Annotated in this window: 49 protein-coding genes and 1 riboswitch (2 of these 50 cut by a window edge); of the genes, 28 read left to right on the forward strand and 21 right to left on the reverse strand. The window is 71.1% G+C overall.

The window, feature by feature from the left end; all coding sequences use genetic code 11:
* Positions 1–90, forward strand: a riboswitch (cyclic di-AMP (ydaO/yuaA leader) (it extends 78 nt beyond the left edge of the window).
* 14 nt (positions 91–104) lie between these two features.
* Complete coding sequence (locus HNQ79_RS03535; protein ID WP_185026766.1) at positions 105–899, forward strand: M23 family metallopeptidase; 795 nt, start codon at positions 105–107, stop codon at positions 897–899.
* A gap of 244 nt (positions 900–1143) precedes the next feature.
* Here HNQ79_RS03535 and HNQ79_RS03540 read toward each other — a convergent pair whose 3' ends face one another.
* A complete protein-coding gene (locus tag HNQ79_RS03540) occupies positions 1144–1425 on the reverse strand; it encodes an HPr family phosphocarrier protein (RefSeq protein WP_185027591.1) in 282 nt (93 codons plus the stop codon).
* Positions 1426–1598: 173 nt separating this feature from the next.
* On the opposite strand from HNQ79_RS03540, the gene HNQ79_RS03545 reads away from it, so the two are divergent.
* From HNQ79_RS03545 to HNQ79_RS03560, 4 genes are all read left to right on the forward strand, one after another.
* Positions 1599–4565 carry a bifunctional acetate--CoA ligase family protein/GNAT family N-acetyltransferase gene (locus tag HNQ79_RS03545; protein WP_185026768.1) on the forward strand — a complete coding sequence of 989 codons (2967 nt, stop codon included), beginning with the start codon at positions 1599–1601 and terminating at the stop codon, positions 4563–4565.
* A 216-nt stretch (positions 4566–4781) separates the two neighbouring features.
* Positions 4782–5378, forward strand: coding sequence for a DUF5998 family protein (locus HNQ79_RS03550; protein ID WP_185026771.1), 597 nt, complete (start codon positions 4782–4784; stop codon positions 5376–5378).
* A complete protein-coding gene (locus tag HNQ79_RS03555; protein WP_185026772.1) occupies positions 5378–6568 on the forward strand; it encodes an alkaline phosphatase family protein in 1191 nt (396 codons plus the stop codon). The genes HNQ79_RS03550 and HNQ79_RS03555 overlap by 1 nt, the downstream gene beginning before the upstream one ends.
* Before the next feature lie 42 nt (positions 6569–6610).
* A complete protein-coding gene (locus HNQ79_RS03560) occupies positions 6611–7261 on the forward strand; it encodes a thymidine kinase (RefSeq protein ID WP_185026774.1) in 651 nt (216 codons plus the stop codon).
* Positions 7262–7294: 33 nt separating this feature from the next.
* Here HNQ79_RS03560 and HNQ79_RS03565 read toward each other — a convergent pair whose 3' ends face one another.
* The 5 genes from HNQ79_RS03565 to HNQ79_RS03585 all read right to left on the reverse strand — a co-directional run bounded on the left by HNQ79_RS03565 (position 7295) and on the right by HNQ79_RS03585 (position 15925).
* On the reverse strand, positions 7295–8710 hold the full coding sequence (locus HNQ79_RS03565; protein WP_185026777.1) for a DUF6177 family protein: 1416 nt from the start codon (positions 8708–8710) through the stop codon (positions 7295–7297).
* A gap of 165 nt (positions 8711–8875) precedes the next feature.
* Positions 8876–12850 (reverse strand): type VII secretion protein EccCb, encoded by a 3975-nt coding sequence (eccCb, locus tag HNQ79_RS03570; protein ID WP_185026779.1) that lies wholly within the window; start codon positions 12848–12850, stop codon positions 8876–8878.
* A 116-nt stretch (positions 12851–12966) separates the two neighbouring features.
* On the reverse strand, positions 12967–14235 hold the full coding sequence (locus HNQ79_RS03575; RefSeq protein WP_185026781.1) for a MinD/ParA family ATP-binding protein: 1269 nt from the start codon (positions 14233–14235) through the stop codon (positions 12967–12969).
* 80 nt (positions 14236–14315) lie between these two features.
* Positions 14316–15656: a type VII secretion integral membrane protein EccD gene (gene eccD / locus HNQ79_RS03580; RefSeq protein ID WP_185027593.1), complete on the reverse strand. Its 1341-nt coding sequence runs from the start codon at positions 15654–15656 to the stop codon at positions 14316–14318.
* Between the two features lie 11 nt (positions 15657–15667).
* The gene (locus tag HNQ79_RS03585) at positions 15668–15925 is read right to left on the reverse strand and encodes a hypothetical protein (RefSeq protein WP_185026783.1); all 258 of its coding nucleotides are present in this window, start codon (positions 15923–15925) and stop codon (positions 15668–15670) included.
* A gap of 347 nt (positions 15926–16272) precedes the next feature.
* On the opposite strand from HNQ79_RS03585, the gene HNQ79_RS03590 reads away from it, so the two are divergent.
* From HNQ79_RS03590 to HNQ79_RS03610, 5 genes are all read left to right on the forward strand, one after another.
* Positions 16273–16605, forward strand: a complete 333-nt coding sequence (locus tag HNQ79_RS03590; RefSeq protein WP_185026785.1) for a hypothetical protein — start codon at positions 16273–16275, stop codon at positions 16603–16605.
* A gap of 21 nt (positions 16606–16626) precedes the next feature.
* Complete coding sequence (locus HNQ79_RS03595) at positions 16627–16938, forward strand: pore-forming ESAT-6 family protein (protein ID WP_185026788.1); 312 nt, start codon at positions 16627–16629, stop codon at positions 16936–16938.
* A 212-nt stretch (positions 16939–17150) separates the two neighbouring features.
* Positions 17151–17543 carry a DUF6507 family protein gene (locus HNQ79_RS03600; protein WP_221507319.1) on the forward strand — a complete coding sequence of 131 codons (393 nt, stop codon included), beginning with the start codon at positions 17151–17153 and terminating at the stop codon, positions 17541–17543.
* Positions 17540–20284 carry a hypothetical protein gene (locus HNQ79_RS03605; protein ID WP_185026792.1) on the forward strand — a complete coding sequence of 915 codons (2745 nt, stop codon included), beginning with the start codon at positions 17540–17542 and terminating at the stop codon, positions 20282–20284. Before HNQ79_RS03600 ends, HNQ79_RS03605 begins: the two co-directional genes overlap by 4 nt.
* Positions 20285–20287: 3 nt before the next feature.
* The gene (locus tag HNQ79_RS03610) at positions 20288–21148 is read left to right on the forward strand and encodes an immunity 49 family protein (RefSeq protein ID WP_185026794.1); all 861 of its coding nucleotides are present in this window, start codon (positions 20288–20290) and stop codon (positions 21146–21148) included.
* Between the two features lie 81 nt (positions 21149–21229).
* Here HNQ79_RS03610 and HNQ79_RS03615 read toward each other — a convergent pair whose 3' ends face one another.
* A complete protein-coding gene (locus HNQ79_RS03615) occupies positions 21230–22015 on the reverse strand; it encodes a VOC family protein (RefSeq protein ID WP_185027595.1) in 786 nt (261 codons plus the stop codon).
* A 303-nt stretch (positions 22016–22318) separates the two neighbouring features.
* Here HNQ79_RS03615 and HNQ79_RS03620 point away from each other — a divergent pair, with 303 nt between their 5' ends.
* Positions 22319–23149, forward strand: coding sequence for a sulfurtransferase (locus HNQ79_RS03620; protein WP_185026796.1), 831 nt, complete (start codon positions 22319–22321; stop codon positions 23147–23149).
* A 137-nt stretch (positions 23150–23286) separates the two neighbouring features.
* On the opposite strand, the gene sepH is transcribed toward HNQ79_RS03620, so the two are convergent.
* Positions 23287–24378: a septation protein SepH gene (gene sepH / locus HNQ79_RS03625; RefSeq protein WP_185026798.1), complete on the reverse strand. Its 1092-nt coding sequence runs from the start codon at positions 24376–24378 to the stop codon at positions 23287–23289.
* A 529-nt stretch (positions 24379–24907) separates the two neighbouring features.
* Here sepH and HNQ79_RS03630 point away from each other — a divergent pair.
* Positions 24908–25816 (forward strand): hypothetical protein, encoded by a 909-nt coding sequence (locus tag HNQ79_RS03630; protein ID WP_185027597.1) that lies wholly within the window; start codon positions 24908–24910, stop codon positions 25814–25816.
* A 54-nt stretch (positions 25817–25870) separates the two neighbouring features.
* Here the strand turns inward: HNQ79_RS03630 and HNQ79_RS03635 are convergent, their stop codons facing one another.
* Together HNQ79_RS03635 and HNQ79_RS03640 are read right to left on the reverse strand one after the other, a co-directional pair.
* Positions 25871–27187 carry a D-arabinono-1,4-lactone oxidase gene (locus HNQ79_RS03635; RefSeq protein WP_185026800.1) on the reverse strand — a complete coding sequence of 439 codons (1317 nt, stop codon included), beginning with the start codon at positions 27185–27187 and terminating at the stop codon, positions 25871–25873.
* On the reverse strand, positions 27150–28397 hold the full coding sequence (locus tag HNQ79_RS03640; protein ID WP_185026802.1) for an MFS transporter: 1248 nt from the start codon (positions 28395–28397) through the stop codon (positions 27150–27152). The genes HNQ79_RS03635 and HNQ79_RS03640 overlap by 38 nt, the downstream gene beginning before the upstream one ends.
* Positions 28398–28567: 170 nt before the next feature.
* On the opposite strand from HNQ79_RS03640, the gene HNQ79_RS03645 reads away from it, so the two are divergent.
* Together HNQ79_RS03645 and HNQ79_RS03650 are read left to right on the forward strand one after the other, a co-directional pair.
* On the forward strand, positions 28568–29725 hold the full coding sequence (locus tag HNQ79_RS03645) for a ferrochelatase (protein ID WP_185026804.1): 1158 nt from the start codon (positions 28568–28570) through the stop codon (positions 29723–29725).
* Between the two features lie 70 nt (positions 29726–29795).
* Positions 29796–30611: an inositol monophosphatase family protein gene (locus HNQ79_RS03650; protein WP_185026806.1), complete on the forward strand. Its 816-nt coding sequence runs from the start codon at positions 29796–29798 to the stop codon at positions 30609–30611.
* A 115-nt stretch (positions 30612–30726) separates the two neighbouring features.
* Here the strand turns inward: HNQ79_RS03650 and HNQ79_RS03655 are convergent, their stop codons facing one another.
* Entirely contained in the window at positions 30727–30906 is a 180-nt protein-coding gene (locus tag HNQ79_RS03655; protein ID WP_185026808.1) for a hypothetical protein, read from the reverse strand.
* 339 nt (positions 30907–31245) lie between these two features.
* Between HNQ79_RS03655 and HNQ79_RS03660 the strand changes: the two genes are divergently transcribed.
* The 4 genes from HNQ79_RS03660 to HNQ79_RS03675 all read left to right on the forward strand — a co-directional run bounded on the left by HNQ79_RS03660 (position 31246) and on the right by HNQ79_RS03675 (position 34838).
* Positions 31246–31899: a response regulator transcription factor gene (locus HNQ79_RS03660; protein ID WP_185026810.1), complete on the forward strand. Its 654-nt coding sequence runs from the start codon at positions 31246–31248 to the stop codon at positions 31897–31899.
* A 7-nt stretch (positions 31900–31906) separates the two neighbouring features.
* Positions 31907–33160 carry a sensor histidine kinase gene (locus HNQ79_RS03665; protein WP_185026812.1) on the forward strand — a complete coding sequence of 418 codons (1254 nt, stop codon included), beginning with the start codon at positions 31907–31909 and terminating at the stop codon, positions 33158–33160.
* Positions 33161–33571: 411 nt separating this feature from the next.
* Positions 33572–33868 (forward strand): DUF4193 domain-containing protein, encoded by a 297-nt coding sequence (locus HNQ79_RS03670; RefSeq protein ID WP_185026814.1) that lies wholly within the window; start codon positions 33572–33574, stop codon positions 33866–33868.
* A gap of 13 nt (positions 33869–33881) precedes the next feature.
* Positions 33882–34838, forward strand: a complete 957-nt coding sequence (locus HNQ79_RS03675; RefSeq protein WP_185026816.1) for a hypothetical protein — start codon at positions 33882–33884, stop codon at positions 34836–34838.
* Between the two features lie 63 nt (positions 34839–34901).
* Here HNQ79_RS03675 and HNQ79_RS03680 read toward each other — a convergent pair whose 3' ends face one another.
* Positions 34902–35348: a DUF3093 domain-containing protein gene (locus HNQ79_RS03680; protein ID WP_185026818.1), complete on the reverse strand. Its 447-nt coding sequence runs from the start codon at positions 35346–35348 to the stop codon at positions 34902–34904.
* 58 nt (positions 35349–35406) lie between these two features.
* Here HNQ79_RS03680 and HNQ79_RS03685 point away from each other — a divergent pair, with 58 nt between their 5' ends.
* From HNQ79_RS03685 to HNQ79_RS03720, 8 genes are all read left to right on the forward strand, one after another.
* The gene (locus tag HNQ79_RS03685; RefSeq protein ID WP_185026820.1) at positions 35407–36033 is read left to right on the forward strand and encodes a PaaI family thioesterase; all 627 of its coding nucleotides are present in this window, start codon (positions 35407–35409) and stop codon (positions 36031–36033) included.
* Positions 36030–36596 carry a dUTP diphosphatase gene (gene dut, locus HNQ79_RS03690; RefSeq protein WP_185026822.1) on the forward strand — a complete coding sequence of 189 codons (567 nt, stop codon included), beginning with the start codon at positions 36030–36032 and terminating at the stop codon, positions 36594–36596. Before HNQ79_RS03685 ends, dut begins: the two co-directional genes overlap by 4 nt.
* Before the next feature lies 1 nt (position 36597).
* Complete coding sequence (locus tag HNQ79_RS03695; RefSeq protein ID WP_185026824.1) at positions 36598–37365, forward strand: DUF3710 domain-containing protein; 768 nt, start codon at positions 36598–36600, stop codon at positions 37363–37365.
* Positions 37366–37638: 273 nt separating this feature from the next.
* Positions 37639–38367: an ABC transporter ATP-binding protein gene (locus tag HNQ79_RS03700; RefSeq protein ID WP_185026826.1), complete on the forward strand. Its 729-nt coding sequence runs from the start codon at positions 37639–37641 to the stop codon at positions 38365–38367.
* A gap of 356 nt (positions 38368–38723) precedes the next feature.
* Positions 38724–41276: a DUF4118 domain-containing protein gene (locus HNQ79_RS03705; protein WP_185026828.1), complete on the forward strand. Its 2553-nt coding sequence runs from the start codon at positions 38724–38726 to the stop codon at positions 41274–41276.
* 41 nt (positions 41277–41317) lie between these two features.
* Entirely contained in the window at positions 41318–42004 is a 687-nt protein-coding gene (locus tag HNQ79_RS03710; protein ID WP_185026831.1) for a response regulator, read from the forward strand.
* 90 nt (positions 42005–42094) lie between these two features.
* On the forward strand, positions 42095–42493 hold the full coding sequence (locus HNQ79_RS03715) for an OB-fold nucleic acid binding domain-containing protein (protein WP_185026833.1): 399 nt from the start codon (positions 42095–42097) through the stop codon (positions 42491–42493).
* 3 nt (positions 42494–42496) lie between these two features.
* The gene (locus HNQ79_RS03720) at positions 42497–43333 is read left to right on the forward strand and encodes a DUF3159 domain-containing protein (protein ID WP_373312469.1); all 837 of its coding nucleotides are present in this window, start codon (positions 42497–42499) and stop codon (positions 43331–43333) included.
* A 59-nt stretch (positions 43334–43392) separates the two neighbouring features.
* On the opposite strand, the gene HNQ79_RS03725 is transcribed toward HNQ79_RS03720, so the two are convergent.
* Both HNQ79_RS03725 and HNQ79_RS03730 read right to left on the reverse strand, forming a co-directional pair.
* Positions 43393–44073: a potassium channel family protein gene (locus HNQ79_RS03725; protein ID WP_185026835.1), complete on the reverse strand. Its 681-nt coding sequence runs from the start codon at positions 44071–44073 to the stop codon at positions 43393–43395.
* Positions 44073–44738, reverse strand: a complete 666-nt coding sequence (locus tag HNQ79_RS03730) for a potassium channel family protein (RefSeq protein WP_185026837.1) — start codon at positions 44736–44738, stop codon at positions 44073–44075. Before HNQ79_RS03730 ends, HNQ79_RS03725 begins: the two co-directional genes overlap by 1 nt.
* A 219-nt stretch (positions 44739–44957) precedes the next feature.
* Here HNQ79_RS03730 and HNQ79_RS03735 point away from each other — a divergent pair, with 219 nt between their 5' ends.
* Both HNQ79_RS03735 and HNQ79_RS03740 read left to right on the forward strand, forming a co-directional pair.
* Positions 44958–47000: an APC family permease gene (locus HNQ79_RS03735; RefSeq protein ID WP_185026839.1), complete on the forward strand. Its 2043-nt coding sequence runs from the start codon at positions 44958–44960 to the stop codon at positions 46998–47000.
* Between the two features lie 322 nt (positions 47001–47322).
* Positions 47323–48651 (forward strand): class I SAM-dependent RNA methyltransferase, encoded by a 1329-nt coding sequence (locus tag HNQ79_RS03740; protein ID WP_185027602.1) that lies wholly within the window; start codon positions 47323–47325, stop codon positions 48649–48651.
* Positions 48652–48856: 205 nt separating this feature from the next.
* On the opposite strand, the gene HNQ79_RS03745 is transcribed toward HNQ79_RS03740, so the two are convergent.
* From HNQ79_RS03745 to HNQ79_RS03775, 7 genes are all read right to left on the reverse strand, one after another.
* Entirely contained in the window at positions 48857–49921 is a 1065-nt protein-coding gene (locus HNQ79_RS03745; RefSeq protein ID WP_185026841.1) for a YihY/virulence factor BrkB family protein, read from the reverse strand.
* Between the two features lie 157 nt (positions 49922–50078).
* Entirely contained in the window at positions 50079–50720 is a 642-nt protein-coding gene (locus HNQ79_RS03750; protein ID WP_185026843.1) for a DUF3618 domain-containing protein, read from the reverse strand.
* Entirely contained in the window at positions 50696–51148 is a 453-nt protein-coding gene (locus tag HNQ79_RS03755; RefSeq protein ID WP_185026845.1) for a phage holin family protein, read from the reverse strand. Before HNQ79_RS03755 ends, HNQ79_RS03750 begins: the two co-directional genes overlap by 25 nt.
* A 19-nt stretch (positions 51149–51167) precedes the next feature.
* On the reverse strand, positions 51168–51875 hold the full coding sequence (locus HNQ79_RS03760; RefSeq protein WP_185026847.1) for a hypothetical protein: 708 nt from the start codon (positions 51873–51875) through the stop codon (positions 51168–51170).
* A gap of 473 nt (positions 51876–52348) precedes the next feature.
* Positions 52349–56263, reverse strand: coding sequence for a caspase, EACC1-associated type (locus HNQ79_RS03765; protein WP_185026849.1), 3915 nt, complete (start codon positions 56261–56263; stop codon positions 52349–52351).
* Between the two features lie 17 nt (positions 56264–56280).
* Positions 56281–56700, reverse strand: a complete 420-nt coding sequence (locus HNQ79_RS03770; protein ID WP_185026851.1) for an effector-associated constant component EACC1 — start codon at positions 56698–56700, stop codon at positions 56281–56283.
* Between the two features lie 259 nt (positions 56701–56959).
* On the reverse strand, positions 56960–57671 hold the 3' portion of the coding sequence (locus tag HNQ79_RS03775) for a cytochrome P450 family protein (RefSeq protein WP_185026853.1). It continues 479 nt past the right edge of the window; the window shows 712 of its 1191 coding nt (coding positions 480–1191); the start codon falls outside the window, past its right edge; it ends in the stop codon at positions 56960–56962.

The following is a 57671-nucleotide window of genomic DNA, read 5'->3' on the forward strand; positions in this document are numbered from 1 at the left end:
GCCATCGCCCTTCGCGGGCCGGTGGGGCCCGTAGGAGACCTTCCTGCTCCGAACCCGTCAGCTAACCCGGTAGGCGAGAAGGAAGGAAAGGAAACAGCCACTTCATGGCGTTCACCCGTGCCGCCGGGAAGCACCGGCGTCCCTCCGCCCTGTCGCGTCGCAGCGCGAACATCGCCGGAGTCGCTGCCCTCACCACGACCGGCGTCATCGGAACGCTGGCCCCGCAGGCCTTCGCCGCGGACCAGGATCTGGCCGCCGAGGAAACCGGCAGCATCCGCGCCGTCGTCATGGAGGACTCCGTGACGGAGACCCTCGCCGAGCGCGTCGAGGCCCAGGCCACCGCCCAGCGCGAGGCCTACGAGAAGGCGGAGGCCCAGCGGAAGGCCGAAGAGGCACGCAAGGCGGAGATCAAGCGCAAGGCGGAGGCCAAGGTCCGCCAGGAGCGCGAGGAGCGCGCGCGTGCCGCCCGCGAGGCCGAGCGCAAGCGCCTCAACGCCTACCGCCTGCCGGTCGCCGGCTCGTACGTCTCCACCGGCTACAAGGCCGGAGGCGCCATGTGGTCCTCCGGCAGCCACTCCGGCGTCGACTTCCACGCCTCCTCCGGCAGCTCCGTGGTGGCGGTCGGCTCGGGCACGGTCGTCGAGGCCGGCTGGGGCGGCGCGTACGGAAACAACGTCGTGATCAGGATGAACGACGGCTCGTACACGCAGTACGGCCACCTCGCCTCGATCGGCGTCTCCGTCGGCCAGTCCGTCACCCCCGGCCAGCAGATAGGCCTCTCCGGCTCCACCGGCAACTCCTCCGGCCCGCACCTGCACTTCGAGGCCCGCACCTCCGCCGAGTACGGCTCGGACATCGACCCGGTGGCGTACCTGCGCAGCCACGGCGTCAGCGTCTGACCGCGCCCGTAGCTCCACACCGCCTCACGGAGATGCCCCGGCTCGTACGAGCCGGGGCATCTCCGTGTTCTCCGGCAAGCGCTGCCGCAGCGGAGCCGCGGCACCAGCGGCACGAACGGGCCCAGGAACTCCGTCGAGCATGCCGGGAGAACGTAGACAGCCGCGGGAATGCCGGGGAACGCAGAAAGCCGCGACCCCCGCAGCCGGGGATCGCGACTTCTGCACGGGACTTCGCCCGTACGGGTCAGACGGTCTCGGGGAGCTCGTCCAGGCCCTCGGCGACGAGCTTCGCCAGACGGTCCAGCGCGGCGTCCGCACCCTCGGCCTCGGACGCGAGCACGACCTCCTCGCCGCCCTGCGCGCCCAGGCCCAGCAGCGCCAGCATCGACGCGGCGTTGACCGGGTTGCCGCCCGCCTTGGCGATGGTGACGGGGACGCCCGTGGCCGTGACGGCGCGGACGAAGATGGAGGCGGGGCGGGCGTGCAGGCCCTCGGCCCAACCGACGGTGACGCGGCGCTCAACCATGGTGTAGCCCTTCGTGTTCATGCTTGGTTGTCTAGACCAGTCTCTCATGTGGTGCGGGCTGCTCTGCCCGGCGGAAGTGCCCGCCGGAAGTGCCCGTTCCGGATGCCGTGGCACCGGGACCAGGACCAGACTGCCCCGCCCCCCGGACGCCCGCGAGTCGTAGGCTGCTCCCCATGGCCATGGCTGCGGACGATGCGGATCAGGTGAAGCAGGACCCCGAGCACGCGTACCCCGACCACTGGGAGGCCGATGTCGTGCTGCGCGACGGTGGCACCGCGCGCATCCGGCCCATCACCACCGAGGACGCCGAGCGGCTCGTCAGCTTCTACGAGCAGGTCTCCGACGAATCGAAGTACTACCGCTTCTTCGCGCCCTACCCCCGCCTCTCCGCCAAGGACGTCCGCCGCTTCACCCACCACGACTTCGTCGACCGGGTCGGCCTCGCGGTCACCGTCGGCGGGGAGTTCATCGCGACCGTCCGCTACGACCGCATCGACGCCGACGGAATGCCCGCCTCCGGCCCCTCGGCGGACCAGGCCGAGGTCGCCTTCCTCGTCCAGGACGCCCACCAGGGGCGCGGCGTGGCCTCCGCGCTCCTCGAACACATCGGAGCGGTCGCCCGCGAACGCGGCATCCGCCGCTTCGTCGCCGAGGTGCTGCCCGCCAACTCCAAGATGATCAAAGTCTTCACGGACGCCGGGTACCAGCAGAAGCGCTCCTTCGAGGACGGGGTCGTCCGCCTCGAATTCGACCTGGAACCCACCGACCGCTCGCTCGCCGTGCAGCGCGCCCGCGAGCACCGCGCCGAGGCGCGCTCCGTGCAACGGCTGCTCACCCCCCGCTCCGTGGCCGTCGTCGGCGCGGGACGCAGCCCGGACTCCGTGGGCCGGACCGTCCTGCGCAACCTCCTCGCCGGCGGGTTCACCGGCCGGGTGCACGCCGTGAACGCGGCCCTCCCCCCGGACGTCACCGAACTCGACGGCGTCCCCGCGCACCGCTCCGTCACGGAGATCGGCGAGAGCGTCGACCTCGCGCTCGTCGTCGTACCGGCGGAGAAGGTTCCGCACGTGGTCACGGACTGCGGTGAGAGCGGCGTGCAGGGGATGGTCGTACTGGCCGCCGGGTACGCCGAGAGCGGTGCCAGGGGCCGGGAACGGCAGCGGGAACTGGTACGCCACGCCCGCTCGTACGGCATGCGGATCATCGGGCCCAACGCCTTCGGCATCATCAACACCTCCGACCTCGTGCGTCTCAACGCGTCCCTCGCGCCGCACTCACCGGAACGCGGCCGGATCGGACTGTTCGCCCAGTCGGGCGCGATCGGCATCGCCCTGCTCGCCGGACTGCACCGGCGCGGTGCGGGCGTCTCCTCCTTCATCTCCGCCGGAAACCGCGCCGACGTCTCCGGGAACGACTTCCTCCAGTACTGCTACGAGGACCCCGACACCGACGCGGTACTGCTCTACCTCGAATCCATCGGCAACCCGCGCAAGTTCACCCGCCTCGCCCGGCGTACGGCGGCCGTGAAGCCGGTCGTGGTCGTCAAGGGGGCCCGTCACAGCGGGAGTACACCGCCGGGGCACGCCGTACCGGTGGCACGCATTCCGGACGCGACGGTCTCCGCACTGTTCCGTCAGGCCGGCGTCGTACGCGTCGACACCGTCACCGAACTCGTCGACGCCGGGCTCATGCTGACCGGCCAGCCGCTGCCGCGCGGTCCGCGCACCGCGATCCTCGGCAACTCCGAGTCCCTGGGCCTGCTGACGTACGACGCCTGCCTGGCGGAAGGACTCCGTCCGCTGCCGCCCGTCGACCTGACGACGGGCGCGAGCCCGTCCGACTTCCGCGAGTCCTTGGCCGCCGCGCTCGCGGACCCGGGGTGCGACGCGGTCGTCGTCACGGCGATCCCGTGGGTGGGAGAGGGCGGAGCGAGGGAGTCCGGCGACGGCGAGGTGCTGGCGGCGGCCCTGCGCGATGCGGCTGCCACGTCCCCGGCGAAGCCGGTTTCGGTGGTGCAGGTGGAGATGGGCGAGCTGGCGCAGGCCCTGGCCGCCGCGACGAGCACCGGCCCCGGCAGGACCCAGGCCGCCGCGACCTCCGCCGCGACCTCCGACGACACGCCGAGGCCGGGAACCCCGCCGGCCGCCATGTCCCCTGCTTCCCCGAAGCCGGAGACCTCCTCCCCTATGGCCGCATCCGCTATGGCCGCATCCGCCCCGACGACGCCTCCCGACACGGATACCGCCCCCGCCCCCGGGCCGCCCCCGTACCGCCGCATCCCCGCCTATCCCGCCGCCGAGCGCGCCGTCCGGGCGCTCGCCGAGGCGGTCCGGTACGCGCGGTGGCGGCGGGAGGCCGCCGAGCCCGGCAGGGTGCCCGAGTACGAGGACATCGACGAGAGCGGAGCCGCCGCCCGGATCGAGGAGCTGCTCGCCGCGGACTCCGACCCGCGCGGCCTGCCGCTGAAGGCGGACGCCACACGTGAGCTGCTCGGACGGTACGGAATCGTCGTACGGGACGCCCTGCCCGCGCCCGGCCCGGACGCGGCGGTGGCCGCCGCCGCCCGCCTCGGCTACCCCGTCGCCCTCAAAACCACCGCCCCGCACCTCCGGCACCGTCCCGATCTGGGCGCCGTACGCCTCGACCTCGCCGACGAGGACGACCTGCGGCGTGCGTACGGCGAGCTGACCGAGGCGCTCGGCAGGCCCGAGGAGCTGTCCCTCGTCGTGCAGGCCATGGCTCCGCGCGGTGTCGACACCGTCGTACGGGCGAGCGTCGACCCGGCGGCCGGCCCGGTCCTGTCGTTCGGGCTGGCGGGGGCCGCCTCCGAACTGCTGGGGGACGTCGCGCACCGCCTCGTACCCGCCACCGACAGGGACGCGGCCGAGCTGATCCGGTCGATCCGGACCGCCCCGCTGCTGTTCGGCTGGAGGGGAAGCGCGCCCGTGGACACCGCCGCCCTGGAGGAACTGCTGCTGAGGGTGTCGCGGCTGGTAGACGACCATCCCGAGGTGGTCGGAGTCGCCCTGGAACCCGTGGTCGTGGCCCCGGAGGGGCTGTCCGTACTGGGCGCCACGGTCCGGCTGGCACCCCCGGTCGCACGGGAGGACCTCGGCCCGCGCCGTCTCCCGAGCTACTGAGCCCCGCGGAACACCGGTCCCCGCACGGCCCGCGATGCGCCGGGCCCGGGGGCCGCCTGCGCAGGCCGGGGAGCGATCGGGCGTGCTCCACGCCCCCGCGAGCCCGAGGGTGTACGGGCCCGTTCCCGCCCGCAGTGCCTCCCGGGGGCGGGTCCCGCTCTCTCGCCCCGTAGCTCCAGGGTCATCCGCCCCTCAAGGCCCCGTAGGATAGAACGCATGGCGAAGACCGGTACGACGACCCAGGGGCTGCGCGCAGCGATCGAGCGCAGCGGCTACTACCCGGCTCTTGTGGCCGAAGCGGTGGAGGCCGCTGTCGGCGCGGAGCCCGTCTCCTCGTACCTCGTGCACCAGGAGACGACTTTCGACTCGAACGAGGTCCGCCGTCACGTCACCGTCCTGGTTCTCACCGGCACGCGCTTCATCGTCAGCCACACCGACGAGCAGAACGCCGACACCAGCTCCCCGACGCCGTACGCGACGACCTCCACCGAGTCGGTGAAGATCGGCCGCATCTCGTCCGTCGTGGTCAGCCGCGTCGTCGCCAACCCGGAGAAGTACGTGCCCGGCACGCTGCCCCGCGAGGTCGTCCTCACCATCGGCTGGGGCGCCGTCGCCCGGCTCGACCTGGAGCCCGCCGCCTGCGGCGACCCGAACTGCGACGCCGACCACGGCTACACCGGCAACTCGACGGCCGACGACCTCAGCCTCCGCGTGAGCGAGGCCGGCGACGGCCCGGACACGGTCAAGCAGACCCTGGTGTTCGCCCAGGCGCTGTCCGAGGCGACCGCCGCCACCGGCTCCTCCGCCCGCTGATGGCGCTGCCCGCCGCCTGGCAGGACCCCGTTCCCCTCGCACTCGACACGGCACCGGTCCCGGAGTACGGCTCCGGCTCCCTCGCGGACCTGCTGCCCACCCTGGCGGCGGGCATGGAAGTGCCCGGCATGCCGTCCTCGCTCGGCGAGTTGACGCCCGCCGACCGGAACTGCGTGTTCCTGATCGATGGTCTCGGCTGGGAGCAGATCAAGGCGCACCCGGACGAAGCCCCGTACCTGCACTCCCTCCTCGGCACCTCCCGCGGCGGCACCGGACGCCCGCTCACCGCGGGTTTCCCCTCCACCACCGCGACCTCGCTCGCCTCCGTCGGTACCGGCCTGACCCCCGGCGTGCACGGTCTTACCGGGTACACCGTCCGCAACCCCGACACCGGCGCTCTGATGAACCAGCTGCGCTGGCGCCCCTGGGCCGACCCGCACGTCTGGCAGCCGTACCCCACGGTGTTCCAGCTCGCGGACGCGGCCGGAGTGCACACCGCGCAGGTGTCGTCCCCCGACTTCCAGCACACCCCGCTGACCAAGATCGCGCTGAGCGGCGGCACCTTCCAGGGCCGCCTCACCGGCGAGGACCGGATGGACCTCGCCGCCCAGCACCTCGCGGCGGGCGACCGCTCGCTCGTCTACACGTACTACAGCGAGGTCGACGGCAAGGGGCACGGCTTCGGCGTCGACTCCGACGCCTGGCGCGGCCAGCTGATGTACGTCGACCGCCTCGCCCAGCGCCTCGCGGAACAGCTCCCGCCGCGCAGCGCCCTGTACATCACCGCCGACCACGGCATGATCGACATCCCCTTCGGCGAGGAGTCGCGCATCGACTTCGACGAGGACTGGGAGCTGAGTGCGGGCGTCGCCCTGCTCGGCGGCGAGGGCCGCGCCCGCCACGTGTACGCGGTCCCGGGAGCCTCCGCGGACGTCCTGGCGGTATGGCGCGAGGTGCTCGGCGAACAGTTCTGGGTGGCGAGCCGCGACGAGGCGGTCGCGCTCGGCTGGTTCGGCCCGCACATCGACGAGCGCGTTTACGGCCGGATCGGCGACGTCGTCGCGGCCGCCCACGCGGACGTGGTGATCACCGCCTCCCGCAACGAGCCGGGCGAGTCCTCGATGGTCGGCATGCACGGCTCGATGACGCCGGTCGAGCAGCATGTTCCGCTCCTCGAAGTACGCTCGTAGCACCCCTTCCCGCCCTTCCATGCCCGAAAGGCTCAACTCCTCATGTCCGAGCTGGTCTTCTTCTCCGGAACGATGGACTGCGGGAAGTCGACCCTGGCACTCCAGATCGTCCACAACCGTTCCGCGCGCGGGCTCCAGGGGCTGATCTTCACCCGGGACGACCGGGCGGGCCAGGGCAAGCTCTCCTCGCGGCTGGGCCTGGTGACGGAAGCGGTCGAGGCAGCACCCGGCATGGAGCTGTACGGGTACGTGGTCGACCAGCTGTCGCGCGGCAGCCGGGTCGACTACGTGATCGTGGACGAGGCCCAGTTCCTGGCCCCGGAGCAGATCGACCAGCTCGCCCGGGTGGTGGACGACCTCGACCTGGACGTCTTCGCCTTCGGTATCACCACCGACTTCCGCACCCGGCTGTTTCCCGGCTCGCAGCGGCTGATCGAACTCGCCGACCGGCTGGAGACCCTTCAGGTCGAGGCGATGTGCTGGTGCGGCGCGCGGGCCACGCACAACGCCCGTACGGTCGGCGGCGAGATGGTCGTCGAGGGCGAGCAGGTCGTGGTCGGGGACGTCGCCCGGCCCGCGGTGGAGGTCGGTTACGAGGTGCTGTGCCGCCGGCACCACCGCAGGCGGATGACGAGTGCGTCGGCGCAGACCGGAGTGCTGTCGCCGGACGTGCTGCCGGTCAGCGCCAGCTGAGCCGCTTCCCGGCCTGGCACCGCGCTCCGGGCGTCACTCGCCCTTGAGGTGCTCCATCAGCCGGGCGAAGTCCTGCCAGCCCGACAGGTCGCCGGGGTCGCCCCGGAACGGGTAGTACAGGCCGTGCCGGGTCGCCGGGCCCAGCGGGACGGGGGCGGCGACCCGGTGGGTACGGCGGGCCCGGTCGCCGGGCATCGCGCGGACCTCGTCGGCGCCCAGCGCGAAACCGACCGGTGCGCCCGGCGGTTCGAAGCGGGGGCGTACGGCCAGGTCACGGGCGGCCTTGCGGAGCTGGGCAAGCATGGTGACCAGGTGGTGGCGGGTGGCCAGGGCCTCGGCAGCGGCGGGCAGGGCCTCCAGCGGGAGGTGTTCTCCGGCGCCGTAGCCGAAGGTGACGGTCACATCCTGTTCGACGCCCGCGGTGGTGCGGTGGACGCGCAGGGTGGCCAGGGCGGGCCGGTCCGGGACGCCGGTCACCGCGAACCAGGTCGGCTCGGGTGCCCGCTCGCGTGCGAGGTCCGTCAACTGCCGCGAGGACCAAGGGGTGTTGGCGGGTTCGGCGGTGCCCCAGCCCGCCGGGGACCGGCCGGTGAGCTCGCGGAAGACCGCTTCCAAAGGGCCGCCGAGGACGAGGCGTTCGTCGGCGGGGTGGATCGTCCGGAAGGAAAGCGTGAGCTGGCGTTCGGCGGTGTCGGAGACCTGTTGGAAGGCGTCCGCCACCGGCGTCGCGTGCTCGTCCTCGCCGGGTACCGGCCGGAACATGCCCTGGTGCCAGTGGAGCACCGCGCCGGTCAGGCCGTCGTAGTAACCGCACTCGTCGTCCTGGACCACCCAGCGCGACGGCGCACGGCTCAGGGAAGGCCGGACCGCGGGGGAGAGAGCGGTGCCCGGCGGGGTGACGATCTGCAGCCCGAGGTCCCCGGCGGCGGCGGCGGTCACGGCGCCGGAGAGCCAGGCGGTCATGGCGATGACCGGGCGGTCCTGGATGACGACGGCCACCTGATCGGTCAGTACGTCGACGGCGGGCTGGGCGTCGGCCGGAGCCAGCGCGGGGCCGGTGGTCCCGGCCGCGGCGGGAGCGACCACGTCGAGGGAGCGGGCTGCCCCCGGAGGCCAGACGCTGCCGCCGTTGAAGGCGGCGATGCGGGAGGCGAAGGTACCGGCGAGGTCCTCCGCCTCCGCGACACCCGTGGTGGCGCGCGCTTCCGTCCACCAGAACGGCACGGGGGGCGCCTCGGCGCCCAGCAGACGTTCGGCCTCGCCCTCGACCTGGATGAGCAGGGGGGCCTCGACGGCCAGCAGGGGCCGGCCCTGCTCGTCGCAGAGCCGGAGGACCGCGCCGTCCCCGGCGGGCCGCACGTGCCGGTCCGGGCCGCCGGAGAGCAGCCCCGCGAGCACGCTCCAGGGGTCGGGCATCTTCGGGGTGAGGGCGACGACGTCCGTGGTCATGTGCGAGGGGGTCCTTGTCGTGCGGGTGCGGGCTTGTGTGCCGGGCGGTTGCTGCGGGCCGGGCGCGGCCCGGTCCTTCGTGCTGGGGCCGGGTCGTCGGTACGTGGCCCCGTGCTCCGTGGTGTGTACGGCCGCCCTACGCGGCCCGGCGCTCCGTACGGCAGCTCAGCCACCCGCCCGTACCGTCTGGATCAGCCGCGGGGACTCCCCGCGCCGCACCAGCACCCCGCGCCCCGCGGGCTGGGGGGACGCGTAGACGCCGGAGAAGAGCTGCCCCTCGCTGCGGTCGCCCGACATCACCAGGGCGGCGGCGCCGCTCTCGCGCAGGGTCTGCACCACCGGTTCGTACAGGCCCCGGGAGGCACCCGCGACCCGGCGGGTGAGGACGAAGTGCAGGCCGATGTCGGCCGCGGAGGGGAGGTAGGGCAGGAAGGCGGCGAGCGGCTGCTGACCGGCCGTGGTGAGGATGTCGTAGTCGTCGACGAGGACGACGATGCGCGGACCCGAACCCCAGTTGCCCGGCTCCGTCTCCTCGCTGCCGGCGGTCTCGTCGGGCATCCGCTTGGCGAGTTCGGTGGCGATGCCGGTGGACAGGGCGGCGCAGAGCTTGGTGTTGTACGCGTAACCGCCCCGGTACTCCTCGGGGATCGCCCCGCGCAACGAGCGCCGCGGGTCCATCACGGCGAACACCAGGTCGTCCTCGCCATACCGCTCGATCAGCCCGTCGGCGACGACGCGCAGCAGATTGGTCTTGCCGCACTCGCTGTCCCCCATGATCAGCAGGTGCTGGTCGCGGCCGAACAGGTCGAGGTGGACGGGGGAGAGGGCGCCCTGGTCCAGGGCGAACGGCACCCGCTTCGGCTCGGCGACAGGCCCCGGCAGCAGATGCGGCTCCAGCAGCTGCGGCAACACCCGTACCGGCCGGGCGACCTCACCCGCCCAGGTGGCCCGCAGGGTGTGGGTGGTGCGCTCCAGGACGCCGCCCAGGCCCGCGGTGTCGGCGGTGGCGTCCGCGCGGGGCAGAGCCGTCTGGGCGAAGAGCTTGGTGTCGGTGAGGATGCGGCCCGGCTCCTCTGGGGAGAGGGTCTCCGCGAGCTTGCGGTCGATGCTGGACTCGGACGGGTCGTTGAGCCGCAGCTCCACACGCGTGCCGAAGGCGGACTGGGTGGCGATCCGTACGTCGTTCCAGCGAAGCATCCCGGCCGCCACGTGGATGCCGTAGCCGCTGCCGCGCTTGAGGAGGTCGGTGACCGCGTCGTCGAGCACCTCGAAGTCGTCGCGCAGCGCGCCGAAGCCGTCGATCAGCAGCACCACGTCGGTGCAGGGCAGCTCCGGGTGGCGGCCGGCCGCGCGCAGGTCGCGCAGCTGCTCCACGGAGTCGATGCCGTGCTCCCGGAAGAGTTCCTCGCGCTCGGCGAGCATGGTGCGGACCTCCTCGACCGTACGGGCGGCCCGCTCGCGGTCGGCGCGGCCCGCGATGCCGCCGACGTGCGGCAGCCCGCTCAGCGCGGTCAGCCCGCCGCCGACCAGGTCCAGGCCGTAGATGCCGACCTCTTGCGGGGTGTGGGTCAGCGCCAGGGACAGGGCGAGGGTGCGCAGCCAGGTCGTCTTGCCGGACTGGGGGCCGCCGATGAGCGCGGCATGGCCGCCCGCGACGGTGAGGTCCACGTACCACGGGCCCTGCCACTGCTTGGCCGGGTCGTCGAGCAGGCCCATCGGGACCCGGAGCGGACCGCGCCGTCGGGCGAGCTGGGTGCCGCGGGCGCCGACCTCCAGGGGGCCGGCGACCCGGTCCAGGGTGATCGCCTCGGGCAGCGGAGGCAGCCAGATGCGCCGTACCGGATCGGCCGCCCCCGTCAACTGGGCCACCATGACGGCCAGTTCGGTGGGCCCGCTCTCCCGGCGGCGTACCGCGGGCTCCTCGGCGGCGGAGCCGGTGTCGGGTTCGCCGAGCGTGTTGTAGGCCTCGTACCCCAGCGCGAGCGGCCCGGTCTCCTCGCTCTCCCGCAGCACCGGACCCCGGTAGGCCCCCGACACGTAACCGGCCTTGAAGCGTTCGTACGCCGAGGTGTCGACCTTGAGGTAGCCGAAGCCGGGCAGCGGCGGCAGATGGAAGGCGTCGGTGGTGTCCAGCACGGTGCGCGACTCCTCGGCGGAGAAGGTGCGCAGCCCGAGCCGGTAGGAGAGGTAGGTGTCGAGCCCTTTGAGCTTGCCGCCCTCGATGCGCTGGCTGGAGAGCAGCAGATGGACGCCGATGGAGCGGCCGATCCGCCCGATGGAGAGGAAGAGGTCGATGAAGTCCGGCTTGGCGGTGAGGAGTTCACCGAACTCGTCGATCACCACGAACAGGTGCGGCAACGGTTCCAGGTCCGGGCGCTCACCCGCGCGCAGCGCCGCGTAGTCACCGATGTCGGCGACGTGCCCCGCGTCCTTGAGGACCTGCTGACGGCGTTTGACCTCACCGGCGAGGGAGGCGTGCACCCGCTCGACGAGACCGACCTGGTTTTCCAGGTTGGTGATCACCCCGGCCACGTGCGGCAGTTCGGCGAACGGGGCGAAGGTGGCACCGCCCTTGTAGTCGATCAGGACCAGCGCCAGGTCCTCGGGCGGATGCGTGGCGGCCAGGGCCAGGACCAGGGTGCGCAGCAGTTCCGACTTGCCGGAGCCGGTGGCGCCGACGCACAGACCGTGCGGGCCCATGCCCAGCTCGGAGGACTCCTTCAGGTCGAGCAGCACCGGCTCGTGGGAGTCGCTGACACCGATCGGCACCCGCAGGAAGGCGCGTTCACCGCGCGGAGCCCACAGCCGGTCCAGGTCCAGGTCGGCCACGTCGTCGACGCCCAGCAGCCCGGCGAAGTCCACCGGACCCGACAGCGGGGCGTCCGCCAGGGACTCCGCGGACAGGCGCAGCGGTGCGAGCATCCGGGCCAGCCCCTCGGCGGCGGGCAGGCTCATCTCGTCGACGGTGCCGTGCGCGAGGACCGGCTCGGGCCCGCGCAGGTCCTCGACGGTCACCCCGTCGCCGTCCACGGTGATCCGTACCGACACCTGGCCCGGTTCCTGCACCCGCTCGGCCAGCAGATGCAGCACGCTCACCCCCATCTCGCGCAGGCCCACCGCTTCGTCCGGACGCGGCAGTTCCACCGCGTCACCGCCGTACCCGTCGCACACCACCAGCAGCCGCGAAGTCATGGCCAGCGCGTCCTTGCCGGACAGACCGCGGCGCACCTCGGCGGCGTAGGACGCACGGCGGCGCAACGCATGGCCGATCAGCCGGGACAGTCGCTGCGGGGAGGACGCGATCCGGCGTGCGGCGACCGGACCGTCGTAACTCTCCGCGTCGAGCACGTGCGGCAGCCACTTCGTCCACTCCCAGTCCGCCATCCGCTCCCCGGGGACGGACAGGGCCAGCGCCACGTCGTCGGGCGCATGACTGACGGCGGTCTGCACCAGCAGGGCGCGCACCACGCGCAGGCAGTCCTCGCGCGGGCCGATCACGCTGATGTTGCCGGCCCGGTCGAGCGGGGCGGTCAGCGGGAGTTCGCTGCCGGAGGAGAAGCGGCCCATCAGCGCCGAGGCCTCGTTCAGCATGAAGCGGTCGGGCGGGGTGAGCACCGAGGAACCCTGCTCGGCCAGGGCGAGGTCCCGCACCGGCATCTCCCCGGTACCCAGGCGGACCTGGAGGAAGTCGCTGTCGACGCGGCGCCGCTCCCACAGCCGGGCAGGATCGCGCACCAGGTCGTAGAGGGCGTCCGGCGGCGGGTGCAGCACCCGGGCCCGCTCCCGCCGCTCGCGCTCCTCGCCCGCCAGCTCCTCGCGCAGATCCTCCAGGTACTCCAGATAGGCCTCGCGCTGAGTGCGCCGGGTGCGCTGCGCCTTGCCCTTCTGCGAGAAGACCAGGGCGACCGAACCGATCACGGTCACCACCAGGATCAGGGCCCCGATCGCCGCGAACTGGCTGTTGCGCAGCACCGTCATCATCACCACGGACGACATCACTCCCGCCACCGGCAGCAGGGAGGTGGCGATGTTGCCCATCTTGCCCTCGGGCAGGTTGGGCGGGGCCTCGATGCTGCGGGCGGGGGTGGCGACGGGCGGACGGGTGGTCCTGGCGGGGCGGTGGATCAGTCGCGTGGTCATCGTGGTCCGGTCCTGGTCGTCGTCATGGGGAGGGCGGTCCGGTCCTGGCCCGGCGTGGCCCCGGCTCAGTGCCGGCGCCTGCTCCGTGCCGGCCCCGGTTCTGCGGCGGCCCCGGCTCAGCGGCGGCTCTGCGAAAGATGGAGGACGTCGGCGGCGATCCGGGCGGCGGCCTCGCGGGTGGAGCGGGCGAGCAGCTCGGTGCGGATGGCCCCGCCGCCCGCCAAGTGCCGGTCGTGGGGCAGGTGTTGCACCCGGACGCCGAGCTGCTCCAGCTCCTCGGTGACCCGGCCGGTGTCGACACCGGCGTACGGCGTGGGCTCGGTGAGCACGACGACCGTGTTCGCCACCACGTGCGGGGGAAGCGTCGCCATCCACCGCAGGACGGAGTGGGTGCTGGCGACGCCTTCGAGGGTGGCGGGCGCGACCACGACCCGCGCCTGGGCGGCGGAGAGCGCGGTACGGGCGACCTCGGCGGGCAGCGTCTCGCAGTCCACCACGGTGACCCCGAAGTAGCGGCGCAGCGAGACCATGACCTTCTCGTACGTCGGGGTGTCCAGCATCGCCCCGACCTGTCCCCGGCTGCCCGGCAGCAACCAGGCGTTGTCCGGCAGTTGCACCAGGTACCCGGTCACGTCCAGCAGTGACATCTGCGGCTGCACGATCCGGGCCAGGTCCCCGGCGGTCCAGCGCAGCGACTCCACCCCCAGCCGCACCGGCAGTGTGCCGAGCGCCGGATCGGCCTCCAGGACCAGCACCGGGTCCTGCCGGTAATGCGCGTACGTCGTCCCCAGCAGCGCCGCGACAGTGGTCTTGCCCGCGCCGCCCCTGATCGACGTCACCACGATCTGCCGCCCGGTGGTCACCGGCTGCTGCAACGCCTCCGCAGTTCGCGCGGCCGATGCCACCTCGGCCGCCGCCGAGGACGCCAGGGTCCGCCGTACCGCCCGCAGCGCCCGCCCGAACACCGGCTCGCCCCGCCGTGGTCTGCGCCCGGCGGCGGCCAGCGCCTTCTCCACGGCGGGGTGGGACTCGGGGGTCGGCGGATGCGGCTGCGGGACGAAACGGGTGGCCTGGTTCTGGGCGTGCGACAGGGGGCTCTGGGCGGGGGTCGCTTGGGGGGAGGGCCCTTGCGCGGCCTGGGGCAAGGGGCTCGGAGCGGCACCTTTCCGGTGCGAGGGGCTTCGGGCGTACGTCGCTGAAGCCGGCAGCGCGTCGACGGCGGGGGACGCGTCTGCGGGGACGGTGTCCGTGGGGGCCGTGCCCGGGTGGGTCGTGCCCGCGCCCGCACGCGGTGCCTGTTCCGGGCCGGGCGGAGAGGTCTCTCCCGTACCCCCGCCTCTCAGGTCGCGCAGCACATCGCCCTGCCAGTTGTTGCCGTTCGGCATGTCCGTCCTTCTCCCCGCCGCCGCTGGTGTCCTGCCATCGTTGTGACCTCGCCCGGTGCCCGCTTCGGACGAGGACGACGTCAAAACCTGTCCAGCAGTTGCCCGTAGATCCCGAAGACGCCGACGGCCAGCGGGAAGAGTGCCACCACGCCGATCGACTCCACCAGGTCGGCGCCCCTGCGCAGCCGTACCCGCACATGCTCCGGCGGCTGCACCGTCAGCACGAGCAGCGGCAGCACCGCGCCCGCGCACAGCACCAGCAGCGGCCCCGCCCCCTGCGTGTGCCGCATCCAGAGCATCACCAGCCGCACGGCCAGCACCCCGGCGGCGACGAACAGCACCACGACCTCGGCGACCAGTGGGAAGGCCCGAGCCCTGGAGAGCAGGACCAGAGTGGTGCACACCGCGAGCAGCACCGTCCAGTACGTGGGCCTCGCGGCGAGGGTGAGCAGCCAGCCGGCTCCGGCGGCCGAACCCGCGAGCACCACGGTCGCCAGCGCCAGGCCGCGATGGGTGGTGGCCAGCGCGCCGGCCACCTGATGGCGGCTGACCGAACTGCCCGCCGAACGCCGGTCGTCCAGACCCGTCAGTCCCGACGCCATCAGCGCCAGCCGCGGCAGCATCCCGAGCAGCACCACGGACACCACGGCCATGACCGCGCCGAGCTTCGCCGGGTCCCCCTGCACCGCCGCGACGGCCTGCCAGAGACCGGTCAGGACCGCGGCCGCCCCGGCCCCGACGAGACCGCCCCGCCCCAGCGGGGAGAACATCCCGAGCAGCAGCAGCGCGACCACCACCGCGACAGCGGCCGGCGCGAGCCTGGCCGTCCCTTCCCAGGCGTACGCGTCCGCCGCCGTCCAGGCCGCCAGCACGCCGAGCACGCCGGACGTGACGAGCAGCGCCGTCACCAGCCCCTTGCCGCCCTTGCCCGTCCTGCCGGCCACGGCACCCACCACGGCGAACAGCGCCGCCGCGCCGACCAGCACCCGGGCCACCGGCTCCGGAGCGAACTCACCCCTCGCGAGCAGCGCCGCGATCACCGCGAAGACGACCGTGGCCACCCCCGCGGTGAACCGCCGTGCCGCCGGCCGCCAGCGCCAGGCCCGCAGATCCAGATCGTCGGCGACCTCGTCGGTGACGTCGTGCACGATCGGCGCCGGGGGCGCGGCATGCGCACGGACGAGGCGCAGCACGGCGCCGTCCGCGATCCGCGCCGAGGCCAGGGTGCTGTCCGGGGGCAGCACCCCGCCGTCGGCGGTGACCAGCTGCCGGGTCATCGGCCGGGAAGCCGCCCGGTCGTCGAGCAGTTGCAGGATGTCGGGCAGCAACTGGCCGACCGGGGTGTCCGAGGGCAGGACGGTGTCCGCCCGCCGCCGCTCACCCACCAGGGTCACCCGGCTCAGCTGCGCGCGGGAGGTCATTGCCGTGTTCGTCACCTGAACTGCTGCTCCTGCCGCTGCTGTTGCTTCTGCTGCTCGGCCTTCTGCTGGGCGAGGGTGTGCTGGATGAAGGACCAGCCGATGCAGCCCGCGCACAGCACGGCCGCGATGGCGATCCCGGCGAACACCTTGCCGAGCCGCTCGTCCGCATTGCGCCGGGCCCGTTGCGCACCGAAGAGCAGGGCGTCCCGCAACCGGCGTCGGCGTACCGAAACGGACTCCAGCAGCTGACTGTCGTAATCCCTGGCCATGCAGCCGCCCCGCCCCGTTGCAGAATCCCTTCACTTCGCCTCTGCAACATAAATCATGTGTGAGCACGCCGTACAACGCGGGTGCGGCGAGCTCAGGCAACACCCCGCACGGTCTGCACATTTCGGGCCACCGGGGTGCTCACGTGCCGCTCCCGGCCGGGTACGCTCTCGTGGCGCGCATCACCAACTTCCGTTCTGCAAGGGATCGCATAGGGTGGCGACGGCATGCGAGCGTGATCATCGCTCATGTGACATGAGTGATGCGTGTGCCATGCGTGACAGGTGAGGGGGCGTCGAGGGCCCCGCAGTGATCCGCACGATCGACGAGTGCACGGGGGAGTTTTCCGATGAAGTTCGACATGGGATCCACGGTCCTCACGGGGCTGACGAAGAACTCGCAGGCGGCGAGTATGGATCTCGGCACGCTGATCCAGCAGCTGATCGCCGCAGCGGAGCCGCTGGAAGGCAGGTTCAACGGCGCGGGCAAGGTCGCCTTCGACCGGTTCAAAGCCAACTCGGACGAGATCACAGTGGCGCTGAACAGCTCGCTCTCCTCGATCCTGGGCGGCCAGTCCGGTATGGACAGCGCCTTCACCTCGGGGCAGGGCGAGACCGCGGACAACGCGAGCTCCACCATGGCCGCCGCCAACTTCGACGCCGCCCGCTTCGGCGGCCGCTGACCCACGGGGAGAGAACGCAACATGGCCGCCAACACGGACCGCAACAGCTACGACACCTCCGCCTCCTCGGACGCGCAGCTCAACATCCAGGCCGTCATCGGCCGCCTCGAACAGGTCATCAGCGACCGCGACCGGCAGGTCAAGGCGGCGATGTCGGACTTCCAGGCCGACGGCGTCTCGGACGAGTACCACGGCAAGGAACTCCGCTGGAACCGCGCCTCGAACGAGGTCCGCTCCATCATCCGGCTGCTGAAGTCGACGCTGGAGAAGAACGACGGCACCGCCCAGCAGACCCTGTCCCGGGCGAAGGCGGCCGTCGACAACATCGGCTGAGGAGCGACGGGGCGGCCACGGGCGCGGTTCCCGCCCTCACCACGGTGACAGCTGCGGCTGCACGGTGGGGGGGCTCCTCGGGGTGCCGGGGCTTCGGGTTGCCGCGCTCCGCTGTGCCGGGTGTGCCGTACTCCGTAACGCCAGGGCACGCAGAAACGTATCGGCAGACGGGGCGGCGGCGGGTTGCCGTTGCCACAGGGGGTTGTGGGGCAATGACGGCGTGGGACATCGCGTCCTCGGACGTACGGAGGGTGTTGGAAAACACCCGTAGGACCGCTTTGACGATGGGCACGACCGGCGCGGCTCTCGGCAAGACGGTCGAAGGGGCCGGCGAGGCCGCCGGCACCGTCAAGGAAGGCGCCGTCCCGGGGGAGAACACCCCGGGCCTGGTCACTTCGGCCCTCAACGAGTACATGGAGAAACGTCAGAAGGACTTCTTCTTCCTGGCGCTGCGCTCCCATGCCTCGATCGTCGGCGCGCGGCAGGCCACCGAGGCGTACGACAACGGGCAATTGCAGATGGCCGCGACAGAGCAGGGCAAGGCGTTCGACGACCCGGACGTACAAGCCGCTCTGGAAAAGGCCAGGAAGCAGGCCCGCCAGTGAGCGATACCACTCCCGTCCCCGCGGCCGGTGTCCCACAGTTCACCGGGAATCTCGCCACCCTGGAACGGCACATCACCGCGCTGCGCAAGGACGGCGCGAAACTCGCCACGCAGGGCAAGAGCACACATACGACCTTCCAGGGGCTGTCCGCCTACTACAAGGCCCCTGAAGCGGACCGGCTGTTCGCCACGACCACACCGGTCTCCACCACGGCCCACGACATCGGCGCCGACATGGGCACCATCGCCGACGCCCTCGAAACCTACGCCACCGAGGTACGCCCGCTGGCCAAGCGTCTGGCGGAGCTCAAGGCGGATGCCCAGACCTTCGCCAACGCGGCCGCGGCCGACGACACCTGGCGCGAGGACGGCGACAAGGTCGAGGAGAACAACGAGCGGCGCGACGAGATCTCCCGCACCCTCGAAGCGTTCTGGACCGCCGAGATCGAGTGCCACTCCAAGATCGTCAAACTGGTCAACGGCAAGACGTACTCCCTCAACGACGGTTCCAAGAGCGACCACCTCTACGGCTACCGGGCCGACGACCTCAAGGGGGCCAAGGGGCTGCCCTGGGGCGACCCGGTCGTGGAGTCCGTCCGCTGGTACCAGGCCTACGAACACGTCGCCGACTTCGGCACGGGCGTCGTCGTCGACGGCGTCTGGGGCACCATCACGGGCCTGGGCACCCTGGTCGGCGTGAACGGCTGGGACGCCGCGGGTGAAGCCTGGACCGGTCTGGCCAAACTGGCCACCGGGGTCGCCGTGATGGCGGTACCGGGCGCATCTCTGGCGCTGTCCCTGCACGGCGGCGAGGAGGGCCGCCGCTGGGTGAAGGACTCACAGACCGCCCTGAAGGAGACCGGAAAGGCTCTGGTCGCCTGGGACCAGTGGGGCTCGAACCCCGGCCGTGCTGCGGGCCTGGTCACGTTCAACGTCGTCACCACCGTCTTCACCGGCGGTGTCGGTGCGGGGGTCAGCGGCGCCGGCAAGGCGGGCGCGGTCGCGAAGGCCCTCTCCGTCGCCGGCAAGGCGGGCCGCGTCATCGACCCCACGACGTACGTTTTCAAGGCCGGTGCCTACACCGGGATCAAGATCGGCGACCTCTTCGGGAGCCTGAAGAATGCGAAGCAGGTCGACGTCGGTCTGCCGCCCGGCACCATCGAACTTCCCGAGGGCACCCTCCGCAACGCGGACGGCACGGTAACGCTCCCCGCCGACGCCGCACCCCCCAAGGGGGCCGTCGCACAACCCAACGGCACCTACACCCTCACCGACGACGCGGTCCCGGCCGGCTCCCTCAGGAACCCGGACGGCTCCGGCACCTACCTGACGCCCGGGGGCGACGTCATCAACGGCAAGGGCGAGGTCCTCGCCCGCGTCGAGGACGCTCCGGGCGACGTGGTCAATACTCCGGCGACGCGCGCTGAGACCCCCAACACCCCGTCCCGCGCCGAGGCCCCCAGCACCCCGTCCCGCGCCGAGACCCCCGCACCAAAACGCGTCCTGGTCTCGGTCGGCGCGGACACCCCGCGCGCCGCCCACGGCGGCACCGGCCAACTCGGCGACGTGGCGGGTGTGGGCGACAACACGCCGCGCAACAGCGTGGGCACAGTGGGAGGGGGCCGGGCCGGTGGCAGCCTTCCGGACGACTCGATCGACGTCGGGGGCCGAGGCGGTAGTCATGACCTGCCCGGCCGCGCTGGTGCGGCCTCGGGCGGAGGGGGTGACGACTTCGTACGTGGCGGGGAAGGAGGCGTCGACTCGGTTGGCCCTGCTGACGATCTACCGGGGCGTACCGCAGATGAAGGTGCCCACGCCGACGGCGGTCGTCCTGCTCCTGGCCAGGAGGGCGGCCAACCGCTCGATCCGGCACGCGAGATCATGCGTCGTCAAGTTGACCTTGCGAACAGCAATCCTGAGTGGTTCAAGGAGCACTACAGGTCCAACGGCTATCGGCGCTTTGCGTCGCGCGAGGTCTTCGGCCAGCGACTGCCTACCCTCGTTCGTGATCTTTTGGACAGCAGCAAATGGATGTCAAAGAGCGACCTCCCGCCCGCAGTTGGTGCCAGTTATGTAGCTCCTGAACCCCACAAGGGGTACGCCGCCAACCTCGGCGGTGACGCTCTCGACGAGCTCAACAAGCAGGCGGCCGTCCGTCACCAGGCGATAGCTGAGGACCGGCTGGCCGAAGCCAGGATGGACAGGGCTGAGGCAGACTACGCCGTGAACCCGACGGAGGAGCTGGCGGCCGCGCGCGATGCCGCCGAGGCGGATCACTCTCCGATTCACGGGAACAGCAGGAAGCAGAGTGAAGTATTCGGCGAGATGGTGACGGAGCATCACGCCATCCCCGAGCACTTCCCTGGATACACTCGTGTCGATGACGGGGCATTTGGGAACAATCGATTCGACCAGGTTTATGTCGACCAGAACGGCAATTTCGTAGTTGCCGAGGCCAAGGGGTCCACTGGAGCGTCCCTCGGTGATCGTATAGGGCACAGCGGAAAGCGTGTGGAGCAGGGAACAAGGGAGTACTTCGAGACCATTCTCGATGAGATGAAGAAGCGTGCCAACAAGAAACGCGACGTTGTCGAGTTGAAACTCCAGGCGGATCTGCGTCAAGCGCTCGATGCCGACCCGCCCAAGGTGCGCTATGTATTGGTCAAGGCGGACTCGACCAAGGCCGGCTCGTATGCTGGTTACCAAATGAAGGAGTTCAATATCAAGAAGAAAAGGGAGTAATAGATGGCTGTCCGTGTAACCCGGGACGAATCATCGGACGGAGACGCGACTGACTTTCTGCGGTTGGTTGACGAGATGGCAGTCGAGGAGATCGCGCGGTTGTCGCGGTCCCCTGAGATGTTCGGAATGGCCCTCAGTAGCATGCTGAGCCGCGCTGCGGCGCACTGTCTCAACGATGCCGCTGCGGACCGTTCGGTAACCTGGGAAGCGTGGACGGCGGCCATGCAGGTGGGTTCCGCCCTGTTCGAGGCAGCCACGACGTCCGAGGGTCAGGTGGAATGTCTGATCGCGCACGAGGTGCGCAGAATTCCGGCCGTCGCGCCCAGTCACTTCACCGACGCCGGGAACTGGCTCACGGCACTCTGGCTGGCCGTGATCTGCCGCGAGCAGGGGCGCGTCGCAGAGTTGGCTCGCGTCCCGGTCGACCTGCTGCGTGAGTCCGGAGCGGTGTACGACGAGTACATCTACTCCTGGGTGGGCGCGCTGCAGAGTTACTTCACTGAGGGGCCCGAGCTGGGGGAAAGGCTTGTTGCTGCGTTCCGTGGGACGAGCCCGGAAGAAATTCGGGTTGCGCCTCGTGAGTTGTTGCTCAAGGTGTTGTATCCGCCGCTGAACTTGTTCCTGCGGTTCATTCAGCGCGACCAGGAGCAATTCAACGCTGCCCTTGTCGAGGGACTCCAGTTGCACAAGGAGTACTGGACCGGGAGCGAGGAGCGCCGGGAGAGCACTGATGGTGCTGTTCCACTTGGCCTCCTCGCCATCGCGTGCCTGGCATACGACGTGGGCATGCGCGTCGAGGTGGACTCCGAATATCTTCCCAAGCACCTGTTGGAACGCAGTTGGCTGGGCGAGTTCCCCACCTGAGGGAAAGTGTGACGGTTACCGCCGGCCGCCCATCGCCCACCCAGGTTCCGGCGGGGCGTGTCCCCGCCGGGCCCCGTGCCGTCAATCCTCCGCCGCTCCCGTCGTCCGTACGATCGTGAACACCGCGCCCTCCGGGTCCGCCACGAGGGCCTGGCGTCCGTTCACGCCGTCGCGCGGGGCCTTGAGGACGTGGCCGCCGAGATCGGTGACCAGGCGGGCCGCCTGGTCGGTGTCCTCGACCTCGAAGTACGTCATCCAGTGTGCTCCCCGGTCGAGCGGCAGTGCGTTGCCCACCCCGTGGAGCGAGGCCACCGGCCGCCGGCCGATGAGCAGGGTGGTGAAGTCGAAGTCCGCGGAGATCACCGGCTCCGCGTCGTATCCGAAAACCGACTGGTAGAACTTCACGATGCTGGACGTCTCGCGGGTCACCAGTTCGTACCAGGCGGGCGTTCCGGGCACTCCCACCACGGTCGTCCCCAGGTGGGCCGCGGCCTCCCAGAGTCCGAACACCGCGCCCGACGGGTCGGCTGCGATGACGAGCCGCCCGGCCTCGCCCGCGCGCAGCGGGCCGACCGCGACGGTGCCGCCGCTGCTGGTGACGTGCTGCGCGGTCAGCCCCGCGTCCTCGGTGGCCAGATAGGGGGTCCAGGCGGTGGGAAGATGCCGTCCGGGTGGCAACTGCCCTATTCCGGCCACGTCTTTGCCGTCGAGCAGGGCCCGGACGTACGGTCCGAGTTGCTCGGGGCCCGGTCGGAACTCCCAGCCGAACAGGGCCCCGTAGAACTCCTGGGTGGCAGGCAGCTGATGCACCATCAGACTCACCCAGCAAGGGGTGCCGGGTGTGTGCCGGGCGACAGCCTCGGTCATCATCTCTTCTCCTCGGACCATTCGTGGTGGCCGTGCGGGATCGCGGGGCGCGCACACCGTTGTGCGGTACGGATCCGTGCCCCGTCCAGATGCTTGCACCGTACGGTGCCAGGTGCGCCCCGGCCGCGCCGCGCGTCCCGTTGCGACCTCGTTACGGGACGGCCTGCCTGCGGTACGGGAAAGTCCGCTTCGGCGGGGAAACAGGCGTATCCGATCAACTCCGGTCAGTAGTGGTCGGTCTGCGCGCGGACGACCGCCCGGCTCCGTGACGGGCCGGGCGGCGGCTGCGCGAGGATGGCAGTCATGAACCCCATCATCTCCGCAGCCGATCTCGCGAGCGAGTCGGCCGGTCCGCGGCCGCCCGTCCTCCTGGACGTCCGCTGGCAGCTCGGCGGGCCGAATCTGCGCCCCGAGTATGAGGCCGGGCACCTGCCGGGCGCCGTCTTCGTCGACCTCGACACCGAACTGGCCGCGCCGCCCACCCCCGGCGGCGGCAGGCACCCGCTGCCCGATCCGGAGGTCTTCGGCGCGGTGATGCGCCGGGCCGGAGTGTCCTTGGGCAGCCCCGTCGTCGTGTACGACGGCGGGCTCGGCTGGGCGGCGGCGCGCGCCTGGTGGCTGCTGCGCTGGACCGGGCACCAGGACGTACGGGTGCTGGACGGCGGGCTGGCGGCCTGGCAGGGCGAGCTGACCACGGACGTGCCCACCCCCGCCGAGGGCGATTTCCGGCCGACTCCGGGCGGCGCGGGACTGCTGGACGCGGACGCCGCCGCCGCACTTGCCCATAAGGGCCTCCTGCTCGACGCGCGCGCCGCCGAACGGTACCGGGGTGACGCCGAACCCATCGACCGCGTCGGTGGCCACATCCCGGGCGCGCTCTCCGCGCCGACCAGTGAGAACGTAGCGGCCGACGGCCGTTTCCGCCCCGCCGCCGAGCTGACGGAGCGCTTCACCGCGCTGGGAGCCGCGGACGCCCCGGCCGTCGGGGTGTACTGCGGCTCCGGGGTCTCGGGAGCTCACCAGGTGCTGGCGCTGGAACTCGCCGGCATCCCGGCGGCGCTGTACGCGGGGTCGTGGTCGCAGTGGTCCTCGGACGAGTCCCGCCCGGTGGCCACGGGGCCGGACCCGCAGTAGCCGCGCACGTCGACGAGGGCTCGTGCACAGTTCGTGTACGAGCCCTCGTCGACGTGCGTAGGGGGCCTCGCCCCCGGGCCGTAGAAGCGTCTGCTCGCGCTTCCGGGGCGCCGGGGCCGCGTGGCCCCCGTTTTCGTCTACTCCTGCTTCTTGCGGCGCGTACCGAAGACGATCTCGTCCCAGCTCGGCACCGCGGCGCGACGGCCCGGACGGACCCCGTCCGCCTCCGCCTGCCGGTCCGTGGTTCCCACCAGCCGGTCCCGGTGACCGGCGACGGCGCGTGGCATCAGCACGTCCGCGTACGCGGCTCCCGCCCCCGCGGACGCGGCCGGTGCTTCTTCCGGCACGGCTTCCGGTTCGTCCAGCTCGATGGGGGACGGCGGCTCGGGAGGCGCGGGCGGGGCGGGGCGCTCCGGCACCACCAGGTCGCCACGGAAACTCGGCACCGCCTCCAGCAGGCTGGTCAGCGAGTCCCGTTCGCTCGCGGCCTCGTCCGCCTCCCGGACCGGCGGTGCGGGACGCTCCAGCTGCCGGTCCAAGGCGCGGTCCAGCGGCCGTTCCAGTGAACGGTCGAGGGCGCGGTCCAGCGGCCGGTCGCGCGGCAGGCGCGCGATCCGGGGAACGAAGGGGAAGCTCGGTTCGGGCGCGGCGGGGATGTCGTCGCTCTCACCGATCAGTGAGCGTGCCTCGTCGTCCACGGCCGCGACCAGCCTGCGCGGCGGGTCGTACGTCCAGCTCGCCGAGTGCGGTTCGCCCGCGACCCGGTAGACGAGGAGGACCTCCCAGGTGCCGTCGTCGCGACGCCAGGAGTCCCACAGGACGGTCTCCTTGTCGGCGCCGCGCAGCAGCAGCCGCTCCTGCACGGCCTCGCCGAGCTGGGGTCCGGCGTTCTCGCCGGGGCGGCGGACCGGAGTCTTCCGGGCGCGTTCGGCCATGAACGCGCGCTCGGCGAGCACGGGGCCCTCGAAGCGGCGCACCCGGTCGACCGGGATTCCGGCCATCTGGGCGACCTCTTCGGCCGAGGCTCCTGCTCGTATCCGCGCCTGGATGTCCCGAGGCCGGAGGTGGCTCTCCACCTCGATCTCGATCTGGCCGAGGCGGGCGCGGTCGTTGCGGACGGCGGCACGCAGTCGCTCGTCGATCGGAAGCGTGTACTCCGTGCTGTCCGCAGCCTTCAAAACCAGCCGTGTGCCGTCGTTGCTGACGGCCACGACACGCAGTTCGGGCATGGGGACCTCCCGGGTGGTGCCTGCCGACGTCACGTGCGTCGCTGCTTCCGCTAGTCGAGTGTGGCCTGCCCGGGTGCAGCCTGCCACTACCTTGCCGTGTTGCCCGGCGTGTCGGGCGTTGCGCCCTGGTTCGCCGTTATGGCACGGTGACCTGTTGTCGACGCAAAGTAACCAATGGTCACCCTGTGTAGCAGGTACCCGTTCGATGCCATGGCGCCGCCGGTGCGAGTGCCCTTCGGCCCCCTCCCCGATGGTCCGGACACCCATGGGGGAGACCGGATCCAGGGCTCGCCACAGTACTCCATTCGGGCCACATGGGTGGACCGGCGCGCCCTGGAAGTTCTCCCCGGGAACGGCAGTTGCCGGCTCCCGCGGGGTCAACCCCATGAGCCCCCTTCTGCCCTGCCGAGGGCGACATGACGCGGGTGCGTGTCCTGATTCACAGAAAGATCAGAAGCGGAACTAACCACTTCGCCCGAAAGTCCTTAGTTGTTGCAAGGTGGAACGGATGCGCAAACAAGGGCTGGAGATGAACAAGAAGCTGGATACCGACGCAGAACCGACGAAACGCCGCATTGATCTGAGCGTGGCGCAGGTTGCCGGCAGTGCGGTGGCCGCCGTGGTCGCGGCCGTACTGGCATCCCAACTCGGCGTGTACGGAACGGTCATCGGCGCCGGTGTCGTCAGCGTGGTCGCCACCAGTGGCGGAACGATTTTCCAGCATGTCTTCAAACGCACCGGCGAGCAGCTGCGCGAGGTCACGGTGCACGCGAAGCCGAAGGGCCGCCCGGCGCACGGCGACGACGCCACGCGCGTGCTGCGCACGGTCGAGGTGCCGACAGGCCTGGGGGAGGGGCAGCTGCCCGGCGACGGAGAGTTCACCGACCCCACCGTGCACGGCTCGCGCAAGCGTGGCTGGAAGCGGTCGGTGATCGCGGCGGCGGTGGTGTTCGCGGTGGCGATGGGCGGGATCACGACGTACGAACTGGTCTCGCACGAGACGCTCGGCGGAGCGCAGGGCACTTCGGTCGGCGGCGCCCTCCGGGGCGGGAGCGGGAAGAAGGCCCCGCCCGCCGAGCAACCCCCCGCCACCACGGGCCCCGGCCACGGGACCTCCGGCACCGGAGGGACCCCGGACCCGGGCACGGGCAAGCAGAGCCCCGATGCGGGTACGGCGACCGGCGGGCAGACTCCCGACCCGGGCGCCACCACCACCCCGGACCCCGGCGGAAGCGACGAATCCGCCACGGACGGCGGCGGCACCCGGCCGCCCGCACCGCCCGCGACGCAGACACCGGAAGGCGGCGACCGCTCCGACTCCGCAGGCACGGACGGCGGCGGCACGGACGGCGGGAGCACGGACGGCAGGGGTGGCCAGGACGGCGACCGACCGCTCCCTGACGCACCGCCCGCCCCCGGCCCCACCAGCGCCCCGTGACGGATCGCGGGACCCCGTAACGCCCCGCCGAACGGCAACTGTCCGCGGTGCGCGTCAGTCCCCCAGCACGCGCCGCAGGTAGTCGTTGCCGAACAGGCGGTCCGGGTCGAGGCGGTCGCGTACCGCGGTGAACTCCGCGAAGCGGGGGTACGCGGCCGCCAGGTACTCGGCGTCGCGGGTGTGCATCTTGCCCCAGTGCGGCCGGCCGCCGTGCGCGGTCATGATCCGCTCGACGGCGGAGAAGTAGCCGCGGTACGGAGCGCCCTTGTACATGTGGACCGCGAGGTACGACGTCTCCCGGCCGGACGCGGTCGACAGCGGGATGTCGTCGGCGGGCGCGGTGCGCACCTCCACCGGAAAGCTGATCTTCAGCGGCGACCGCTCGATCATCGCCCGTACCTCGCGCAGCGCCGCGACGGTGGCCTCGCGGGGGATCGCGTACTCCATCTCCACGAAGCGCACCCGGCGCGGGCTCGTGTAGACCTTGTACGGGATGTCGGTGTAGGTGCGCGCGGACAGGGCGCGGCTGGAGACCTTCGCGATCGCGGGGACGGTGCGCGGGACGGCCCGGCCCAGCGAACAGACAAGCTGGAAGAGGCCGTTGGACATGAACTCGTCCTCGATCCAGCCCGCGACCCTCCCGGGCGGGGCGGCGGGGCCCAGGCTGCGGTTGTTCCGCTTGGTGTTGCAGTTGCCGGTGTGCGGGAACCAGTAGAACTCGAAGTGCTCGTTCTCGGCCACGAGGGCGCCGAACTCGTCGGTGACCCGGTCGAAGCCCATCGGCTCCTCGCGGGCGGTCAGGAAGAAGACCGGTTCCACGGCGAAGGTGAGCGCGGTGATGACGCCGAGCGCGCCGAGGCCGACCCGGGCGGCCGCGAAGACGTCCTGGTTCTCCTTCGGGGAGCAGGTCAGGATCCGGCCGTCGGCGGTGATCAGCTCAAGTGCCACGATCTGGGCGGCCAGTGAGGCCGAGGTGCGGCCGGTGCCGTGGGTGCCGGTGCTGGTGGCGCCCGCGACCGTCTGCTCCATGATGTCGCCCATGTTGGTGAGCGACAGGCCCTCACGAGCCAGCGCCACATTCAGGCGCTTGAGCGGAGTGCCCGCTTCCACGGTGACGGTGCCCGCCTCGCGGTCGATGTCCCGGATGCCGGTGAGGAGGTCGGGGCGGACGTGCACGCCGTCCGTGGCGGCGACGGCGGTGAAGGAGTGGCCCGTGCCCACCGGCTTGACTCTCAGCCCGTCGGCCGCGGCCCTCCGTACGGTCTCCGCGAGTTCCTCGACGGACGAGGGGGTCACCGCGCGCGCCGGGCGGGCGGTGACGGTGCCCGCCCAGTTATGCCACGCGCTGCTCGTCTTCGTGGTGTCGCTCATCGGCGCCGTGCCCTCCCCGAGTCGGTGCCGGCCTGCCCAGCCGGCGGTACCCCAGGAACGCCGTCGCGGCCGCGACGGCCCCCGACACGACGGGCACCACGTACGCCGCTTCGGCCCCCGTCCCGTCGACCGCCCAGCCCGCGGCGGAGGAACCGATCGAGATCCCGACGGCGAGACCGGTGCTGGTCCAGGTCATGCCCTCGGTGAGCCTGGTGCGGGGTACGTGCTGTTCGACGAGGGCCATCGTGGTCACCATCGTCGGTGCGACGGCCAGGCCCGCGACAAAGAGCGCCACGGCCAGGAACGGCAGGTTCCCGGCCAGTTGGAGGGGGATCATACTCACGGCCATCGCACACACCCCCAGCAGCCACCGCTTCGTGACCGAGCCCGTGAGGTGCAGCAGCCCGAACACCGCCCCCGCCAGGCATGATCCGAGCGCGTACGCCGCCAGGACCAGACTCGCCATCGCCTTGTGGCCCTGCTCCTCCGCGAACGCCACGGTGACCACGTCGACGGATCCGAAGACCGCGCCGGTGGCGACGAAGGTGGCCACCAGCACCTGCAGGCCCCGGGACTTCAGCGCCGAGCCGCCCCCACCGCCCGGGTCGCGCGGATGCGGAACGGGCTCCGTGGCGCGCTGAGCGGTCAGCCAGAAGACGCCGACCAGCAGGAAGACGCCCGCGACCAGGGGGCCCGCCTCCGGGAACCAGGCGGTGGACAGGCCGATCGAGACGATGGGGCCGAAGATGAAACAGATCTCGTCAACGATCGACTCCCAGGAGTACGCCGTGTGCAGCTCGCGCGGCGAGCCCCGGTGGAGCGCCGCCCAGCGCGCCCGGACCATCGACCCGACGCTGGGCACCGTGCCCGCGCCCGCGGCGAACACGAACAGCGTCCAGTCGGGCGCGCCCTGCTGGGCGCAGACCAGGAGTCCGGCGACCGCGACGACGGCGATCAGCGTCGCCGGGCGCAGCACCCGGCTCTGCCCGTGCCGGTCGACCAGCCGGGAGATCTGCGGACCGAAGACGGCGGCCGACATCGCGAGGGTCGCCGCGAGTGCTCCCGCGAGCCCGTAACGGCCGGTGAGCTGGGAAATCATGGTGACGATGCCGATGCCCATCATGGACAGGGGCATCCGGCCGAGCAGGCCGGCCGCCGAGAAACTCTTCGTTCCGGGTGCGGTGAAAAGGGTGCGGTAGGGACTGGGCAAGGAAGGGCTCCGCCGATCGGGCGCGCGCTGGGGACCGGCGTCACACCACAGGTAAATGGTCCGTACAGGTTACGTACCGGAACCGTGGAGCGGCACGAGGATTTCCGGCGCGCGCGGACGCGGTACGTGCCGGACGCGGCGTTGTCGGAGGCGGGTGGCAGGATCGGTACATGCCTGATCAGCTCGATGCGGTCATCGACACCGCCGCGCCCGACGCCGCTCCGTACGACGCCCTGCTGCTGCTCTCCTTCGGCGGGCCGGAGGGTCCCGACGACGTGGTCCCGTTCCTTCAGAACGTGACGCGTGGCCGGGGCATCCCGGAGGAACGCCTCAAGGAGGTGGGGCAGCACTACTTCCTCTTCGACGGCATCAGCCCGATCAACGAGCAGAACCGTCACCTCTTGGACGCCCTCCGCAAGGACTTCGCCGCACACGGGCTGGACTCTCTGCCGGTCTACTGGGGCAACCGCAACTGGGCCCCCTACCTGACCGACACGCTGCGCGAGATCACCCGCGACGGCCACCGCCGCATCGCCGTCCTGGCGACCAGCGCGTACGCCTCGTACTCCGGCTGCCGCCAGTACCGCGAGAACCTCGCAGAGTCAATCGCCCTCCTCAAGGAGGAGGGCCTCACTCCGCCGCGCGTGGACAAGCTGCGGCACTACTTCAACCACCCCGGTTTCGTCGGCCCCATGGTGGACGGCGTCCTGAAGTCCCTGGCGGAGCTGCCGGACGAGGTGCGTGCGGGCGCCCATCTCGCCTTCACCACGCACTCCATCCCGACCGCCGCCGCCGACACCTCCGGCCCGGTCGAGGCGCACGGGGAGGGAGGGGCGTACGTCGCCCAGCACCTGGACGTCGCCCGGCTGATCGCCGACGCCGTGCGGGAGGCGACGGGCGTCGCCGACCGTCCCTGGCAGCTCGTATACCAGTCGCGCTCCGGCGCCCCGCACATCCCGTGGCTGGAACCCGACATCTGCGACCACCTGGAGGCCCTGCACGGCGAGGGCGCCCCCGCCGTCGTCATGGTCCCCATCGGCTTCGTCTCCGACCACATGGAGGTCCTCTACGACCTCGACACGGAGGCCTCCGCCAAGGCGGCCGAACTGGGCCTGCCCGTCGCCCGGTCCGCGACCGTCGGCGCGGACCCGCGCTTCGCCGCGGCCGTGCGGGAACTGCTCGTGGAACGCGCCGCGTCCGAGCGCGGCCGCACGGTACGGCCCTGCGCCCTCGGTGCGCTCGGCCCCAGCCACGACCTGTGTCCGGTCGGCTGCTGCCCGGCGCGGGCCCCGAAGCCCGCCGCGGGGGCCGACAGCCCGTACGCCTGACCGCTGCCCTCCGGTACGGACGACCCGTACGCCCCTTTCGTCCGCACACCTCCGTACGCCTGGGAGAACCATGACCGACCCTCTCCGGACCGAACTGCTCGCCGTCGCCCTGGAAGCCGCCCGCCGGGCCGGTGAGCTGCTGCGCGACGGCCGCCCCGACGACCTCGCGGTGGCCGCCACCAAGTCCAGCTCCGTCGACGTCGTCACCGAGATGGATCTCGCCGCCGAGAAGCTGATCACCGGTTTCCTCGCCGCGAAGCGCCCGGCCGACGGCGTGCTCGGCGAGGAGGGCGCGTCCACCGAGGGCAGCAGCGGCGTCCGCTGGGTCGTCGACCCGCTCGACGGCACCGTCAACTACCTGTACGGGCTGCCCACCTGGGCCGTCTCCATCGCCGCCGAGTACCGGGGGGAGACCCTCGTCGGCGTGGTGGAGGCCCCGATGCGCCGCGAGACCTACCGCGCCGTGCGGGGCGGCGGGGCGTACTGCGACGGCCCCTCGGGGGCCTGCCGCACCCTGGCGGCCCGCCCAGCTCCGTCGCTGGAGCGGGCCCTCATCGGCACCGGCTTCGGTTACCTGACCGAGCGGCGCAGGCGGCAGGCCGACATCGCGGCACGGCTCATCCCCGGCTTCCGCGACATCCGGCGCGGCGGCTCCGCGGCGATCGACCTGTGCGACGTCGCCGCCGGACGGCTGGACGGCTACTACGAGCGGGGCCTCAACCCGTGGGACTACGCGGCCGGGGACCTGATCGCCCGCGAGGCCGGCGCGCTGACCGGCGGCCGACCCGGCGAACGGGCCTCCGGCGAACTCACCGTCGCCGCCCCTCCGGGCGTCTTCGAGCCGCTCCAGGGGCTCCTGGACGAGCTGGGCGCCTGGCACGACTGAGGCGCCGGGCGCTTCGGGGAACGGCGGGCGCCGCGTCCGAGGGGTCCGCGGCACGGCGGAGGGCCCGGTTCCGCAGTGCGGAACCGGGCCCTCTCGTGTCTGGTGACGGGCCGGGTCAGGCGGCGGCGGCCGCAGTGTCGATCCGTACGCCGTGCTCGGCGGCGATCCGGTGCAGGTCGTTGAGCTCTTCCTGCTCGACGTCCACGAGGAAGTCGTCGCCCGCCTCACGCGCCCGGGTCAGGTCCGACTGGGCATCCTTTATGCGGCTCAGGAGACTGGTGGTGAAAGCGTCCATGTGCGCCCCCTCGTCATGGGTCGGTGGCACGGGGGTGTGCCGGGGGTGGTCCGATCACGCATACATCCCCTGTGCACGCACTCCCTCTGGGGGACAGAGCGGGCGGTGGCGTGCCACATACAGGGCGTGATCGCGGGTGTTCTGTCGTCCTCCCCGCGCCGCCCCCGGGGGAAACCTCAACTTCCCGGCGAATCATGGAAGTCGCGCGGACGCCGCCCGTCCGCAGAACCGCCCCCAGAGCCCTCACAGGCCGCCTTACAGCCGGTTTACTGCTGAAACGGGCAGGATGGAGGCCCACGAACACTCCGCCCCCCACGGGCACCACAGGAAGGAACCGACGTGCGCGTACTCGTCGTCGAGGACGAGCAGCTGCTCGCCGATGCGGTGGCCACCGGACTGCGCCGGGAGGCCATGGCCGTCGACGTCGTGTACGACGGCGCCGCCGCCCTGGAACGCATCGGTGTCAACGACTACGACGTGGTCGTCCTCGACCGGGACCTCCCGCTCGTGCACGGCGACGACGTCTGCCGCAAGATCGTCGAGCTGGGCATGCCCACCCGCGTCCTGATGCTCACCGCCTCCGGCGACGTCAGCGACCGCGTGGAGGGCCTGGAGATCGGGGCGGACGACTACCTGCCCAAGCCCTTCGCCTTCACCGAGCTGACGGCCCGCGTGCGCGCCCTGGGGCGCCGTACGACGGTCGCCCTGCCTCCCGTACTGGAGCGCTCCGGCATCAAGCTCGACCCCAACCGGCGCGAGGTGTTCCGGGACGGCCGGGAGATCCAGCTGGCCCCCAAGGAGTTCGCGGTCCTCGAAGTGCTGATGCGCAGCGAGGGCGCCGTGGTCTCCGCCGAGCAGCTCCTGGAGAAGGCGTGGGACGAGAACACCGACCCCTTCACCAACGTCGTACGGGTCACCGTGATGACCCTGCGCCGCAAGCTGGGCGAGCCTCCGGTGATCGTCACGGTGCCCGGCTCCGGCTACCGGATCTGAGGCCGAGGTGACGAGCACGCCCGCCCCACCGGAGACCCCGCCCAAGCCCACCTGGGACCCCCGCCAGACCGAGGTCGCCTTCCCGTGGATCCGCTCCACGATCCGGATACGCCTCACGCTGCTGTACGGCGGCATGTTCCTGATCGCGGGCATCCTGCTGCTGTCGATCATCTATCTGCTGACCGCGCAGGCGCTCCGCGACGGTACCCAGCAGCCGGACTTCCAGGTGATCGGCTCGGCTGGCAGCCAGGTCCAGTTGGCCAGTGAAGCCTGTCCCGACCTGGTGAACGCACGCGATAACAACGAGCTGAACGCGGTCCTGCGGGACTGTCTCGGCAGCACCCGCCAGCACGCCCTCAACGACCTGCTCAACCGGTCCCTGCTGGCGCTGGTCGGCCTCAGCGTCATCGCGTTCGCCTTCGGGTACGCGATGGCGGGACGCGTCCTGTCGCCACTCGGCAAGATCACCCGGACCGCCCGGCGGGTGGCCGGCACCGATCTGTCCCGGCGGATCGAGATGGACGGCCCGGACGACGAGCTGAAGGAACTCGCCGACACCTTCGACGACATGCTGGACCGGCTGGAGCGCGCCTTCACCGCCCAGCAGCGCTTCGTCGCCAACGCCTCCCACGAGCTCCGTACGCCGCTGGCCATCAACCGGACCCTGCTGGAGGTCCACCTCTCCGACCCCGGCGCGCCGGTGGAGCTCCAGCAGCTCGGCAAGACGCTGCTGGCCACCAACGAGCGCAGCGAACAGCTGGTGGAGGGGCTGCTGCTGCTCGCCCGCAGCGACAACCAGATCGTCGAGCGCAAGCCGGTGGACCTGGCCGAGGTCGCCACCCGCGCCCTCGACCAGGCCCGCGGCGAGGCGCAGGACAAGGGGGTGGAGCTGCGCGGGGAGCAGAAGCCGGCAGTGGTCCAGGGCAACGGCGTCCTGCTGGAGCGGATCGCGCTGAACCTCGTTCAGAACGCGGTGCGCTACAACGTGGCGGAGACTGGGTGGGTCGAGGTGACGACGGACGTCCAGCACGGACAAGCCGTGCTGGTGGTGTCGAACACGGGTCCAGTGGTTCCCGCGTACGAGATCGACAACCTCTTCGAGCCGTTCCGGCGGCTGCGTACGGAGCGGACGGGCAGCGACAAGGGCGTCGGCCTGGGGCTGTCCATCGCGCGCAGCGTCACGAGGGCCCACGGAGGCCGTATCATCGCGGAGCCTCGCGAGGGCGGTGGCCTCGTCATGCGTGTCACGCTTCCGGTGTGACAGGCGGCCGGGGCCCGGATCGAGCAGATCCGAGCCGCCGATGCGTTCGCTTTAAGCGGAATCCCCGGGACGGAAACCCGGTGACTCCGTGTGTGATCGATCACAGGTCGCACTTTCCGGCCACCTACTCTCCGTGATCAAGGCCCCCCCGGAAAACCGGGAAAAGTCCTGGTTTCCAGGGGGTGCGATCACGGGAAGTACACGAGGTGGCGCGCGGGCAGTGCGACATTCGGACCGTGTACGGTCCCGATCGCCATCCCGGACGAGCACTCCCCGGAGTGCGTCTGAGGTGTCGATTGAGTAACAGACCTTGATGTGAGGCAAAATCTCCGCCTCAGGTCGGGCACAAGTCCGGCCTCTCACGCGTTACTGCGCCTGAGACACCGCAACCACCCAGAGGGGGAGAGCGACATGGCCACGGATTACGACACCCCACGCAAGACCGATGACGACCTCAACGAGGACAGCATCGAAGAACTCAAGGCGCGGCGGAACGACAAGTCGAACACGACCGTCGACGTCGACGAGTTCGAGCAGGCTGAAGGCCTGGAGCTGCCCGGCGCGGACCTTTCCAACGAAGAACTGTCCGTCCGCGTGCTGCCCCGTCAGGCCGACGAGTTCACCTGCATGAGCTGCTTCCTGGTCCACCACCGCAGTCAGCTGGCCCGTGAGAAGAACGGCCAGCCGATCTGCCGCGACTGCGACTAGGACGGGGTCGGCCGTGACTGGCGCGACACCGTTCAGGAAGCGGCCTTTCCGGCGCAAGAAGGCGTCGGAGGCACAACCGGGCGGCAGTGTCCCGACGGACGCCACGGAGGCGTCCGCCGAGTCCACCGCCCTCGTGCCGTCCTCCCACGGGGAAGTCTCCCGGCGGGAAGACGGCGACTTGAGTGACGCCGCCGGCGCACATGACGGCGAGCGGGGCCTCGCGGCCCGGCTCGGCGGCACGAAGGGGTCCGTGACCGGGACCCGGCGTCTGGCGGCCCTCAGGCAGGGCGTCCGGAGGAGTGGCGAGGGCGCGAAAGCGGCGCTCGGCCACCTCACCGACCGGGTCATCGAGAACGCCCCGCGCGTTCCCGTACGGGACCTGGCGACCCTGCGCAGACAGTTCCCGGGACTGACCGCCGAGCAGCTCGCCGACAAGCTCGTGGCGGGTGCCGCCAACGGCACCTCGACCGTGGGCGCGGGCGTCGGCATGGCCGCCATGATGCCGGTACCGCCCGCCATGCCCGCCGAGCTGGCCGCCGAGATCACCGGCGTCGCCGCGATCGAGCTCAAGCTCATCGCGGAGCTGCACGAGGTCTACGGACAGCGTCCGCCGGGCAACCTCAAACAGCGCACCGTCGCCTACCTGGGCTCCTGGGCCGAGGAACGCGGCGTCGACCTCACCAAGCCGACCACGCTGAACGCCGCCCTGGGCGGCCAGATGAAGCGCGAGCTGCGCCAGCAGATCATGAAGCGCATGGTGCGCAACCTGCCGAACCTGATGCCGTTCATGGTGGGGGCGGCGGTGGGAGCGGTGATGAACCGGCGCGACACCAGGAAGATGGCCGAACACATCCGCGAGGACCTGCGCACGAGACAGGTTCCGTGGGACGCGTTGCCCGAGCTGCCGCCGCTGGACCACGCAGCCGAGCTCGAAGAGCTGGAGAAGGGCCGCAAGGAACTGGACCCGTAGAGCGGCCCGCGGACATCCGCGGGTCAGCAGTCTCCGGTCCCGCCGTGCCCCGCGCACGGTGGGCTACAGGGCGCGCGCTGCCGCCAGGACCTCCGCCAGTTCCCGGGGGTGCCGGGTCGACAGATAGGCGTACGGAGTGGGGTCCTCGGGGTCGGTGATCCGTACCCGCAGCGCGGTGGGCACGTACGCGCGCAGCAGCATGAAGGCGCGCGGGTCGGCCTTGTGGGTGCGCCAGGCACGGGCCTCTTCCGCCTCCAGCACCTCGGCCTCGCCGAGCGCGGAGAGCGGAATGCGGGCGTCTCCCGCGACGAGAGAATCGGCCACCACACGAATCCGCACCGAACCGTACGCACTCACCACCGCGCCCGCCAGGACGATCCCGCCGATCACCCCGCCCAGCATCGGCAGCGGGCCGAGCGGCAGCAGGATCAGCCCGCACGAGATCCCCACCAGCACGGTGATGAACCACCAGGAGCGAGGCGCGGTCAGGCGTTCTTCGTAGGACTGCATGACCCTTAGCTTGGCACGGCGCGGCCCGCGACTCCCTACGCGGGTAAGGTCTGCGCCTGTGAGTACTGAGAACCCCCGGGAGGCCACTCCCGGACGCCCGGCCGGCTCGCCGGCCCTGACGCCCCCGGCCGAGGCCATAGCCCCCGTCCGGCACCCCGACGCCCCGGCCCCGGGAGAGCTTCTCGGCGCGCACTACGAGCACTGTTTCGGGTGCGGCGGGGAGCAGCCGCACGGGCTGCACCTCCAGGCGCGGGCCGGTGCGGGGCCCGGAGTACGGGTCACGGCCGAGTTCACCGTCAAGCCCGCCCACCAGGGTGCTCCCGGGCTCGCGCACGGCGGCGTCCTGGCCACGGCGCTCGACGAGACGCTGGGCTCCCTGCAGTGGCTGCTGCGGGTGATCGCGGTGACCGGACGGCTGGAGACCGATTTCGTACGGCCCGTACCGGTCGGCACCGTGCTGCACCTCGACGCCGAGGTCACCGCCGTCCACGGGCGCAAGATCTACTCCACGGCGACCGGACGGATCGGCGGCCCGGACGGGCCCGTCGCGGTCCGCGCGGACGCCCTCTTCGTCGAAGTCAAGGTCGACCACTTCATCGACAACGGCCGCCCGGAGGAGATCCAGGCGGTCATGGCCGACCCCGATCAGGTCAGGCGCGCCCGCGCCTTCGAGGTGAACCCATGAGCCGTGCCCCCGTGGATGTGCTGATCCGACGGGTCGACCCCGACGTCCCGCTGCCCTCGTACGGGCACCCCGGCGACGCCGGGGCCGATCTGGTCACCACCCGGGCCTGTGAACTCGCGCCCGGTGAGCGGACCGTTCTGCCGACGGGTGTCTCGATCGCGCTGCCGGACGGCTACGCGGCCTTCGTGCACCCACGATCGGGGCTCGCCGCCCGCTGCGGTCTGGCCCTCGTGAATGCCCCCGGGACGGTCGATGCCGGGTACCGTGGGGAGATCAAGGTGATCGTGGTCAATCTGGACCCGCGTGAGAGCGTGCGGTTCGAGCGTTTCGACCGGATCGCCCAACTGGTCGTCCAGCAGGTCGAGAAGGTGCGCTTCCACGAGGTCGCGGAGCTTCCCGGCTCGGCGCGGGCCGCGGGCGGCTTCGGGTCGACCGGCGGCCATGCCGCGGTGGGGCCTGCTGCCGGCGTCAGCGTTGCCGGTGGACCGGTGGGCGGCTCGGTGGATGATGCAACGGGTGGGAACTCATACGCTTCGGTCGTAGTCGACCGGGAAGGACAGTGACGTGTTCGGACGTCGCAAGAAGAGCGAATCCGCCGAGGACGAGGCGGGCGTGACCGAGCAGGTCGCCGACGAGGTCTCGGCCGGCGAGGAGGACGAGGACGGCCGGGTGCGCAGGGTGAACCTGCCGCCCGCCCCGCGCCCCGACGGCCCCTGGGACGTCTCGGAGGTCTCCCAGCCCGGCGAGGGCCGGGTCGACCTGGGCGGCATCTTCGTGCCCGGGGTCGACGGCATGGAGCTGCGCGTCGAGGTCGCGGGCGACGCGATCGTCGCGGCCACGGTCGTACTGCGTGACAGCGCCGTCCAGCTTCAGGCCTTCGCGGCACCGAAGAAGGAAGGCATCTGGGGCGAGGTCCGCGAGGAGATCGCCACCGGCATCACCTCGCAGGGAGGCGTCATTGACGAGGTCGAGGGCCCGCTCGGCTGGGAACTGCGCGCCCAGGTCCCGGTACAGCTGCCGGACGGCAACAGCGGGGTGCAGCTGGTGCGCTTCGTCGGCGTGGACGGTCCCCGCTGGTTCCTGCGCGGAGTGATCTCCGGGCAGGGCGCGGTGCAGCCCGAGGCCGCGGGCGTGCTGGAGCAGATCTTCCTGGACACGGTGGTCGTACGGGGCGACGGGCCGATGGCGCCGCGCGACCCGATCGTCCTGAAGCTTCCCGACGACGCGCAGATGGTCGCCGAGGGCGTTCAGCAGGAGGAGCAGGGCGAGTCCCGCTTCTCCGGCGGCATGGGGCAGTTGCAGCGCGGCCCGGAGATCACCGAGGTCCGCTGACCCCCTCGCACACGGCTTCGGCCCCGCCGTCGCACCGGTGGCCCGCACCCTCTTCCGAGGGGCGCGGGCCACCGGCCTTTGTGCTGCCGGGGACGGACGGGTCTCGGGGGAGGGTGCGCCGCGCGCCGCAGCGCCGGGAGCGATCACGTCGGGGTCCGGCCCGGCCTGCCGGAATCCACGCCGGGCAGCGGGAATCCGGCGGCTGGACGACCGTTGTCGGACCCGTCGGCAACAATGGGCGCACGGACAGCGGTACGAGCGGGGGAGCAGGACATGACCGAGAGCGCGCAGACCACGACCGGCACCGGCACGGCGCTCCAGCACAGTCCCATGGTGTGCGTCGAGGACCTGCACCGCTCCTTCGGGACGGGCGCCGCCGCCGTGCACGCGCTGCGCGGAGTCTCCTTCACCGTGCCGCGCGGTGAACTCGTCGCGCTGAAAGGGCGGTCGGGCTCCGGCAAGACCACCCTGCTCAACCTCGTCGGCGGACTCGACAAGGCGGACGGCGGCAGTGTCGTCGTCGACGGCACCGACATGGGCTCCCTCGGGGAGACCGGCCTGCTGGAGATGCGCCGCGACCGCATCGGGTTCGTCTTCCAGTCCTTCGGCCTCATACCGATTCTCAGCGCCGCCGAGAACGTCGGGGTGCCGCTGCGGCTGCGCAAGGCCGACCCCAAGGAGCGGGAGGAGCGCGTCGCTCTGCTGCTCGGTCTCGTCGGCCTCGCCGACCACGCGACGCAGCGCCCCGGCGAACTCTCCGGCGGCCAGCAGCAGCGCGTCGCCATCGCCCGCGCGCTCGCCAACCGGCCCGCCCTGCTGATCGCCGACGAACCGACCGGACAGCTCGACGCGGAAACGGGCCTGGCCGTCATGGAACTGCTCCGCGCGGTCGTACGCAGCGAAGGGGTGACCGCCCTGGTCGCCACGCACGACGCCCAGCTGCTCGGCCTCGCCGACCGCGTGATCGAGCTCCGCGACGGCCGCATCCACGAGAGCGACTGACGTACGCCGCGGACAGCGCGGCCGGCCGACACGCATGCGGGGCCGGAGCGCGGGCGGGCCGTGCACGGGCGGGCCGGGCCGGACGGCCGGGATGCGGGGCGGCCGGGGTGCGGGACGGCGCCGGGGTGCCCGGCCGATGCGCGACAGCGAGTCCCGCCGGACCGGCCTGCGGGGGCGCCGGCGAGGAGGCGGGCTGCGGCGCGGGGCGCGGGCGCGCGGCGTGGGGCGGGGGCGCATCAGAATCCCGTCAAGGCGTCCCCACGACCTGCACCCTGTCCGGTACGTCCCGTTCGCTGCACGTAGGGTCGATCCCGGCACACAGGCCGCCTGGGTCGACTGCGAAAGACAATGAGGCCATGGGACGCGGGACACGCGGCACACTCCGGATCTACCTCGGCGCGGCGCCGGGCGTCGGCAAGACGTACGCCATGCTCTCCGAGGCCCACCGCCGGGTGGAGCGCGGCACCGACTGCGTGGTGGCGTTCGTCGAACACCACGGACGGCCGCGCACCGAGGTGATGCTGCACGGCCTCGAAGAGGTCCCGCGCAAGGAGATCACCCACCGCGGCACCTCCTTCACGGAGATGGACCTCGAAGCGGTCCTGGCACGCGACCCCGCCGTCGCCCTGGTCGACGAACTCCCGCACACCAACGTCCCCGGCTCCCGGCACGCCAAGCGCTGGCAGGACGTCGAAGAGCTGCTCCAAGCCGGGATCGACGTCATCTCCACGGTCAACATCCAGCACCTGGAGTCGCTGGGCGACGTCGTGGAGTCCATCACCGGGGTGCGCCAGCGCGAGACGATCCCCGACGAGGTCGTCCGCCGGGCCGACCAGCTCGAACTGGTCGACATGTCGCCGCAGGCCCTGCGCCGCCGCATGGCGCACGGCAACATCTACCAGCCCGACAGGATCGACGCCTCCCTCTCGCACTACTTCCGCCCCGGCAACCTCACCGCCCTGCGGGAACTGGCCCTCCTGTGGGTCGCCGACCGGGTCGACGAACACCTCCAGCAGTACCGCGGCGAACACAACATCCGCACCACCTGGCAGGCCCGCGAACGCATCGTCGTCGGCCTCACCGGCGGGCCCGAGGGCCGCACCCTCATCCGCCGCGCCTCCCGGATGGCCGCCAAGGGCTCCGGCAGCGAGATCCTCGCCGTGTACATCGCCCGCAGCGACGGCCTCACCTCGGCGTCCCCCAAGGAACTCGCCCTCCAGCGCACCCTCGTGGAAGACCTGGGCGGAACCTTTCACCACGTCATAGGCGACGACGTGCCCAGCTCCCTGCTGGAGTTCGCGCGCGGCGTCAACGCCACCCAGATCGTGCTCGGCTCCAGCCGCCGCAAGGCCTGGCAGTACGTCTTCGGGCCCGGCGTCGGCCAGACCGTTGCCCGCGACTCCGGGACCGACCTCGACGTCCACATCGTCACCCACGAGGAGGTCGCCAAGGGGCGCGGACTGCCCGTCGCCCGCGGCACGCGGCTCGGCACGTCCCGGATCCTGGCGGGCTGGCTGACCGGTGTCGCCGGCCCGCCGCTGATGACGTTGCTGCTGCTGGGCATCCACCACGGCCCCGGCCTCGCCAACGACGTCCTGCTCTACCTGTTCCTGACCGTCGCCGCCGCCCTGCTCGGCGGCCTGTGGCCCGCTCTCGCCGCAGCCGCCGCCGGATCCCTCCTCCTCAACTTCTTCTTCACGCCCCCCACCCGCACCCTCACCATCGACGACCCCAAGAACATCGTGGCCATCGCGATCTTCTTCGCGGTCGGCGTCTCCGTCGCGTCCGTCGTCGACCTTGCCGCCCGCCGCACCCAACAGGCCGCCCGGCTGCGTGCCGAGTCCGAGATCCTCTCCTTCCTCGCGGGCAGCGTCCTGCGCGGCGAAACCACCCTCGACGCCCTACTGGAACGCGTCCGCGAGACCTTCGCCATGGAATCCGTCGCCCTGCTGGAACGCGCCGGCGGCGTCGATCCGTGGACCTGCGCGGGCAGCGTCGGCCCGAAGCCCGCAGAGCGCCCCGAGGACGCCGACGTGGACATGCCCGTCGGCGACCACATGGCGCTCGCCCTGTCCGGGCGCGTGCTGCCTGCCGAGGACCGCCGGGTACTCGCCGCCTTCGCCGCCCAGGCCGCCGTCGTGCTCGACCGGCAGCGCCTGGTGGGGCAGGCCGAGGAAGCGCGCCGGCTGGCCGAGGGGAACCGGATCCGGACCGCGCTGCTCGCCGCCGTCAGCCACGACCTGCGTACCCCCCTCGCCTCCATCAAGGCCGCCGTCACCTCGTTGCGCAGCGACGACGTGTCCTGGTCGGAGTCGGACGAGGCGGAGCTCCTGCAGGGCATCGAGGAGGGCGCCGACCGGCTCGCCCACCTCGTGGGCAACCTCCTGGACATGTCCCGGCTGCAGACCGGCACCGTCACCCCGCTGATCCGCGAGACCGACCTCGACGAGGTCGTCCCGATGGCACTCGTAGGGGTACCGGACGACAGCGTGGAGCTGGACATCCCGGAGACGCTGCCGATGGTGGCCGTCGACCGCGGCCTGCTGGAACGCGCCGCCGCCAACCTCGTCGAGAACGCCGTCAAGTACAGTCCGCCCGGGGTGCCCGTCACGGTCGCCGCGAGCGCGCTGGGCGACCGCGTGGAGGTACGGGTCGCCGACCGCGGCCCCGGTGTTCCCGACGACAGCAAGGAACGCATCTTCGAGCCGTTCCAGCGGTACGGGGACGCCCCGCGCGGCGCCGGAGTGGGCCTCGGGCTTGCGGTCGCCCGGGGCTTCGTCGAGGCCATGGGCGGCACCCTCGCCGCCGAGGACACCCCCGGCGGCGGCATGACCATGGTCCTCACCCTCAAAGTGGCCGCGGGGCAGCCACCCGTGCGCCCCGAGTTCCCGGCGCAGGCCCTCTCATGACCCCAGCGAAGACAGCCCAGACAGCAGTGAGGAAGGTCCCCATGACCCGGGTGCTCGTGGTCGACGACGAGCCGCAGATCGTGCGCGCCCTCGTGATCAACCTGAAGGCACGCAAGTACGAGGTGGACGCCGCCGCCGACGGCGCCTCCGCACTTCAGCTCGCCGCCGCCCGTCACCCCGACGTGGTGGTGCTCGACCTGGGGCTGCCCGACATGGACGGCGTCGACGTCATCAGAGGACTGCGCGGCTGGACCCGGGTGCCGATCCTGGTGCTGTCGGCCCGGCACACCTCGGACGAGAAGGTCGAGGCGCTCGACGCGGGCGCCGACGACTACGTGACCAAGCCCTTCGGCATGGACGAACTCCTCGCCCGGCTGCGTGCCGCCGTCCGCAGGACCGAACCCGTCGGCGCGGCCGAGGGGGGCGACGTCCTCATCGAGACCGAGGGGTTCACCGTCGACCTCGCGGCGAAGAAGGTGCACCGGGAGGGCCGCGACGTGCGCCTCACCCCCACCGAGTGGCACCTCTTGGAGGTGCTCGTCCGCAACACCGGCCGTCTCGTCAGCCAGAAACAGCTCCTCCAGGAGGTCTGGGGGCCCTCGTACGGCACGGAGACCAACTACCTGCGCGTGTACATGGCCCAGCTCCGCCGCAAGCTGGAGACCGACCCGGCCCATCCGAAGCACTTCATCACCGAACCCGGCATGGGATACCGCTTCGAGCGGTGAGCCCGGGGACCGGCCGCGGGCGCCGCTCTCGCACGGGGGCGGCACTACGGCGGGTGACCATGCCGGTCCTCTCCCCGGTACGCTTCCGGTATGAGTGCCGTACCTCGCCCCGAGAAGCCGACCGGGCGATTCCGCCGGATGCTCGACCGCCTGTCCACCTCCCAGGAGGACCTGCACTGCACGGAGCTCCAGGAGGACACCCACGCCGTCGGCTGCACCCCCATATCGGCCTGCGACGACCGGCAGGTCGTCAAGGTGACCGGTACGTTGCGCACGGTCACCCTGCGCCCGCGCGCGGGAGTGCCCGCCCTGGAGGCCGAGCTCTTCGACGGCACGGCACCGCTGGACGTCGTCTGGCTGGGCCGCCGCTCCATCGTCGGCATAGAGCCCGGCCGCAAGCTGATAGCCACCGGCCGGATCTCCATGAGCCACGGCCGCCGTGTCCTCTTCAACCCCAAATACGAACTCCGACCGCTCGGACAGGAGTAGCCGGTGACGTCATTCGACAAGCCGACCACGACCCCCCACCAAGGCGGCGATGCCTCCCTCCGGGACGCCGCCGTCGAGTCCCCGCTGCACGGGGCGCCGGACTCCTCGCAGCCCTACGTCGTCCCGCGGGACGCGCCCCCCCAGGACCCCGCCGCGAAGGCGGCCACCGAGGCCGCGCTCTTCGAGGCGTTCGGCGGCGTGCGCGGCATGGCCGAGACGGTGCTGCCCGGCCTGCTGTTCGTGACGGTCTTCACGATCAACAAGGACCTGCACACCTCGGCCATCGCGGCGCTCGGTGTCTCGCTCCTGATGGTCGTGGCCCGGCTGGTCCGCAAGGACTCCATGAAGCACGCCTTCAGCGGGGTCTTCGGCGTCGCCTTCGGTGTGGTCTTCGCGATGATGACGGGCAACGCCAAGGACTTCATGCTGCCCGGCATGCTCTACACGCTGGGCCTCTCCCTGGCATACCTGATCTCCGCGGCCGCCGGGGTGCCGCTGATCGGCCTGATGCTCGGCCCGGTCTTCAAGGAGAACCTCTCCTGGCGCACCCGCAACCCCGGACGCAAGAAGGCGTACACCAAGGCCAGCTACGCCTGGGGTCTGATCCTGCTCACCAAGTGCGCGATCCTCTTCCCGCTGTACTGGTGGGCGGACACCACCAAGTTCGGCTGGGTCGTCGTCGCCCTCAAGATCCCGCCGTTCCTGCTCGCCGTCTGGCTGACCTGGATCTTCCTCGCCAAGGCGCCCGCCCCCATCGACGTGTTCGCGGAGATGGAAGCGGAGGAGAAGGCCGAGAAGGAGCGCAAGGCGGCGACCGGCGTGCAGCGGAACGAGGCGTAGCCGCCCGGTACGGGAGGGGCCCCGCACCGAACGGTGCGGGGCCCCTCCCGTACGCGCACTCAGCTCTTCGGTACGTCCTCGTGGCGCACCGACAGAAGATCCTCCAGCTGCTCCTCGCGCGCCTGGGCGGCCACGAACAGGAGCTCGTCGCCCGGCTCCAGCGTCTCCTCGGGCGTCGGCGTCAGCACCCGCGAGCCGCGGATGATCGTGACCAGTGAAGTGTCCACCGGCCAGTCCACGTCCCCGACCTGCGTTCCGGCCAGTGCCGACTCCGGCGGCAGCGTGAGCTCGACCAGGTTGGCGTCGCCGTGGCTGAAGCGCAGCAGCCGTACGAGATCGCCGACGCTCACCGCTTCCTCCACCAGCGCCGACATCAGCCGCGGCGTGGACACGGCCACGTCGACGCCCCAGGACTCGTTGAACAGCCACTCGTTCTTCGGGTTGTTGACGCGGGCGACCACCCTCGGCACCCCGTACTCGGTCTTCGCGAGCAGCGAGACCACGAGGTTGACCTTGTCGTCGCCGGTCGCCGCGATCACGACGTTGCAGCGCTGCAGGGCCGCCTCGTCGAGCGAGGTGATCTCGCAGGCGTCGGCCAGCAGCCACTCCGCCATCGGCACGCGCTCCACCGAGATGGCGGTGGGCGCCTTGTCGATCAGCAGCACCTCGTGCCCGTTCTCCAGGAGTTCTCCCGCGATGGAACGCCCCACCGCGCCGGCCCCGGCAATCGCGACCCTCATCAGTGACCTTCCTCGGGGCCCAGCGAACAGGCCGCCTCGACCTTCACGATCTCGTCCGTACGCATCATCACGTGCACCAGGTCGCCCTCCTGGAGCACCGTCTGGGAGGTCGGCAGGATCGCTTCGCCCAGTCGCGTGAGAAACGCGACACGCACGCCCGTCTCCTCCTGCAGCTTGCTGATCTTGTGCCCGATCCAGGACGGCGCGATGTGCACCTCCGCGAGCTGCACACCCCCGCTCGGGTCCCGCCACAGCGGCTCCGCCCCGGAGGGCAGCAGTCGGCGCAGCATCTGGTCGGCGGTCCACCGCACCGTGGCGACCGTCGGGATGCCCAGCCGCTGGTACACCTCCGCCCGGCGCGGGTCGTAGATGCGCGCGGCGACGTGCTCGATCCCGAACATCTCGCGGGCCACCCGGGCCGCGATGATGTTCGAGTTGTCGCCGCTGCTGACGGCGGCGAACGCGCCCGCGTCCTCGATGCCCGCCTCGCGGAGGGTGTCCTGGTCGAAACCGACACCGGTGACCCTGCGGCCACCGAAGCCGGAGCCCAGTCGGCGGAAGGCCGTGGGGTCCTGGTCGATCACGGCGACCGTGTGCCCCTGCTGTTCCAGGGTCTGCGCGAGAGCGGCTCCCACTCGCCCGCAGCCCATGATGACGACGTGCACGTCCGTCCTTCCGGCCGTTAAGAGTCCATCAATAGTTTTCGTGTGCTTTTTGTCCGACTCACTAGAGTCTCAGACCGCCGCCAAAGCTACACACGCGCGGTGGCCCGCGGGGACCCCTGGTGGCGACCTTCAACGTTGTGCAAAGGACGCATCGAGGATTCCCGGCGGGCCGGGGGTGGTGGACGAGCCACGCCCTTTCGACCGCTTACGATCCTCTGCGTGTCCAAACTGACCGACGTGCCCAAACGGATCCTGATCGGGCGGGCCCTGCGCAGCGACAAGCTGGGAGAAACGCTCCTCCCCAAGCGCATCGCACTTCCCGTCTTCGCCTCCGACCCGCTCTCCTCCGTCGCCTACGCGCCCGGAGAAGTCCTGCTCGTGCTCTCCATCGCGGGTGTCTCGGCGTACCACTTCAGTCCGTGGATCGCACTGGCGGTCGTCGTCCTGATGTTCACGGTCGTTGCCTCCTACCGGCAGAACGTGCACGCCTACCCGAGCGGCGGCGGCGACTACGAGGTCGCCAACACCAACCTCGGTCCGAAGGCCGGACTCACCGTCGCCAGCGCCCTGCTGGTCGACTACGTCCTGACCGTCGCCGTGTCGATCTCCTCGGGCATCGAGAACCTCGGCTCCGCCGTCCCCTTCGTCGTCGAGCACAAGGTCCTGTGCGCCGTCGCCGTCATCGTCCTGCTGACGCTCCTCAACCTGCGCGGAATGAAGGAGTCCGGGAAGCTCTTCGCGATCCCGACCTACGTCTTCGTCATCGGCGTGTTCATCATGCTGGCCTGGGGCGCCTACCGCGCCTTCACCGGCGACGACATGACCGCGCCCACCGCCGAGCTGGAGATCAAGCCCGAACACCCGGGCCTGGCCGGCTTCGCCCTGGTCTTCCTGCTGCTGCGCGCCTTCTCCTCCGGCTGCGCCGCCCTCACCGGCGTCGAGGCGATCTCCAACGGGGTGCCCGCCTTCCGCAAGCCGAAGTCGAAGAACGCGGCCTCGACACTGGCCATGATGGGCACGCTGGCCGTCGTCATGTTCTGCGGCATCATCGCGCTCGCCATGGAGTCGGGCGTCAAGATGGCCGAGAAGCCGGCCGTCGACCTGGTCCGCGACGGAGTGCCGGTCGGCGACTCGTATGTCCAGAACCCGGTCATCTCCCAGGTCGCCGCCGCGGTCTTCGGCCAGGGCACGTTCTTCTTCGTGCTGCTCGCCGCGGCCACCGCGCTGGTCCTGTTCCTGGCCGCCAACACGGCGTACAACGGCTTCCCGCTGCTCGGCTCGATCCTCGCCCAGGACCGCTACCTGCCCCGCCAGCTGCACACCCGCGGCGACCGACTGGCCTTCTCCAACGGCATCGTGCTCCTCGCGGGCGCCGCCGTCCTGCTGGTCGTGGTCTACGGAGCCGACTCCACCAAGCTCATCCAGCTCTACATCGTCGGCGTCTTCGTGTCCTTCACCCTGAGCCAGACCGGCATGGTCCGGCACTGGAACCGGCACCTGAAAACCACCAAGGACCCGGCCAAGCGCCGCCGCATGATCCGCTCGCGCGCGATCAACACCTTCGGCGCCTTCTTCACCGGTCTCGTCCTCGTCGTCGTCCTCGCCACCAAGTTCACCCACGGCGCCTGGGTCGCCCTGCTCGGCATGGTGATCTTCTACGGAACGATGACCGCCATCCGCAAGCACTACGACCGGGTCGCCGACGAGATCGCCGCCGCCGACGGCCCCTCCGACGACAGCCTGCGCCCCTCCCGCGTGCACTCCATCGTCCTCGTCTCCAAGGTCCACAAGCCGACGCTGCGGGCACTCGCGTACGCCAAGCTGATGCGTTCGGACCGCCTCGAAGCGCTCTCCATCAGCGTCGACGCGACCGAGACGAAGGCGCTGCGCGACGACTGGGAGCGGCGCGGCATCAACGTCCCGCTCAAGATCCTCGACTCCCCGTACCGCGAGATCACCCGCCCGATCGTCGAGTACGTGAAGGGCCTGCGCCGCGAGAGCCCGCGCGACGTGGTCTCCGTCTACATCCCCGAGTACGTGGTCGGCCACTGGTACGAGCACCTCCTGCACAACCAGTCCGCCCTGCGCCTCAAGGGCCGCCTTCTGTTCACCCCGGGCGTGATGGTGACCTCCGTCCCGTACCAGCTGGAGTCCTCCGAAGCGGCCAAGAAGCGCGCCAAGAAGCGCCAGGACTGGAACGCTCCGGGCGCGGTACGGCGGGGCCCGGTCGACCGTCGCCCCAAGGAGACCTCGAAGAACTGACCCCTGCCTCGGCCGCCCGAACGGCCGGGACGGACGGTCAGGCTTGCCTTGGTAGGACGGCCGGACGACACCCACGTAGACTGGTGGGCTGTTGTCCGGCCGTTTCCCTTTGATCCCCTGGAGCCACCCCACCATGCAGTCCGAACCCCAGGCATCGAAGGAAGCGGCCGCCCCGCAGGAGCCCAAGGCCGCGCCGCTCGGTACGGAGCCGACCGCCGCGCCTGCCGCGCCCGTCGCGCCTGCCGCTCACGAGCCGGCGACCGCGCCCGTCGGCCAGGACCCCGCGACGGCGCCCGTCGGCCCGGAGCCCACGAACTCGCCGATCGGCCAGGAGCCCAAGGTCTCCCTCGTCGGCACGGAGTACGAGGTCGAGGTCGGCCCCGTCGCGCACGGCGGCCACTGCATCGCCCGTACCGCCGAGGGCCAGGTCCTCTTCGTACGGCACACCCTTCCCGGCGAGAAGATCATCGCCCGAGTCACCGACGGTGACGAGGGCGCCCGCTTCCTGCGCGCCGACGCGGTGACGATCCTGGAAGCGTCCAAGGACCGCGTCGAAGCCCCCTGCCCGTTCTCCGGACCCGGCAAGTGCGGCGGCTGCGACTGGCAGCACGCCAAGCCCGGTGCCCAGCGCCGCCTCAAGGGCGAGGTCGTCGCCGAACAGCTGCTGCGCCTCGCGGGCCTCACGCCCGAGGAAGCCGGCTGGGACGGCACGGTCATGCCCGCCGAGGGCGACAAACTCCCCGCCGGCCAGGTCCCGCAGTGGCGCACCCGCGTCCAGTACGCCGTCGACGCCGAAGGCCGGGCCGGGCTGCGCAAGCACCGCTCGCACGACATCCAGCCCATCGACCACTGCATGATCGCCGCCCCCGGAGTCTCCGAACTCGGCATCGAGAAGCGCGACTGGCCGCAGATGGCCTCCGTCGAGGCCATCGCCGCCACCGGGTCCAGCGACCGCCAGGTCGTCCTCACCCCCACCCCCGGCGGCCGCCTCCCGCTCGTCGAACTCGACAAGCCCGTCTCGGTCCTGCGCGTCCACGAGAAGGACGGCGGCGTCCACAAGGTGCACGGCCGCGCCTTCGTCCGCGAGCGCGCCGACGGCCGCACCTACCGCGTCGGCATGGGCGGCTTCTGGCAGATCCACCCGCAGGCCGCCGACACCCTGATGCGCGCGGTCATGCAGGGCCTCATGCCCCGCAAGGGCGAGACCGCCCTCGACCTCTACTGCGGCGTCGGCCTCTTCGCGGGCTCGATCGCCGAACGCGTCGGCGACCAGGGCGCCGTCCTCGGCATCGAATCCGGCAAGCGCGCCGTGGAGGACGCCCGCCACAACCTGGCCTCGATGCCCCACGTGCGCATCGAACAGGGCAAGGTCGAGCAGGTCCTCCCGCGCACCGGCATCACGGAAACCGACCTGATCGTCCTCGACCCGCCCCGCGCGGGCGCCGGCAAGCAGACGGTCAAGCACCTGTCGACGCTGGGAGCGCGCCGCATCGCCTACGTGGCCTGCGACCCGGCGGCACTGGCGCGGGACCTGGGGTACTTCAAGGAGGGCGGCTACAGGGTGCGGACGCTGCGGGCGTTCGACCTGTTTCCGATGACGCATCATGTGGAGTGCGTGGCGATTCTGGAGCCGGCCGCAAAGAGCGCCTGACCTCCGAATTACCCGCAGGGTCATCGGCTCGACCGGTTTCTTCACGTGCATCACGTGAAGCGTGCACCATTCTTTTAAGCCTGCCGCATCATGGTCCTGACCTGCTGATTATGTGTGCAGGTACGTGAGGTAGAGGTGATACCGGGTGGTGCACGACTGCTGAGCGACGCCTTGCGAGGTCGGCGGTTTTCGGACCCCGTTGCCCTTACTCGTCCCAGCGTGGGTCGGCGGGGCCGGTGTCGCCCATGGCTTTGCGGTCCGCGTCGGTCCATTTGCGGGTGTCGCGGGGGGTGACGTACGGCTCCTCCGTCTGCGGGTGGCCGCCGATGACGGCTCGCTCACGGGCCATTTCCGCGTCGAATTCCAGGCCGAGCAGAATGGCCAGGTTCGTGATCCACAGCCAGACCAGGAAGATGATCACGCCTGCCAGAGTGCCGTAGGTCTTGTTGTAGGAACCGAAGTTGGCGACGTAGAAGGCGAAGGCAGCTGATGCCAGCATCCAGATCAGCAACGCCAGCAGGCTGCCCAGCGATACGAACTTGAAGCCCCGGCCCTTGGCGTTCGGCGCCGCCCAGTACAGGAGCGCCAGCATGATGGTCACCAGCAACACCAGGACGGGCCATTTGGCGATCGACCAGACGGTCATGGCCGTGTCACCGATACCCAGAGCGGTGCCGATCTGGCGGGCGATACCGCCCGAGAGCACGACGATCAGCGCGCTCGCACAGGCCAGCACCATCAGCACCAGCGTCAGGCCGACGCGGACCGGGAGCACTTTCCAGGCCGGGCGGCCCTCGGGCACGTCGTACACGGCGTTCGAGGCCCGGATGAACGCGGCGATGTAGCCGGACGCGGACCACAGTGCGGCCAGCAGACCCACGATGGCCACGACCCAGCCGGTTCCGCTGCTGGACTGCAGCTGGGTCACCGCGTTGGTGAGTACGTCGCGTGCCGCTCCCGGGACGAGTTTCTGCAAGTTGTCCAAGACGGTCTGAGTGGTCTCCTTGCCCGCGATGCCGAGCAGGGAGACCAGCACCAGCAGAGCCGGGAACAGGGCCAGGACGCCGTAGTACGTCAGAGCAGCGGCCCGGTCGGCCAGCTCGTCCCGTTTGAACTCGCTCAGCGTGCGCTTCAACACCGCACCCCACGAACCCCTGCCGAGCTTCGTGGGCGATTCGGGCGAGTCACGGCGCGGCTGCGCGTACGAACCGGGGCCCGGCCGGCTTCCCTCCGGACCCACGCTGTCCCGATCATGCATTTCGTTCGCCATAGGAACCACGCAACCGCAACGGTGTACGGGCGGCGACCTCACGGCCGTGTCATACCGCCGGACGGACGAGACATCCGTCGGGCGAGGGCCCTGGAGTGCAGGGGGCCCTCGCCCGACGCCGAGCGCGTGGTGGCGGACCGGTCGTGGAGCGGCCGCGTCAGCTGCCGGCTTCCCGGGCGGCGTCCTGGCCGACCTCGCGCAGCCCCGTTCCCGCCTCCTGCCCGGCGTCCTGCGCTTTCTGCTTCGTGGTCTGAGCCGCGTCCTGGGCCGTGCTCCTCACCGCGTCCACGGCTTCCGTGACAGGCTCGCGCATGTCCTCCCTGACGTCCTGAGCGACGTCCTGGGCGGTCTGCTTCACGGGGCCGAGGAGTTCGTCGGAGTGTTCGCGGAGCTGTGCGCCGACGTGCTCCTCCGCGTCCGTGGTGGGGAGCAGCGCAGCCGCGAGCATGCCGGCGCCGAAGGCGATGACGCCCGCTGCGACGGGGCTGCCCTGCGTCTGCCGTGTGATCCGGTCGGGGGCCTCGCGGACAGACCGGCCCACTTGGTCAGCGGTGTGCTTGACGGTCTCGCCCGCCTGCCCCGCAGCGTCCGCGACGCCATGCGCACCTGAGGCTGGAGTGTCGCTCGCCGCTCCCATCACACGCTCCTTCACGCGGGTGATCCGCCGCTGCGTGGCGTCCGCCTTGCGCCGTGCTGCCCTCCCCGGGGAGACCTTGTCCGCGAGACGGTCCACGTTGTGGGCGAGGTGGGCCCGGGTGTCTTCCACGTCGGACTTCAGCTCGTCGGGTTGCGTACCCATCGGGCGTCCTCCTTCAGCGTTTCCACAGTGCGTTCGGGCTTTGCGTTGACCGTCTTGAGGCGTTTGCGGCCGACCGCGAAGAGAACGGCCGCAAGGAGCGCCCAGAACCCGGTCACGATGAGCGCGGCCCAGGCCAGGTCGACCACGTGCGCGAGTCCGAAGACGGCCGCCAGACTGCCCATCAGCAGCACCAGGTGACCGGCGTACCCGGAGCCGGCGAGCAGTCCCGCCGCCTTGCCCGCCCGGGTCGCACTCTCCTTGATCTCGGCCTTGGCCAGTTCGACCTCCTCGCGCACCAACTGCGTGAGGTCTTCGCTGATCTCGCCGACCAGCTCTCCGATGGAAGGGTCCGCCGACGGTACGCGGGTGGAACCGGCGGGCGGGACGTCCGGCTCGGCGACAGTGTGTTCCGAAGATGGTGTGACCACGACTCCGATTCCCCTCTCCTTACGGCTGCTGCGGATCCGGATACGGGTCGCTCACCGGCACCGGCCCCGGAGCGACATCTCCTCCGTAGGACGGGGTGAGGGGCGGCGAGACCGGTGCCGGGTGGGCCCCCTGGGCTCGCGGTGCCTCCCGTCCCGTACCGGCCTGAGGCGTGTCTCCGACCGCCCTGCCGTCCGTCGTGCTCGCGGGGTGCTCGCCTCCGCCGTCCGCGGACTTCGCGCCCTTGGCGAGCCGGGCGGTGGCGAAGCCCGCGAGCGCCGCGCCCGCCAGGAACGCCCCGGGGCGACGGCGTGCGAAGTCCTGCAGGTCACTGAGGAGACCGTCCGGCCCTCTGTCCTCCAGGCGGGAGGCGGCCTGGTGCCCGCGGTCCGCTATCTGTTTCACCGCGCCGGCAACGGAAGAGTCGCCCTCGCCGTTACGGCTCATGTCGTGCAGTTCGTCGGCCAGCCGCCGTACGTTGTCCGCCAGGCGCTGTGTCTGCGAGCGCGCCTGTGTCTCCAGCTGGCTCCGCAGTTCGCCCACAACGTCCTGGGCCCGTCCCGTGGCCTCACCCACCACACCGGCTGCCTGTTCCCTGGCGGTGCCGGCCACGTCACCGGCCTTGTCGGCCACCAGACCGGTACCTTCGCTCGCCTTGTCCCGTACGGTCTGTGCCGTTGTCGTCGTCGTTCCGTCGCCCGGACGGCTCGAACTTTCGAAGTCGCTCAAAGCTCCTCCTAGGTCGGCCCTGCTTGGGGGAGGTGCGTCGTGCCGGACCCCCTCGACGTCTCCTCAATGGTCGCAAAGGCCGCGTACATGCGCGATTGGGGGCATATCGCACTTCCTCTGAGCGACGCATCGGGCTGATTCGTTTCGGAAGGGCTGGTCCCGCGTGCGGCTGTGGACGCCTGGGAGCGTACGGACCGGCTGCGGTGCAGGCGAGAACTGCAGAGGGCCGCGTTCTCTGCTGTTCGTCGCAGCCACCAGAGCCCGGGACGAGTTCGCCCTTGCGTGGCGAGGTGAGCCCAGCCGCTTCCTTCGATCGCTGGGAGCGGAGGGTCGCTGACCCGTGGTGGGAGCGGGACGGATCGTCGCCTGACCGATGGGGCAGCTCGCAAGGCAGGTGGCGGATTGCAGGAAGGGGAAACCGCCCGTCCGTGGCAGCAGGGTGCGCTGTGCTCGCTGCGAGTCCTGCGGCCCGGTCACCCGATCAGGGATGTCAACGACTCCCCGCTCGCCAGAATCCGCCACGCTGGCACACGGATCGTCCGCGAAACGGGAGCTGTTTCTGCCCCGCGCCCGCCGGACGGCAGACCGGTGAGCAGATCGCCGCGTGCGAGCGTGAGTCGCAGATGCCTGGCCGGATCCGTGTCGGACGGTGGTCCGCAGTCGATCAACACCGCGGTGTTCTCCCCACGCCCCGTGAAGAGCAGGTCCGCCGAGTGGCCTGCGATCATGGGGTTCCGCTCCAGCGAAGTGATCCCCTGGGTCAGGAGATGGTGCTGCAGCCGGTCGGCCAGCTCTTCGCGGAAGGTTTGCTCGCCAGTGAGTTGCGCGGGCCCGTCGCCTCCACCGTTCCAGGCCTCCCGGGTCTCCGGGTGCAGCAGCGTCGAGCGATGAGCCAGCAGCGCGGGCAAGCCTGCCTGTTCCTGCCAGAAAGCATGGCTGCCGACGGTGATCAGCTGCGACTTGGCGCGCGTGATCGCGACGTTCCACAGGTTGACCTGGCTTGCAACCCAGTGGGCGGTGGGCTGCGGGGTGTTGCACGTTGCCACGGGGCTCAGCACCATCACATCGCGCTGGCCGCCCTGGAAGGCATGCACGGTTCCCACTCGTACGCGCTCGCGTGGCAGCATCCGTTCCAGGACTTCCTTCTGGGCCCGAAACGGCGTCACCACACCGATGGTGGCCTCCTCCGGAAGCCGGGTCAGCAACTCGACCACGAGAGCACGGACCGCCTCGGCTTCCGCCTCGTTGCGCCAGGACGTCCCCCTGGGGCCGCGTGCTGACATCCCCAGGGCCACGTTCAGCCAGCCCAGTACCGGCGCCGGATCCAGCTTTCCCACGGGGTCGCGCGCTGGAATCTGCCGGCGGACGTCGGTCATGACCTGCAGCTGGCCCGCATAGCAGTAACCATTGACCACACTCGCGATCTCAGGGTGACAGCGGTAGTGCTCATCGAGGAGCAAGGCGGCTTCACCGCTCTGGGCGGCCGCGTGGTAGGAGGAGTGGACGTGATACGTCAGCCGTCGATCCTCCAGCTGAGCCGCGCTCAACCCGGCGCGGATCCTGGCTTGGCGCTCCTGCTGCGGAGAGACGCCGGGAATGTGCCCCAGCTGCATGGGGTCGCCGATGATCAGAGCTCTCCTGGCCCGGAAGAGCAGGGGGAGTACGGAGGGGATGGAACACTGGGAGGCTTCGTCGATGACCACGAGATCGAAGAGTTTCGGCACGAGTTCGAGCTGACGTACCGAGTGAGTACTGATCGCCCACCCCTTGATGTGCGGGAGCAGGTTGCGCTGACTCCGCTGGTTGCCGCGTTTGTTGCGCAAGGTCTGGAGACGCTGCTCCAGCAGGGTGCGTGCGCGGAGCAAGGATTCGGCGGACTGAGATCGGATCAATTCCGTCGACAGATCGCGCAGAAGGCCGCTGGTGTGCTGACGTTGCTGCGCCAATGCCTCGTCGTCCCGGGCCAGGTGACGTGGCATGAGAGTCCTCACCTGCTCTTCCACCCCCAGCAGTCCGGACAGCGAATTCAGCAGCTCAGGAGTCACCGGCCGGGCAAGAAGCCAATCCGGCGGATCCGGCCACGAGTCCTCCGCAGCCTGCGCCAGGGCTGCTTCGAGGGCTGCGAGGGCTCGGTGCCGTCGCAGACGCGGGAAGAACCATCGGGCCTCCGCCGCGTTCCTGGCGCGTTGTTGCCATGTGGACGACGCGCTCTCGCCGGGATGGGTCCAGAGCCGAGTCAGTACCGCCACTGGGACCTGCAGCGCTGCCGCCCGTCGCTCCCGGTCCTGTACGAGTTCGAGGAGCCGGCCCTCTTCACTGACCAGCTGAACTGCCTCGGCACGTTGGCCGTCCGCCTGTGTGTGGGCATTGCGCAGCTCCCCGGCGACGGTCGCCGCGCCGCGGACGGGGGAGTGCGGAGGCTCGGTCAGCAGGCGTTCCAGCTTCTCCGCTTCCGCGAGCCGGGCCTCGGAATTGCCGGTCCGCATCAGCAGGCCCGGCGCGATGGCGTCGCAGCGTTCGGCCACGACGTTGACCGCCTCGTTGTTGGTGGAGGCGACCAGCACGGACTGGCCCGAGGCCACTGTGGTCGCGACGACCGCCGTGACAACTTCGCTCTTGCCGGTACCGGGCGGGCCGGTGGTGACCGTGAGTGGACGGGTCATCGCCGCGGCGACTACCAGCTCCTGGCTCTCGTTGCTCCAGCCGGGAGTGACTACATGGTGCGGAATGGCCTCCTGCGCCGGATCAGCCGCACCGGCGTCCAGCAGGGCGCCAAGAGCCGTCCCAGGGATCTGACCGGTTCGCGTGGAGATCTGGAGAAGGTTGTCGACCAGGCCCTCCGTGGCCACCCTGTCCATTCCCGAAGGGGTGAGGAGCACAGCGGCGTTGTGCGCGCCCGCCCGCAACGTGTTCATGACGGACTGCTCACTGAGAACGGATGTGTCCAGCGGCTCCAGTTCGGACAGACCCAGGTCGTTCAGGAGCTCTCTTACGGCCCGGACCATTTGGGCGCTGTTGCCCTCCTGCCAGGTCGGCTGCCAGCGGGCGAGCAGATCGGCCGCGTCGTCGTCCGCCAGAAGTTCCGTGACCACACCGGTGTGCAGTGCGGGGACACCGGCCGGCTGGAGCCGGGCACGTCCGTTCTCGTCCGGTGCGAGTTCCATCGGCTGGATGAGCAGCGGCGCGATCCTTGCGGAGGTCCGGCCGCGGCCGCTCCCGGTGGCGACCGGCAGGGTCACGGCGGGGTAGCCGTACCAGTACTCCTGCAGAGCATCGGCATTGCCCGGGGGAGCGTCCGGGCCACCGGCAGTCTGCCTCTTTGGCCGGGGGAGGTTCGAAGGAGCAGGCAAGGATCCTGCGAGTCCGGCCTGGATCGTTTCCGCGCCGTTGTGCAGAAGGAAGTACTTGGAGTCACGTCCGGTGTCGCGATCGGGCAGCATCCCCGCTGCTGCCGTAGCCCCCAGACAGTGCACGTAGTAGCGCAGCAGCCGCCCCGCGTCCACACCGTCGCGCGCGTCCATCCGGGCCAGCTCGCGTGCCTTGGACAGAGCTGGTGAGCGGTTGCCGCGCGCAGCCTCGTGGGCCCCCGGAGGAGGAGCAGGAAGCTGCACCTGGCGGGCCACGGAGCGGGCGAAGGGCAGATTCCCCGTGGCTCTGATGGTGGACTTGGTGGGCCGTTGCTCGGCAGGGACGCCGTTGCGCACCATCTGGGAAGTCAGGTACGTGAAGAGATCGTCGGGAGTGATCCAGCTGCCGTCGTGCTTGATGCGGCCCGTTCGCAGCCCTTCGACGATCTCTCCGGTGAACCGGGAAGTGCCGAGGGTGGAACCCGCCGGCGCCATGGCCGAGGCTGCCTGGAGCGCGTCGGACGCGGTGATGAAGTACACGCCCGTCGGCCGCAGAAGAGTGGAGGGTGCCGGGCGGTCCCCGCTGTCCTCTTTTGCGCCCTTGGAAGTCCAGCCCTGGACCACGCTGCCGCTGGAACAGCAGTCCAGCAGGACGACCTTCGAGGACGCACGACAGGACTGCAGCGTTTGTTCCAAGAACGACGCGGACACCGCGGTGCCCGGCAGATCGGACGGGTCGGAGTCCCGGGTGAGGAAGTAGAGCTGGTTGTCGGCCTCGCAGAACTCGCCGTGCCCACTGAAGTACAGCAAGGCCGTCTCACTGGGCTGCCGGTCCTCCAGAAAGGACTCGACGGCGTGCAGCATCTCCGCACGGGTCGGCTCCGGAACCATCGCGCAGTCGTTGTACATGCCGATCTCGGTCCTTTGCAACACCGCCTGCATGTAGTGCAGGTCGGCGCGCACGGCTGGGAGATCGTGGTAGTCGTCGCTGTCGTACGTGGAGACGCCGACGAGCATGGCGTAGCGATCGTTCTCACTCATGACGCGCCCCCGCCTGTCTACGCCGACTCCGCACCGTCGTCCGGCAGGGGCGGCGAGAGGGGTCCGGGCCGTGGCGACAGGAACCGTTCGATCGCTTCCGAGTCCGCACGGGCCTGTCGGCCGGTGATCCGGAGACAGGCACCGTCGGGCCGGGTGAGGGAGATGGTCCGCTGGGGCGTACGGGAGAGCCACAGCTGTACTGCGGCGATGGCCAGGGAGCCACCACTGAAGACCAGACCGACGAGGGCGACGACGTCGCCACCCTTGACGCCATCGGGGAGCGGGCCCTGAGGCCGCACAGAATCAAGCACGGCCTCAGGGGCCACCTCGGACAACTCGCCCAGCAGCTCACGGGCTTCTCGCCGGGCCCGCAGGGGATCGTCGTCGACGATGGAGATCCGAATGAGAGTGGTCCGGTCGTCGCGGGTCGCGCTCACATACTCCCCTTGGGTGTGCGTACGTCATGGCTGACGCGGAATCCTGAAGCTACTGTGCTGCCCCGGCCAGTGGAGTCGACTTTCCGGAAGTTGCCTGGTCATTGGCGTGAAACAGGTGGCGGGGCAGGCAGGCGCCGTCGCCTCACGGATGTCGCGCAACGGCTCTCGCCAGTTCTGGCTGACCGGGGCGCCGAGCTTGCGCTACGCGCGCCTGTGCTCGGGACCGGTGGTGAGCCTACGGCGCGCTGCCCACGTCAGGTCAGCCGAGCTTCAGCGGCAGCATGCTGAGGCCGCGGGTGAGGCGGGTTCGGCGCCAGGTCAGGGATTCTTCGGGGACGGCCAGGCGCGCGTTCGGGAAGCGGCTCACCAGGGTGCGGAGGGCGATTTCCACCTCGGCGCGGGCCAGGGGGGCGCCCGGGCAGCGGTGGATGCCGTGGCCGAAGGAGAGGTGGCCGCCGGCGTCGCGGTCGAGGTCGAGGCGGTGCGGGTCGGGGAATGCCGCCGGGTCGCGGTTCGCGGCTCCGGGGGCGATGAGTACCGGGAAGCCCGCCGGGATGTCGACCCCGCCGACGCACAGGTCCTGCGTGCTGTGCCGGAAGGTGGCCACGCTCACCGGGGAGTCGAAGCGGAGCAGTTCGTCCAGGGCGCCGGGGATCAGGTCCGGGTTCCGGCACAGCCGGTGGAAGGCATCCGGGTGCCGGAGCAGGGCCAGGACGGCGTTGCCGATGAAGTGGGTGGTGGTCTCGTGCCCGGCTACCAGGAGGAGGGCGGCCAGGGAGACGGTCTCGTCCCGGTCGAGCCCGCCCTCGTCGCAGTCGCGCAGCAGGGAGTGGAGCGCGCCGTCGCCGGAGTCGGCGCGGGCCGTGTCGACGAGGCGGGTCAGGTACTCGCCGATCCGGTGCGACGCGGCGTCGACCCGGTCGGTGTCGGTCGCGTCGAAGAGGTCTTGGGACCAGCGGGCGAGCCTGGAG

It is taken from the genome of Streptomyces candidus, assembly GCF_014207445.1.
GTDB lineage: Bacteria > Actinomycetota > Actinomycetes > Streptomycetales > Streptomycetaceae > Streptomyces > Streptomyces candidus.

Coding starts and splice junctions, on each gene's coding strand:
- HNQ79_RS03535 (WP_185026766.1), top strand. CDS start 105: ATGGCGTTCACCCGTGCCGCCGGGAAGCACCGGCGTCCCTCCGCCCTG.
- HNQ79_RS03540 (WP_185027591.1), bottom strand. CDS start 1,425: ATGGTTGAGCGCCGCGTCACCGTCGGTTGGGCCGAGGGCCTGCACGCC.
- HNQ79_RS03545 (WP_185026768.1), top strand. CDS start 1,599: ATGGCCATGGCTGCGGACGATGCGGATCAGGTGAAGCAGGACCCCGAG.
- HNQ79_RS03550 (WP_185026771.1), top strand. CDS start 4,782: ATGGCGAAGACCGGTACGACGACCCAGGGGCTGCGCGCAGCGATCGAG.
- HNQ79_RS03555 (WP_185026772.1), top strand. CDS start 5,378: ATGGCGCTGCCCGCCGCCTGGCAGGACCCCGTTCCCCTCGCACTCGAC.
- HNQ79_RS03560 (WP_185026774.1), top strand. CDS start 6,611: ATGTCCGAGCTGGTCTTCTTCTCCGGAACGATGGACTGCGGGAAGTCG.
- HNQ79_RS03565 (WP_185026777.1), bottom strand. CDS start 8,710: ATGACCACGGACGTCGTCGCCCTCACCCCGAAGATGCCCGACCCCTGG.
- eccCb (WP_185026779.1), bottom strand. CDS start 12,850: ATGACCACGCGACTGATCCACCGCCCCGCCAGGACCACCCGTCCGCCC.
- HNQ79_RS03575 (WP_185026781.1), bottom strand. CDS start 14,235: ATGCCGAACGGCAACAACTGGCAGGGCGATGTGCTGCGCGACCTGAGA.
- eccD (WP_185027593.1), bottom strand. CDS start 15,656: ATGACCTCCCGCGCGCAGCTGAGCCGGGTGACCCTGGTGGGTGAGCGG.
- HNQ79_RS03585 (WP_185026783.1), bottom strand. CDS start 15,925: ATGGCCAGGGATTACGACAGTCAGCTGCTGGAGTCCGTTTCGGTACGC.
- HNQ79_RS03590 (WP_185026785.1), top strand. CDS start 16,273: ATGAAGTTCGACATGGGATCCACGGTCCTCACGGGGCTGACGAAGAAC.
- HNQ79_RS03595 (WP_185026788.1), top strand. CDS start 16,627: ATGGCCGCCAACACGGACCGCAACAGCTACGACACCTCCGCCTCCTCG.
- HNQ79_RS03600 (WP_221507319.1), top strand. CDS start 17,151: ATGACGGCGTGGGACATCGCGTCCTCGGACGTACGGAGGGTGTTGGAA.
- HNQ79_RS03610 (WP_185026794.1), top strand. CDS start 20,288: ATGGCTGTCCGTGTAACCCGGGACGAATCATCGGACGGAGACGCGACT.
- HNQ79_RS03615 (WP_185027595.1), bottom strand. CDS start 22,015: ATGACCGAGGCTGTCGCCCGGCACACACCCGGCACCCCTTGCTGGGTG.
- HNQ79_RS03620 (WP_185026796.1), top strand. CDS start 22,319: ATGAACCCCATCATCTCCGCAGCCGATCTCGCGAGCGAGTCGGCCGGT.
- sepH (WP_185026798.1), bottom strand. CDS start 24,378: ATGCCCGAACTGCGTGTCGTGGCCGTCAGCAACGACGGCACACGGCTG.
- HNQ79_RS03630 (WP_185027597.1), top strand. CDS start 24,908: ATGAACAAGAAGCTGGATACCGACGCAGAACCGACGAAACGCCGCATT.
- HNQ79_RS03635 (WP_185026800.1), bottom strand. CDS start 27,187: ATGAGCGACACCACGAAGACGAGCAGCGCGTGGCATAACTGGGCGGGC.
- HNQ79_RS03645 (WP_185026804.1), top strand. CDS start 28,568: ATGCCTGATCAGCTCGATGCGGTCATCGACACCGCCGCGCCCGACGCC.
- HNQ79_RS03650 (WP_185026806.1), top strand. CDS start 29,796: ATGACCGACCCTCTCCGGACCGAACTGCTCGCCGTCGCCCTGGAAGCC.
- HNQ79_RS03655 (WP_185026808.1), bottom strand. CDS start 30,906: ATGGACGCTTTCACCACCAGTCTCCTGAGCCGCATAAAGGATGCCCAG.
- HNQ79_RS03670 (WP_185026814.1), top strand. CDS start 33,572: ATGGCCACGGATTACGACACCCCACGCAAGACCGATGACGACCTCAAC.
- HNQ79_RS03680 (WP_185026818.1), bottom strand. CDS start 35,348: ATGCAGTCCTACGAAGAACGCCTGACCGCGCCTCGCTCCTGGTGGTTC.
- dut (WP_185026822.1), top strand. CDS start 36,030: ATGAGCCGTGCCCCCGTGGATGTGCTGATCCGACGGGTCGACCCCGAC.
- HNQ79_RS03700 (WP_185026826.1), top strand. CDS start 37,639: ATGACCGAGAGCGCGCAGACCACGACCGGCACCGGCACGGCGCTCCAG.
- HNQ79_RS03705 (WP_185026828.1), top strand. CDS start 38,724: ATGGGACGCGGGACACGCGGCACACTCCGGATCTACCTCGGCGCGGCG.
- HNQ79_RS03710 (WP_185026831.1), top strand. CDS start 41,318: ATGACCCGGGTGCTCGTGGTCGACGACGAGCCGCAGATCGTGCGCGCC.
- HNQ79_RS03715 (WP_185026833.1), top strand. CDS start 42,095: ATGAGTGCCGTACCTCGCCCCGAGAAGCCGACCGGGCGATTCCGCCGG.
- HNQ79_RS03725 (WP_185026835.1), bottom strand. CDS start 44,073: ATGAGGGTCGCGATTGCCGGGGCCGGCGCGGTGGGGCGTTCCATCGCG.
- HNQ79_RS03745 (WP_185026841.1), bottom strand. CDS start 49,921: ATGGCGAACGAAATGCATGATCGGGACAGCGTGGGTCCGGAGGGAAGC.
- HNQ79_RS03750 (WP_185026843.1), bottom strand. CDS start 50,720: ATGGGTACGCAACCCGACGAGCTGAAGTCCGACGTGGAAGACACCCGG.
- HNQ79_RS03765 (WP_185026849.1), bottom strand. CDS start 56,263: ATGAGTGAGAACGATCGCTACGCCATGCTCGTCGGCGTCTCCACGTAC.